This window comes from Pseudomonas sp. FA117 (genome assembly GCF_057370475.1).
The window spans coordinates 4,694,154-4,749,881 of the sequence record NZ_CM170675.1 but is presented as its reverse complement, the minus strand read 5'-3'; the positions used below and the strand labels follow the sequence as shown (position 1 = coordinate 4,749,881).

Sequence of the window (55,728 nt, the reverse complement as noted above, 5' to 3'; positions counted from 1 at the left end):
GCTTGCGTTCGCTCGACGGTGCGATGCCTAGCGATTCGCGGTATTTGGCGACGGTGCGACGGGCTACCTGGATGCCTTGTGCCTCCAGTAAACCAGCGATCTTGCTGTCACTCAATGGCTTTTTCTGATTTTCCGCGGCCACCAGTTTCTTGATGATCGCGCGAATCGCCGTGGACGAGCATTCGCCGCCTTCGGCGGTGCTCACGTGGCTCGAGAAAAAGTATTTCAATTCGTAGATGCCACGCGGGGTGTGCATGTATTTCTGCGTGGTGACCCGGGAGATGGTCGACTCGTGCATGCCCACCGCCTCGGCGATGTCATGCAGGACCAGCGGCTTCATGGCTTCGTCGCCGTGGTCGAGAAAGCCGCGCTGGTGCTCGACGATCTGTGTGGCGACCTTCATCAGCGTCTCGTTGCGGCTCTGCAGGCTCTTGATGAACCAGCGCGCCTCCTGCAACTGGTTGCGCATGAAGGTGTTGTCGGCGCTGGTGTCGGCGCGGCGCACGAAACCTGCGTACTGCGGATTGACCCGCAGGCGCGGCACCGCCTCCTGGTTCAGCTCGACCAGCCAACGGTCGCTGTCCTTGCGCACGATGACGTCGGGCACCACGTATTCAGGTTCGCTGGACTCGATCTGCGAGCCCGGGCGCGGGTTCAGGCTCTGGACCAGTTCGATGACCTGGCGCAGTTCGTCTTCCTTGAGCTTCATGCGCCGCATCAACTGGCTGTAGTCGCGGCTGCCGAGCAGGTCGATGTAGTCGGTGACCAGGCTTTGGGCCTCGGCCATCCACGGCACGCTGGCCGGCAGTTGGCGCAGTTGCAGCAGCAGGCACTCGCCCAGGTGGCGCGCACCGACGCCGGCGGGCTCGAACTGCTGGATACGGTGCAGTACCGCTTCGACCTCATCCAGTTCGATGTCCAGTTCCGGGTCGAAACCTGCGCAGATCTCTTCGAGGCTGTCTTCCAGGTAGCCCTGGTCGTTGATGCTGTCGATTAGCGTGACGGCGATCAGCCGGTCGGTGTCGGACATCGGTGCCAGGTTGAGCTGCCACAGCAGGTGACTCTGCAGGCTTTCGCCGACCGAGGTGCGGGTGGTGAAGTCCCACTCGTCGTCGTCATTGCTCGGCAGGCTGCTGGCGCTGGTCTGGTAGATGTCTTCCCAGGCCGTGTCGACCGGCAGTTCGTTGGGGATGCGCTCGCTCCATTCGCCTTCTTCGAGGGTTTCCGTGCTGGCGGTGGTTTCCTGGAAGCTGCTGTCCTGGGATTCGGTGGCAGGCTTGCTTTCGCCGTTCTCGGCCATCGGATCGCTGTTGTCGAAGTCGTCGCCGTCTTCCTGGCGTTCGAGCATCGGATTGGATTCCAGCGCTTCCTGGATTTCCTGCTGGAGGTCCAGGGTCGAGAGCTGGAGCAGACGGATGGCCTGTTGCAACTGCGGGGTCATCGTCAGTTGCTGGCCCATTTTTAGGACGAGCGATGGTTTCATGGCTGGGGCTTAATACCTTGTTCGCCGGCGCGCATGCGCCATCCACTACAGGGCGCCGGAGCGCCAAATCTTAAGCAAGTTATATGCCTGAAATTGTAGCGTTTGCCTAGAGCACTGTAACACTTAAGCCCCTTTCGGCAGGCTTTTCCAATGCTCCAGGCAGGTCCCCGGTCGTCAGAGTCGGAACTCGTGGCCCAGGTAGACTTCCTTGACCAGCTGGTTGGCCAGGATGGTCTCGGCATCGCCTTCGGCGATCAGTTGACCATCGTTGACGATGTAGGCGGTCTCACAGATGTCGAGGGTCTCGCGCACGTTGTGGTCGGTGATCAGTACACCGATGCCCTTGGCCTTGAGGTGGTGGATGATCTGCTTGATGTCGCCGACCGAGATCGGGTCGACACCGGCGAAGGGTTCGTCCAGCAGGATGAACTTCGGCGAGGTGGCGAGGGCGCGGGCGATTTCCACGCGGCGGCGCTCACCACCGGACAGGCTCATGCCGAGGTTGTCGCGGATATGGCTGATGTGGAATTCCTGCAGCAGGCTTTCCAGTTCCTTGCGCCGCCCGTCGCGGTCGAGATCCTTGCGGGTCTCGAGAATGGCCATGATGTTGTCGGCCACCGACAGCTTGCGGAAGATCGAGGCTTCCTGCGGCAGGTAGCCGATGCCGGCCTGGGCACGGCCGTGCATGGGCTGGTGGCTGACATCATGGCTGTCGATGAGCACGCGGCCCTGATCGGCCTGCACCAGCCCCACGATCATGTAGAAGCAGGTGGTCTTGCCGGCGCCGTTGGGGCCGAGCAGGCCGACGATCTGGCCGCTGTCGATCGACAGGCTGACGTCGCGTACGACCTGGCGGCCCTTGTAGCTCTTGGCCAGGTGCTGGGCTTTGAGGGTTGCCATTTACTCGGCCTTTTTCTTCGGTTGGATCACCATGTCGATACGCTGACGAGGTGCAGTCACGTTGCCACCACGACCGGCGGTAGCCACCTGGGTCTTGGTGTTGTAGACGATCTTCTCGCCTTCGGTGGTGTTGCCTTCGTTCTCGACCTTGGCGCGGTCGGTGAGGATGACGATATCCTTCTGCGCCTGGTACTGGATGGTGACGGCCCAGCCTTTCATCTTGTCGGGCTTGGCGGCACTCTGCTGCTGCTCGAAGTAGGCCAGGTTGCCCACCGAGGTCACCACGTCGATGTCGCCGGAGGCGGCACGGGTCATGGTCACGGTGTTGCCTTTGATCATCATCGAGCCCTGGGTGATGATCACATCGCCGGTGTAGGTGGCAACGCCCTGCTTGTCGTCCAGGTGCGCGTTGTCCGCCTGGATGCGGATCGGCTGGTCACGGTCGTTCGGCAGGGCCAAGGCGCTCGCGCTTCCCAGTGCTGCGCTCAGGCTGAGCAAAAGGGGGAGGGTTTTAACGAGCCTCATACTGTCCTCTTACGTTGGACAGCAGGTCCATCCTGCCGTCTTCCAAATACGCTTTCATTCCTACGCCCGTAGTCGTGCCACCGGCGCCGTCGATTCTAACGGCTTGATCGGTCTGCGCATATTGCTTCTGCGGGAACACCGTCATGCGCGAGCTGGTGATGAGGGTGTCGCGCTGTTTTTCGTCGGTGCGGGCGATCCGCACATTGTCGATCAGTTCGACCTCGGTACCGTCCGGGTTGACCTCGGCGCGCACGCTCTGCACATGCCAGGGGAACGCGGTGCCGCGGTAGATGTGCATGTCGGGCGTGGTCACCAGGGTGACCTCGCTGGCCTTGAGGTGCTCGACCTTGTCGGCGGTCATTTCGTACTGCAGTCGGCCGTCCGGCAGGAACTGCACGCTGTGGGCATTGATCGCATAGTAGTCGATGGCGCTCTCGTCGACCTGCGCCACGGGCTTGTCGAGGAAGCTTTCGGGGCTGATGTTCCAGTAGCCGACGGCCACCAGCAGTGCGGCGATGACAGCCAGCAGCACGGCATTTCGAAGTTTCTTGCTGAGCATGGCGAGGCCTACAGGTAATGGGCGTTGGCAGCGTCCAGGGTACCCTGGGCCTGCATGATCAGTTCACAGAACTCGCGGGCTGCGCCTTCGCCGCCGCGGGCCTGGGTGACGCCGTGGGCGTGCTGGCGCACGAATGCCGCCGCGTTGGCCACCGCCATGCCCAGGCCGACCCTGCGGATCACCGGCAGGTCGGGCAGGTCGTCGCCCAGGTAGGCGACCTGCTCGTGGCTCAGGCCCAGTTCGGCGAGCAGGCCGTCGAGCACCACGAGCTTGTCCTCGCGCCCCTGGAACAGGTGCGGGATGCCCAGGTTGCGGGCCCGGCGCTCGACCACCGGGGTCTTGCGCCCGCTGATGATCGCCGTGGTCACGCCCGAGGCCATGAGCATCTTGATGCCGTGGCCGTCGAGGGTGTTGAAGGTCTTGAATTCGCTGCCGTCTTCGAGGAAGTACAGGCGGCCGTCGGTCAGCACGCCGTCGACGTCGAACACGGCCAGCTTGATGGCCTTGGCGCGTTGCAGCAGGTCGTGGGTCATTTACATCACTCCGGCACGCAGCAGGTCGTGCATGTTCAGGGCGCCGGTCGGGCGGTCCTGGTCGTCGACCACCACCAGCGCGCTGATCTTGTGGTCTTCCATGATCTTGAGGGCTTCGGCGGCGAGCATTTCGGCGCGCGCGGTCTTGCCATGGACGGTCATCACCTCGTCGATGAGGGTCTTGTGCACATCGATGTTGCGGTCGAGGCTGCGGCGCAGGTCGCCGTCGGTGAAGACTCCGGCCAGGCGGCCATCCTGTTCCATGACCACGGTCATGCCAAGGCCCTTGCGCGACATTTCCAGCAATGCATCCTTGAGCAGCGTGCCACGCGTTACCTGGGGCAGTTCGTCGCCGGTGTGCATGACGTTCTCGACCTTCAGCAGCAGGCGTCGGCCCAGTGCACCGCCAGGGTGCGAGAAGGCGAAGTCCTCGGCGGTGAAGCCGCGCGCCTCGAGCAGTGCGATGGCCAGGGCATCGCCCAGGACCAGCGCCGCAGTGGTGGACGAGGTGGGCGCCAGGTTCAGCGGGCAGGCTTCCTGGGCGACACTGGCGTCCAGGTTGACCTCGGCGGCCTGTGCCAGGGGCGAATCCGGTTTGCCGGTAAGGCTGATCATCTGGATGCCCAGGCGCTTGATCAGCGGCAGCAGGGTGACGATCTCGGCGGTGCTGCCGGAGTTGGACAGGGCGAGAATGACGTCGTCACGGGTGATCATGCCCATGTCGCCATGGCTGGCCTCGGCCGGGTGCACGAAGAACGAGGGGGTTCCGGTGCTGGCGAGGGTGGCGGCGATCTTGTTGCCGATATGGCCGGACTTGCCCATGCCGACCACCACGACCCGCCCCTTGCTGGCCAGGATCAGCTCGCAGGCCTTGACGAAATTGTCGTCGATACGGGCCCGCAGGCCCTCTACGGCCTCGAGTTCCAGGCGCAGGGTGCGCTGGGCGGATTGGATCAGCTCGCTGGATTGGCTCATGTCGAAAAAGCAATGCCTGATGAAAAGGCGCCGATTATAGCGACAATGTGTGAAACCCTCACCTTCGAGTTGTCGTAGGAAGTTGCAATATTAGCTGTCCGGTGCCTGAACGACACCGGGAAATGGCCTTGGGGACGCCTTTGCGCGGTGCTATAGTTCGCCGCTATTCGCTCCGCCAGGGACGCGTGTGCCTTCATGATGAGGGCAGGCGTCCATGTAGGCGAGGCTGCATTGCAAGGAGTCCAGATGAGTTCGGATAGCGCCTACGCGGTCGAGTTGAAGGGGGTAACCTTCAAACGCGGTTCGCGCAGCATTTTCAGCGATGTCGACATCCGCATCCCGCGAGGCAAGGTCACCGGCATCATGGGGCCTTCCGGGTGCGGCAAGACAACTCTGCTGCGCCTGATGGGCGCGCAGTTGCGCCCCTCCGCCGGCGAAGTCTGGGTCGGCGGGCAGAACCTGCCGGCACTGTCGCGCAGCGACCTGTTCGATGCCCGCAAGCAGATGGGCGTGCTGTTCCAGAGCGGCGCACTGTTCACCGACCTGGACGTCTTCGAGAACGTGGCCTTTCCGCTGCGCGTACACACGCAGCTGTCCGATGAGATGATCCGCGACATCGTCCTGATGAAGCTGCAGGCCGTCGGCCTGCGCGGTGCCATCGACCTGATGCCGGACGAGCTGTCCGGCGGCATGAAGCGCCGCGTCGCGCTGGCCCGGGCAATCGCGCTGGACCCGCAGATCCTCATGTACGACGAGCCTTTCGTTGGCCAGGACCCGATCGCCATGGGCGTGCTGGTCCGGCTGATCCGCCTGCTCAACGACGCGCTGGGCATCACCAGCATCGTGGTTTCCCACGATCTGGCCGAAACCGCAAGCATCGCCGACTACATCTATGTTGTCGGCGATGGCCAGGTACTGGGGCAGGGGACGCCGGATGAACTGATGGGCTCGGACAACCCGCGCATCCGCCAGTTCATGAAGGGCGACCCGGACGGCCCGGTGCCATTCCACTTTCCTGCGCCAGACTACCGCGCCGACCTGCTGGGAGCGCGTTGATGCGCAGAAAATCCATACTCGAACGCATTCGCCTGTTCGGTCGCGCCGCCATCGATGTGCTGGCCGTACTTGGGCGCTCGTCGCTGTTCCTGTTCCATGCCCTGGCCGGGCGTGGCGGCATCGGTGGCGGCTTCCAACTGCTGACCCGGCAGCTCTACTCGGTGGGCGTGCTGTCGCTGGCGATCATCGTGGTCTCGGGGATGTTCATCGGCATGGTGCTGGCCCTGCAGGGCTACAGCATCCTCACCAAATACGGTTCCGAGCAGGCCGTCGGACAGATGGTCGCCCTGACCCTGCTGCGCGAGCTGGGTCCGGTGGTGACTGCATTGCTGTTCGCCGGGCGTGCCGGTTCGGCGCTGACCGCCGAGATCGGCAACATGAAATCGACCGAGCAGCTCTCGAGCCTCGAGATGATCGGTGTCGACCCGCTCAAGTACATCGTCGCCCCACGCCTGTGGGCTGGTTTCATCTCGCTGCCGCTGCTGGCGCTGATCTTCAGCGTGGTCGGCATCTGGGGTGGCTCGTGGGTGGCCGTGGACTGGCTGGGGGTCTACGAGGGCTCGTTCTGGGCCAACATGCAGAACAGCGTCTCTTTCAGCGACGACGTGATCAACGGGCTGGTCAAGAGCCTGGTGTTTGCCTTCGTCGTCACCTGGATCGCCGTATTCCAGGGCTATGACTGCGAACCCACCTCAGAGGGGATCAGTCGTGCCACCACCAGGACCGTGGTCTACGCCTCGTTGGCAGTCCTGGGTCTGGACTTTATTCTGACCGCCTTGATGTTTGGAGATTTCTGATGCAAAACCGCACCCTGGAAATCGGTGTCGGCCTGTTCCTCCTGGCCGGGATCCTGGCGCTGTTGCTCCTGGCCCTGCGTGTCAGCGGATTGTCGGCCAGCCCGAGCAGCGACACCTATAAAGTTTATGCGTACTTCGACAATATCGCCGGTTTGACTGTCAGAGCTAAAGTGACCATGGCCGGTGTGACCATCGGCAAGGTCACGGCCATCGATCTGGACCGCGACTCCTACACCGGTCGGGTCACGCTGCAGTTGGACAAGTCGGTCGACAACCTGCCGACCGATTCCACTGCCTCGATCCTGACCGCCGGGTTGCTCGGCGAGAAGTACATCGGCATCAGCGTGGGGGGGGAGGATGCAGTGCTCAAGGAAGGCAGCACCATCCACGACACCCAGTCTGCCCTGGTGCTGGAAGATCTGATTGGCAAGTTCCTGCTCAACTCCGTTGGCAAGGAACCGAAAGAAGCCCAACCAGCTAATTGAGGAGTTTCCATGATTTCGATCCTGCGACGTGGCCTGCTGGTCCTGCTGGCGGCCTTCCCCCTGATGGCCCTGGCGGCGCCGGGGCAGTCTCCCCGCGACGTGGTCCAGGGCACCACCACTGAGCTGCTCAACGACCTCAAGGCCAACAAGCAGCAGTATCGGTCCAATCCGAATGCGTTCTACGATGCGCTCAACCGCATCCTGGGCCCGGTGGTCGATGCCGATGGCATTTCCAAGAGCATCATGACCGTCAAGTACTCGCGCCGGGCTACGCCCGAGCAGATGCAGCGCTTCCAGGAGAACTTCCGCCGCAGCCTGTTCCAGTTCTACGGCAACGCACTGCTCGAATACGACAACCAGGGCATCACCGTCGATCCGGCGAAGCCGGATGATGGCAAGCGCGCCTCGGTGGGCATGAAGGTCTCGGGCAACAACGGTGCCGTCTACCCTGTGCAGTACACCCTGGAAAACATCGGCGGCGAGTGGAAGGTACGCAACGTCATCGTCAACGGTATCAACATCGGCAAGCTGTTCCGCGATCAGTTCGCCGATGCGATGAACCGCAACGGCAACAACCTCGACAAGACCATCGACGGCTGGGCTGGCGAAGTGGAAAAGGCCAAGCAGACCGCCGACAGTTCGCCGGAAAAGGAAGTCAAATGAGCGAGGTGGGTGTAAGCATGGCCGAGCCGGGCGTCCTGCGTCTGGCCGGCGTGCTCGACTACCGCAGCGGCCCGGCCCTGCGCAAGCAGGGCAAGGCACTGATCGCCGCCAGTGCCGAGCAGCGGCTGGTGCTCGACTGTTCGGCAGTGAGCAAGTCCAGCAGTGTCGGGTTGTCGTTGCTGCTGGCCTTCATGCGCGATGCCCAGGCGGCCGGCAAGGCCTGGGAAGTGCGTGACATGCCCGCCGACATGCGGGAAATCGCCGGGGTCTACGACCTCGATGAAGTGCTGGCGGGCTGATGGTCCGGCAGAAATCAAAGGCCCCTCGGTCAGCGCGTCCTTGCATGGGCTTCGCAGGCGAGGGGCTTTTTTGTATGATGGCCGACCCGCGCGCACTGGGCGCCGATTGAGGTTGAGCATGCAGGCCGTAGAAGTTAAGAGCTTCCTTGAAGAAAAACTGCCGGGAACCCGGGTCGAAGTTGAAGGCGAAGGCTGCAACTTCCAGTTGAACGTGATCAGCGACGAGCTGGCCGGCCAGAGCCCGGTCAAGCGCCAGCAGGCGATCTATGCTCACCTGAATCCCTGGATTGCCGACGGCAGCATCCATGCGGTAACCATGAAATTTTTCAGCAGCGCAGCCTGGGCTGAGCGCACCTGAGCCAACGTTGGCGGCGAGATTGCAATGGACAAACTGATTATTACTGGCGGCGCGCGCCTTGACGGCGAGATCCGCATTTCCGGGGCCAAGAACGCGGCCCTGCCGATCCTCTCGGCCACCCTGCTGGCCGATGGCCCGGTGACCGTCGGCAACTTGCCGCACCTGCACGACATCACCACGATGATCGAGCTGTTCGGGCGCATGGGCATCGAGCCTGTGATCGACGAAAAGCTGGCGGTCGAGATCGACCCACGCACCATCAAGACCCTGGTCGCACCGTACGAACTGGTCAAGACCATGCGTGCCTCGATCCTGGTGCTCGGCCCGATGGTCGCGCGTTTCGGTGAGGCGGAAGTCGCCCTGCCAGGCGGCTGCGCCATCGGTTCGCGTCCGGTCGACCTGCACATTCGCGGCCTGGAAGCCATGGGCGCGAAGATCGAGGTCGAAGGTGGCTACATCAAGGCCAAGGCGCCAGAAGGCGGGCTGCGCGGTGCGCACTTCTTCTTCGACACCGTCAGCGTGACCGGTACCGAGAACATCATGATGGCCGCTGCCCTGGCCAAAGGCCGCAGCGTGCTGCAGAACGCCGCGCGCGAGCCTGAAGTGGTCGACCTGGCCAACTTCCTCATCGCCATGGGCGCGAAGATCCAGGGCGCTGGTACCGACACCATCACCATCGATGGCGTCGAACGCTTGCACTCGGCCAGCTATCGGGTCATGCCCGACCGCATCGAGACCGGCACCTACCTCGTCGCAGCAGCCGTCACTGGCGGTCGCGTCAAGGTCAAGGATACCGATCCGACCATCCTCGAAGCTGTCCTGGAGAAGCTCAAGGAAGCCGGTGCCGACATCACCACCGGTGAAGACTGGATCGAACTGGACATGCACGGCAAGCGGCCCAAGGCCGTCAACCTGCGCACCGCCCCGTACCCGGCCTTCCCGACCGACATGCAGGCGCAGTTCATCTCCCTCAACGCCATTGCCGAAGGCACGGGTGCGGTGATCGAGACCATCTTCGAAAACCGCTTCATGCACGTGTACGAGATGCACCGCATGGGTGCGCAGATCCAGGTCGAAGGCAATACCGCCATCGTCACCGGGGTCAACACGCTCAAGGGTGCTCCGGTGATGGCCACCGACCTGCGCGCCTCGGCGAGCCTGGTGCTGTCGGCACTGGTCGCCGAAGGTGATACGCTGATCGACCGCATCTACCACATCGACCGTGGCTATGAGTGCATCGAGGAGAAGCTGCAGATGCTGGGCGCGAAGATCCGTCGCGTACCGGGTTAGTCGCACCCTCTGCTGTGATCGGCACAGGGACGTGCCAGCCGAATCGAACGCGGTCGGGTCAACACCCCGGCCGGCTGTAGCCGCATAAGGACCGACGCTCCAATGTTGACCATCGCGCTATCCAAGGGCCGTATTCTCGACGATACCCTGCCGCTGCTCGCCGAGGCCGGCATCGTGCCGACCGAGAATCCGGACAAGAGCCGCAAGCTGATCATCCCCACCACGCAGGATGATGTTCGCCTGCTCATCGTGCGTGCCACCGATGTGCCGACCTATGTCGAGCATGGTGCCGCCGACCTGGGTGTGGCCGGCAAGGACGTGTTGATGGAGTACGGTGGCCAGGGCCTGTACGAGCCGCTGGACCTGCAGATTGCCCAGTGCAAGCTGATGACCGCCGGTGTGGTAGGCGCTCCCGAGCCCAAGGGCCGGCTGCGTGTGGCCACCAAGTTCGTCAACGTAGCCAAGCGCTACTACGCCGAGCAAGGCCGCCAGGTCGACATCATCAAGCTGTACGGCTCCATGGAGCTGGCGCCGCTGATCAACCTCGCCGACAAGATCATCGACGTGGTCGACACCGGCAACACCCTGCGCGCCAACGGTCTCGAGCCCCAGGAACTGATCGCCACGATCAGTTCGCGCCTGGTGGTGAACAAGGCCTCCATGAAGATGCAGCACGCCCGCATCCAGACACTCATCGACACCCTGCGCAAGGCTGTCGAATCGCGACACCGCGGCTGACTTCTGCGCGCGACCTCCGCTGTCGCGCCCGTCTATCCGCGTCATAGCCACTTTTCTCGGGTGCCCGCGCGGATCGACTGGTAGCCTAGGGCGCCTGAGCATTCGCTACCTAAACGAGGCCCTCGTCATGACCGTGTCCACTGCAATTGCCCGTCTCAACGCCGCTGATCCGGATTTCGCACGACACCTGGATCATCTGCTGAGCTGGGAAAGCGTGTCCGATGACGCGGTCAACCAGCGGGTGCTCGACATCATCAAGGCCGTGCGCGAGCGTGGCGATGCTGCGCTGGTGGAGTTCACCCAGCGCTTCGATGGTGTCGACGCCAAGTCCATCGATGACCTGATTCTGCGGCGCGAGCGCCTGGAACTGGCCCTGAGCCGCATCACCCCCGCTCAACGCGAGGCGCTGGAAACAGCCGCCAACCGTGTGCGCAGCTACCACGAGCGACAGAAGCAGGACTCCTGGCAGTACACCGAGGCCGATGGCACGGTCCTTGGCCAGAAGGTCACTCCGCTCGACCGTGCCGGCCTTTACGTACCGGGCGGCAAGGCGTCCTACCCCTCGTCGGTGCTGATGAACGCCATCCCCGCCAAGGTTGCCGGTGTCGGTGAGGTGGTCATGGTCGTGCCGACCCCGCGAGGCGAGATCAACGAGCTGGTGCTGGCCGCAGCCTGCATCGCCGGTGTCGACCGCGTGTTCACCGTCGGCGGCGCACAGGCCGTTGCGGCGTTGGCCTACGGCACCGAGAGCGTGCCGCAGGTCGACAAGATCGTCGGCCCGGGCAACATCTACGTGGCCACTGCCAAACGCCACGTGTTCGGCCAGGTCGGTATCGACATGATCGCCGGCCCTTCGGAAATCCTCGTGGTCTGCGATGGCCAGACCGATCCTGACTGGATCGCCATGGACCTGTTCTCCCAGGCCGAGCACGACGAAGATGCCCAGGCGATCCTGGTCAGTCCCGACGCAGCCTTCCTCGACCGGGTGGCGGCGAGCATTGCCAGGTTGCTGCCGACCATGGAGCGCGCCGAGATCATCGAGAAATCGATCAATGGCCGTGGTGCGCTGATTCAGGTGCGTGACATGCAGCAGGCCATCGAGGTGGCCAACCGCATCGCCCCCGAGCACCTGGAGCTGTCGGTCGCCGACCCGCAGGCCTGGCTGCCGCAGATCCGCCACGCCGGTGCGATCTTCATGGGGCGTCACACCAGCGAAGCGCTGGGCGACTATTGCGCAGGACCGAACCACGTGCTGCCGACTTCCGGCACCGCGCGTTTTTCCTCGCCGCTGGGCGTTTATGACTTCCAGAAGCGTTCGTCGATCATCTTCTGTTCCGAGCAAGGCGCCTCCGAGCTCGGTCACACCGCATCCGTGCTGGCCCGTGGCGAGTCGTTGACCGCCCACGCCCGCAGTGCCGAATACCGCATCCTCAACGAGAAGGGGAACTGAGCATGAGTCGATTCTGGAGCCCCTTCGTCAAGGACCTGGTGCCCTACGTGCCGGGCGAGCAGCCCAAACTGGCCCGCCTGGTCAAGCTCAACACCAACGAGAACCCCTACGGCCCCTCGCCCAAGGCGCTGGAGGCCATGCGCGGCGAGGTGGGCGACAACCTGCGCCTGTACCCGGACCCGAACAGCGACCTGCTCAAGCAGGCGGTGGCCAGCCACTACGGGGTGAGCACGGCACAGGTATTCGTCGGCAACGGCTCGGACGAGGTGTTGGCACACATCTTCCACGGCCTGTTCCAGCACGGCGCGCCGCTGCTGTTCCCGGATATCAGCTACAGCTTCTACCCGGTGTATTGCGGCCTGTACGGCATCGACTTCGAGCAGGTGGCGCTGGATGAGCAGTTCCAGATCCGCATCGAGGACTACAACAAGCCCAACGCCGGAATCATCTTCCCCAACCCCAATGCGCCGACTGGCTGCCTGCTGCCGCTCCAGGCCATCGAGCAGCTGCTCGAGGCCAACCGTGATTCGGTGGTGGTGGTGGATGAAGCCTACATCGACTTTGGCGGCGAAACCGCCATCGCCCTGGTGGGTCGCTACGACAACCTGCTGGTGACCCAGACCCTGTCCAAGTCGCGCTCGCTCGCCGGTCTGCGTGTGGGGCTGGCGGTCGGACACCCTGACCTGATCGAGGCGCTGGAGCGGATCAAGAACAGCTTCAACTCCTACCCGCTGGATCGCATGGCCATCGTCGGTGCGGCGGCGGCGTTCGAAGACCACGCCTATTTCGTCGAAACCTGCCGCAAGGTCATCGACAGCCGTGAAGCGCTGGTCGAGCAATTGACGGCGCGTGGTTTCGAGGTGCTGCCCTCGGCGGCCAACTTCATCTTCGCCCGCCACCCGCAGCACGATGCCGCCGGGCTGGCGGCACGCCTGCGTGAGCAAGGCGTGATCGTGCGTCACTTCAAGCAGGCGCGCATCGCGCAATTCCTGCGCATCACCGTCGGTACTCCGGAGATGAACCAGGCGTTGATCGACGCGCTGGACTGATAGCTGACGCTGGTCTGATCGCGGGGCAAGCCCGCTCCTGCAGCCAATGAACAAGCAGGAGCGGGCTTGCCCCGCGATGCATTTGAGCGATATCGTTGCACTTTGTAAATTCATCCGATGACTGGACGTAAGCATGTCGCTCCTTATCAAGCGTTCGCTGGTAGAGCAGGCGGTCGAGCTGTTGCGCGAACGTATCGCCCGGGGTGACTGGACGGTGGGTCAACGCCTGCCGACCGAGCCGGAACTGGCCCTGGAACTCGGCATCAGTCGAAACACCGTGCGAGAAGCCGTGCGCGTACTGGCATTCGCAGGTCTGGTGGAGGTGCGCCAGGGCGACGGCAGCTACCTGCGCACTGTCCAGGACCCGCTGCAGACCGTGCAGGCCCTGTCGAGCTGTACCGTCGAGCACGCCCGCGAGACCCGCTGCATCCTCGAGGCCGAGGCCATCGGACTTGCCGCCCTGCGTCGCACCGATGCCGACCTGCAGGGGCTGCGTGAGGCGCTGCAGCACAGTTGTGCCCACTTCCACGGCGATCTGGACACCTACGTCAGCTGTGACCTGGTATTCCATCAGCGCCTGGTGGACGCCGCCCACAACCCGGCGTTGAGTGAGCTGTACCGCTACTTTTCGAGCGTCGTCGCTGCTGCCGTGCAGCACAACATGAGCGCAAGCCCCCGCAGGCAGCGGGTGTTCGACTTGCACGTGCAGATCCTTGATGCCATCGAGCAACGAGACCCGGACACGGCCAAGCGCCTGAGCCGGGCACTTATCGAATCCTGAGCCCGAGTGCCCCCATGCCTGAACAAACGATGCCCAATCGCTCCAAGACAGATGCCGAGCTGGACGAACTGCTGATCGACGCCGAGGCTGACGACGAGCAGGTCCAACAGCAGCCGGTGGTAGTGGCTCGGCCCTGGTTGCTGCTACTGGGCCTGGTGCTGGTGGCGCTGAACCTGCGCCCGGCGCTGTCGAGCATGGCGCCGGTGCTGGGCCAGGTGTCCGAGGGCCTGGGGCTCAATGCCTCGGCTGCCGGCTTGCTGACCACGCTGCCGGTACTGTGCCTGGGGCTTTTTGCGCCGCTTGCGCCGGTGCTTGCGCGCCGCTTCGGCAGCGAGCGTGTAATCCTCGGCATCCTGCTGACCCTGGCCCTGGGCATTCTGCTGCGCAGCGCCCTCGGGGTGGCCGGTGTGTTCGTCGGTAGCCTGATTGCCGGTGCCAGCATCGGTATCATCGGTGTGTTGCTGCCGGGCATCGTCAAGCGTGACTTCCCGGCGCATGCCGGCACCCTGACCGGCGTCTATACCATGGCCCTGTGCCTGGGCGCGGCCATGGCGGCGGGCAGCACCGTACCGTTGAGTCAGCATTTCGGCGGTGACTGGAGCCTGGGTCTGGGCTTCTGGCTGGTGCCAGCGCTGCTGGCGATGCTGGTCTGGTCGCCCCAGGCGCGCCAGGGCCACGGCGCCCATCAGGTCGCCTATCGGGTGCGCGGGCTGTGGCGTGATCCGCTGGCCTGGCAGGTGACCCTGTACATGGGGCTGCAATCCTCGCTGGCCTATATCGTGTTTGGCTGGCTGCCGTCGATTCTCATCGGTCGCGGCCTGAGCCCGACCGAGGCCGGGCTGGTGCTGTCCGGCTCGGTGCTGGTGCAGTTGATCAGCTCGCTCAGCGCCCCCTGGCTGGCCACCCGCGGCAAGGACCAGCGCCTGGCGATCGTGGTGGTGATGCTGGTCACGCTCGCCGGTCTGTTCGGCTGCCTGTATGCACCGATCTCGGGATTGTGGGGCTGGGCAGTACTGCTGGGCCTGGGCCAGGGCGGCACCTTTGCCCTGGCCCTGACCCTGATCGTGTTGCGCTCGAAGGATTCGCACGTGGCCGCGAACCTGTCGAGCATGGCCCAGGGGGTCGGCTACACGCTGGCGTCGATGGGGCCGTTCGCCGTCGGGTTGGTGCATGACCTTACCGGCGGCTGGGCGGCGGTGGGCTGGATCTTCGCGGTGCTGGGAATCGGCGCGATCATCTTCGGCCTGGGCGCAGGCCGTGCGCTGCATGTGCAGGTCGTCAGCGAGCGAGTGTAAGCCCGCCGGTGTGCGACGCGGGCTCATTCACCGCGCAAATGACCATGGCGTCCGGGCTGCGGGCAGATTATCGTGCAGCTCTCGATTCCCTGGACGGACCTGCACCATGAGTGACGCCAACAGCGCCCTGATCACCCGTTTCTACCAGGCCTTCCAGCGCCTGGACGCCGAGGCCATGGTGGCCTGCTACAGCGATGACATCGTTTTCAGCGACCCGGCCTTTGGCACTTTGCGCGGCAAGGATGCGGGTGACATGTGGCGAATGCTGGCCGCCCGGGCCAAGGATTTCTCCCTGACTTTCGACAGCGTGCGTGCGGATGCACGTGGTGGCAGTGCCCATTGGGTCGCCACCTACTTGTTCAGCCAGACCGGGCGTACGGTGGTCAACGACATCCAGGCCCGTTTCGTGTTCCGTGACGGGCTGATCTGCCAGCACGACGACAGCTTCGACCTGTGGCGCTGGTCGCGCCAGGCGCTCGGCATGCCAGGCGTACTGCTGGGCTGGTCGCCGGTTGTGCGCAACAAGGTGCGCCACCAGGCGCTCAAGGGCTTGCGCGCCTATCAACAGGGAGCGCAAGTGCCACGTGGCTGAGGAACAGCAAACGCTGGCCAAGCCCTGGTATGTCTACCTGGTACGGGCCGCCAATGGCTCGTTGTATTGCGGCATCAGCGACGATCCGCAGCGGCGCTTCCAGAAGCACTGCAAAGGGCAGGGCGCGCGTTATTTCAAGACCAGCCCTGCCCAGGCGCTGGTTTATGTCGAGCAATGGCCGGACAAGGGCCAAGCCCTGCGTCAGGAGCGACTGGTGAAGAAGCTGCGCAAGTCGGCGAAGGAGGCGCTGGTTGCCTCCTTCGCCCAGGCTGCGAGTGGGCTCAGTCCTTGCGACGCTTGAGCTGATCGATCAGTTGCGTCGGCAGGCCCTTGATCACCAGGGTGCCGGCCTCTTCGTCGTATTCGATCTTCGAGCCCAGCAGGTGCGCTTCGAAGCTTATCGACAGCCCTTCGGCACGGCCGGTGAAGCGGCGGAACTGGTTGAGGGTGCGTTTGTCCGCAGGAATTTCCGGCGACAGGCCGTAGTCCTTGTTGCGGATATGATCGAAGAAGGCCTTGGGGCGATCTTCGTCGATAAGGCTCGACAGTTCCTCCAGGGTGATCGGCTCGCCCTGTTTGGTCTGGCTGGTGGCGTATTCGACCAGGGTCTGGGTCTTCTCGCGGGCGGCTTCCTCGGGCAGGTCCTCGCTTTCGACGAAATCGCTGAACGCCTTGAGCAGGGTGCGGGTTTCGCCCGGGCCGTCGACGCCCTCCTGGCAGCCGATGAAGTCGCGGAAGTAATCCGACACCTTCTTGCCGTTCTTGCCTTTGATAAAGGAAATGTACTGCTTGGAGTGCTGGTTGTTCTTCCACTCCGACAGGTTGATGCGCGCGGCCAGGTGCAATTGGCCAAGGTCCAGGTGCCGCGATGGGGTGACGTCCAGTTCGGCGTTCACGGCCACGCCTTCGCTGTGGTGCAGCAGGGCGATGACCAGGTACTCGGTCATGCCTTGCTGATAATGGGCGAACAGCACGTGGCCACCCGTGGAGAGGTTGGACTCTTCCATCAGCTTCTGCAGGTGCTCGACTGCGATGCGGCTGAAAGTGGTGAAGTCTTTTTCTTCTTCCTGGTACTGCTTGAGCCAGCCACTGAGCGGGTAGGCGCCGGATTCTCCGTGGAAGAAGCCCCAGGCTTTGCCCTGTTTGGCGTTGTAGCTGTCGTTGAGATCGGCCAGGAGGTTTTCGATGGCGTCCGACGCCGCCAGTTCGGTGTCTCGCGCATGGAGCACGGCGGGGCTGCCGTCGGGCTTCTTGTCGATCAGGTGAACGATGCAATGACGGATTGGCATGGAATTCTCTGAAAGTGGGTGAGCGGTGCGAGGCCGCGCTGCAAAGTCGCTCAGTTTACCGCAGGGTGGGGGTGATGCAGTGGCCAGATATTGGCGGAAATGACTGTTGTTCGTTTTTTGTGCAAAAAACCGATGATTTCGGGCAAACCCCCGAAAAACCTGAATAAAATCACGGTCGACAGCGGATATTTCCTGATTCCTGTGTTAGCTTTGCGCCGTCTTGCGCCCCTTGGGGTGGCGCATTGCTGGCAGCTCGCTTGCGTCGTGTCGAACCAAACGCTGATTTTCGTATCTACATACGCGATTGGCGAGGCTCGCCGGACCTTCCGCGCAGGCCCGATAACGATGAAGCACGCTGCATACCTCTGATTTGATAGGGAAGGAACACCACCATGGCATTGACCAAAGACCAACTGATTGCCGACATCGCTGAAGCCATCGACGCGCCGAAAACCACCGCGCGCAACGCCCTGGAGCAACTGGGCCAGATCGTCGCCGACCAACTGGAAAACGGCGCTGAAATCACCCTGCCAGGCATCGGCAAGCTGAAAGTCTCCGAGCGTCCTGCCCGTACCGGCCGCAACCCTTCGACTGGCGCTGCCATCGAAATCGCTGCCAAGAAAGTCGTCAAGTTCGTACCGGCCAAGGTCCTGAACGACGCCATCAACAAGTAATTGTCGATGCTTCATTGAAACCGCGCCCGGCCTGTCCGGGCGCGGTTTTTTCATGCCTGCGGTTTGCCCCTGGCGCCATGCCAGGCCTTGCGTGCGTCCTCCTCGAGGAAGCTCCAGGCGACCATGCGGCTCTGCTTCTGCCCCTGGCCCATCTCGATGATGCGCTGGGCTTTCACCCCCGCTTTGTTCAGCGCCGCTTCGATACCGGGGACGTTGCTGGCCTTGGACACCAGGCTGGTGAACCACAGCACCTGCCCGCCGTACTGCACGCTTTCGTTCACCAGTTGGGTGACGAAGCGGATCTCGCCGCCCTCGCACCACAGCTCGTTGTTCTGCCCGCCGAAGTTCAGCACCGGCAGCTTGCGGGTGGGATCCTGCTTGCCCAGGTTCTTCCATTTGCGCTGGCTGCCACGGGTGGCCTCCTCGCGCGAGCTGTGGAAGGGTGGGTTGCACAGGGTCAGGTCGAAGCGCTCGTCGCCCTGCAGCAGGCCGCTGAGGATGTGCTTGCGGTTGGCCTGCTGGCGCAGGGTGATGGCCTTGGTCAGGCCATTGGCCTGGACGATTGCCCTGGCCGAGGCCAGCGCCGTGGTGTCGATGTCCGAGCCGAGGAAGCGCCAGCGGTAATCGCTGTAGCCGAGCAGCGGGTAGATGCAGTTGGCGCCGACGCCGACGTCCAGTGCCCGCACCTGGGCGCCACGGGGTATTTCACCGGCGTTGTCCCCGGCCAGCAGGTCGGCCAGCACATGGATGTAGTCGGCACGGCCGGGAATCGGCGGGCAGAGGTAGTCGGCGGGGATGTCCCAGTGCTGGATGCCGTACTGCGCCTTGAGCAGGGCGCGGTTGAACACCCGTACCGCCTCGGGGTTGGCGAAGTCGATGCTGGGCTTGCCGTGGGGGTTGGTGATGGTGAAGCGGGCCAGATCAGGATGGGCCTTGATCAGGCTGGGGAAGTCATAGCGGCCCTGGTGGCGGTTGCGCGGGTGCAGGGTGGGTTTGTTCTGGGTCATGCTCGTGTCCGGTGTCGCTTGCACTGGCCAGAGGCCGCAGGGTGGCCCATTCGCGGCCAAGGCCGCTCCCACAGGATCGAAGACAGCCCATTCCTGTGGGAGCGGCCTTGGCCGCGAACGAGGGCGAAGCCCTCGCCGGTCAGTTCAGCAATGTCAGGTTACAGCGCAGCGATCCGCGCATGCTGCTCGGTGAAGTTGGCCAGGGCCTGCTCCGACTCGGCCAGCTTGGCACGTTCCTTCTCGATCACCGCAGGCGGTGCCTTGTCGACGAAGGCGGCATTGGACAGCTTGCCGCCGACGCGCTGGACCTCGCCCTGCAGGCGCTGGATTTCCTTGTTCAGGCGCGCCAGCTCGGCATCCTTGTCGATCAGCCCGGCCATCGGCACCAGCACTTGTAGGTCACCGACAAGCGCGGTGGCCGACAGCGGCGCTTCGTCCTGCTCGCCGAGCACGGTGAAGGTCTCGACCTTGGCCAGCTTCTTGAGCAGCGCTTCGTTTTCCTGCAGGCGGCGCTGGTCGTCGGCGTTGGCGTTCTTCAGGAACAGCGGCAGCGGCTTGCCCGGGCCGATGTTCATCTCGGCGCGGATGTTGCGCAGGCCGACCATCAGCTCCTTGAGCCACTCGATGTCACCTTCGGCGCCCGCATCGATGCGGCTCTCATTGGCCACTGGCCACGGTTGCAGCATGATGGTCTTGCCCTGGATGCCAGCCAGCGGCGCGATGCGCTGCCAGATCTCCTCGGTGATGAACGGCATGAACGGATGCGCCAGGCGCAGCACCACTTCGAGCACGCGCACCAGCGTGCGGCGGGTGCCGCGGGCTCGTTCGACCGGCGCGTTCTCGTCCCACAGCACCGGCTTGGACAGTTCCAGGTACCAGTCGCAGTACTGGTTCCAGACGAACTCGTACAGCGCCTGGCTGGCCAGGTCGAAGCGGAACTGCTCGAGCTGACGGGTGACCTCGGCTTCGGTGCGCTGCAGTTGCGAGATGATCCAGCGATCGGCCAGCGACAGCTCGTAGGCCTCGCCGTTCTGGCCGCAGTCCTCGCCCTTGTCCAGCACGTAGCGGGCGGCGTTCCAGATCTTGTTGCAGAAGTTGCGATAGCCTTCGACGCGGCCCATGTCGAACTTGATGTCACGGCCGGTGGAAGCCAGCGAGCAGAAGGTGAAGCGCAGGGCGTCGGTGCCGTAGCTGGCGATGCCTTCGGGGAACTCGGCCTTGGTCTGCTTGGCGATCTTCTCGGCCAGCTTGGGCTGCATCATGCCGCTGGTGCGCTTTTCCAGCAGCGCTTCAAGGGTGATGCCGTCGACGATGTCCAGCGGGTCGAGCACGTTGCCCTTGGACTTGGACATCTTCTGGCCCTGGCCATCGCGCACCAGGCCGTGCACGTACACGGTCTTGAACGGAACCTGCGGGGTGCCGTCCTCGTTCTTGATCAGGTGCATGGTCAGCATGATCATCCGGGCGACCCAGAAGAAGATGATGTCGAAGCCTGTGACCAATACGTCGGTGGAGTGGAATTTCTTCAGGAACTCGGTCTGCTCCGGCCAGCCAAGCGTGGAGAAGGTCCACAGGCCCGAGCTGAACCAGGTGTCGAGCACGTCGTCGTCCTGGCGCAGGGTGACGTCGGCGCCCAGGCCGTGCTTGGCGCGGACCTCTTGCTCGTCGCGGCCGACATAGACCTGGCCGGCCTCGTCGTACCACGCCGGGATGCGGTGGCCCCACCACAGCTGGCGGCTGATGCACCAGTCCTGGATGTCGCGCATCCAGGAGAAGTACATGTTCTCGTACTGTTTGGGTACGAACTGGATGCGGCCGTCTTCCACGGCGGCGATGGCAGGTTCTGCCAGCGGCTTGGTGGAGACGTACCACTGGTCGGTCAGCCACGGTTCGATGACGGTGCCGGAGCGGTCGCCTTTCGGCACTTTCAGGGCGTGGTCGTCGACGCTGACCAACAGGCCCTGGGCGTCCAGGTCGGCGACCATCTGCTTGCGCGCGACGAAGCGGTCGAGGCCGGCGTACTGCGTAGGCAGGCTGGTGTCGAGTTGTTCGTTGACACTGCCGTCGAGGTTGAAGGCCTGTACCGCGGCGAGCACGGTGGCGTTCTTGTCGAAGATGTTCAGCAGCGGCAGGTTGTGGCGCTTGCCGACTTCATAGTCGTTGAAGTCGTGGGCCGGGGTGATCTTCACGCAGCCGGTACCGAACTCGGGGTCGCAGTAGTCGTCGGCGATGATCGGGATGCGGCGGCCGACCAGCGGCAGCTCGACGAACTTGCCGATCAGCGCCTGGTAGCGCTCGTCGCTCGGGTTGACGGCGACGGCGACGTCACCGAGCAGGGTTTCCGGACGGGTGGTGGCGACCACCAGGTGGTCCTTGCCCTCGGCCGTGGTGGCACCATCGGCCAGCGGGTAGCGCAGGTTCCACAGGTGGCCCTTCTCGTCGTGGTTTTCCACCTCGAGGTCGGAAATCGCCGTGTGCAGCTTGGTGTCCCAGTTGACCAGGCGCTTGCCGCGGTAGATCAGGCCGTCTTCGTGCAGGCGCACGAAGGCTTCCTTGACCGCCTCGGACAGGCCGTCGTCCATGGTGAAGCGCTCGCGGCTCCAGTCGACCGACGAACCCAGGCGACGGATCTGACGGCTGATGTTGCCGCCGGACTGGTCCTTCCACTCCCAGACCTTTTCCAGGAACTTTTCGCGGCCCAGGTCATGACGGTTCTGGCCTTTCGCCTCGAGCTGGCGCTCCACCAGCATCTGGGTAGCGATGCCGGCGTGGTCGGTGCCTGGCTGCCACAGGGTGTCGCGACCCTGCATGCGGCGGAAACGGATCAGGGCGTCCATGATCGCGTTGTTGAAGCCGTGGCCCATGTGCAGGCTGCCGGTCACGTTCGGCGGCGGGATCATGATGGTGTAGGACTCGCCTGCACCTTGTGGGGCGAAATAGTTCTCGGACTCCCAGGTGTTGTACCAGGAAGTTTCGATGGCGTGCGGCTGGTAGGTCTTATCCATGCGCGGCGGGACCCTTAGGCATAAATACGGAAAAGCCGAAGAGTATAACGGAGCCGGGAGTTTCAGGCGACAAGCTGCGAGCGTTGTGCATGCCTTGCGGACGAGGTGCGGCCTTCGCGGGTAAATCGCAGCGGCGAAGGCCGTACCGTGAATGTTCGTGCTTACTCGGAGCGCTTGATCAACCGCTCCATCCGCGCTTCGAGGCGACGCTTGATCTCGGTCTCGATGTGCGGGGTGAAATCGTTGATCACGTCCTGCATGATCGACTGCGCAGCCGCGCGCAGCTCTGCATCGAGGTGCAGCAGGGTGTCCTGGCGGCGCGCCTGGGCATCGTCTTCGGGCGCGGCGGCAGCCGGTTGCTCGACCGCCGCGGCAGTGCCGGCGGGCTCATCGAGCAACAGCGGGATCTGTTCGACGGTCTCGGTCAGCAGCGGCGGTTGCAGGTCGGCGTCGCCAAGCAACTGGCGAATCGACTCCAGGTCGTCGAGCAGGTGGGCGGATTGGGTGAGCGAAGCGGGTTTGTCCATCGTCGTCAAAGTCGCTGTAAGCGGTGGTCTTGCAGAGCATAGCCCTGTTCACGGTAGAAACGGAACCGTTCGCGGGCCGACTGGCGGATGCTGGCCTCCTCGACGACGATCTCGGCAACCCGTTCGAACTGGCCGACGAACCCCGGTACGTCGGCGCCCAGGTTGATCAGCAGGTCTCGGTGCTCTCCGGCACTGTCGCCCAGGCCCAGTGCAACACGGGCATCGGCATGCTGCTCGGCCAGGTCGTGGGGCACGAAGGCCTCGCCCTTGAAATGCCACAGGCGTTGGTCCAGCGCGCTGCGCTGTGCGTCGTTCTGGCAGTGCAGGTAGACCCGGTGACCGAGCCGCCAGGCTTTTTCGCAGAGCTTGCAGGCGAAGTCCAGGCGTGCGTCAAGGGAGTCGCTGGGGAGGATGTAGAAGTCGACTTTGCTCATGATCGGTCAGGGTGAGCTGGGTGGAGGAGTGTCCGGGGCGGCCTCATCGCGGGGCAAGCCCGCTCACAAAGGTCATGCGCAGCCGACAGCGCTGCGCTTGACCCGATGAGGCCGCCACGGTCCTGCGCCATCAGACGCCCGCGCGATCCAGCAGGTACTGGGTCAGCAGCGGCACCGGACGGCCGGTGGCGCCCTTGTCCTTGCCACCGCTGACCCAGGCGGTGCCGGCGATGTCCAGGTGAGCCCAGCTGTAGTTCTTGGTGAAGCGCGAGAGGAAGCAACCGGCAGTAATGGTGCCGGCCTTCGGGCCGCCGATGTTGGCGATGTCGGCGAACGGACTGTCCAGCTGCTCCTGGTATTCGTCGAACAGCGGCAGCTGCCAGGCACGGTCATCGGCGTGCTTGCCGGCATCGAGCAACTGGCCGACCAGATCGTCACTGTTGCCCATCAGGCCGGAGGTGTGGCTGCCCAGGGCGACGATGCAGGCACCGGTCAGGGTGGCGATGTCGATGACTGCCTGCGGCTTGAAGCGTTCGGCGTAGGTCAGGGTGTCGCACAGCACCAGGCGCCCTTCGGCGTCAGTGTTGAGGATCTCGACGGTCTGCCCGCTCATGGTGGTGACGATGTCGCCCGGGCGGGTGGCGCCACCGCTCGGCATGTTCTCGGCGCAGGCCAGCAGGCACACCAGGTTGATCGGCAACTGCAGTTCGAGCACGGCGCGCAGGGTGCCGAACACACTGGCGGCACCGCCCATGTCGTACTTCATCTCATCCATGCCGGCGCCGGGCTTGAGGCTGATGCCGCCGGTGTCGAAGGTGATGCCCTTGCCGACCAGCACGAACGGCTTGTCGCTCTTCCTGGCGCCCTGGTACTGCATGACGATCAGGCGTGGCGGCTGGTCGCTGCCCTGGCCCACGGCGTAGAACGCGCCCATGCCCAGGTCCTTGATCTTCTTCTCGTCGAGCACTTCGACCTTCAGGCCCTTGTGCGCCTTGCCCAGCTCCTTGGCCTGCTCGGCGAGGAAGCTTGGGTGGCAGATGTTCGGCGGCAGGTTGCCCAGGTCGCGGGTCAGGCTCATGCCGGTGGTGATGGCGGTGGCGTGCTTGACCGCGCGCTCGACTTCGCCGAGGCCGGCCTTGTCGGCGAGCAGGGTGACTTTCTTCAGTGCACGGGGTTCGGCCTTCTGGCTCTTGAAGCGGTCGAACACGTAGGTGCCGTCGAGCAGGGTTTCGGCCAGCAGGCGATATTTGCCGTAGTGACCGTCACGGTTGGTCACGGCGATGTCGTCCAGGGCCAGCACGGCGTCGGTGCCGGCCAGATTGCGCAGCACACCGGCGACACTGGCGACCAGCTTGCGCCAGGTACGGTCGCCCAGCGCTTCGTCCTTGCCGCTGCCGACCAGCAGCACGCGGTCGGCCTTCAGGCCCGGCAGGTTCTGCAGCAACAGGGTCTGGCCCGGCTTGCCGGCCAGGTCGCCGCGCTTGAGCAGGGCACTGATGGCGCCATCGGTCGCCTGATCGACGGCCTTGGCCACGTTGCCAAGCTTGCGGCCTTCACCGACCGGCACGACCAGGGTGGCGGTTTTCACGGATGCTGCGGCTACGGTCTTTACAACCAGTTCCATGTCAGGTTCCCCGAATGATCTTTGCAATTGGCCACTGCAGCACGATAGGTGCGGCAGGCCTGGCCGCGTGGTCGCGGGCCAGTGGAAAAGCAGCCAGTTTGAGCCTGCCGCCGCCTTGCTGACAACCCCGGTCTATGCTTTTGCGGGGCCGTGTGCGCTATACAGGTGGGGCTTTGCCGCATTTTTGCGGGCGTGACAACTGCTGTCATGCGCCGCCAAGTGACAGGCGCGCCCAATCACAGGATAATGCGCGCACTTTTACATGGAGGTTCGCCTCGGGCGAACCGGCATGGGTCTTGGCTGTACTAAGTCATTGTCTGGCAATCCGCCCCTGACAACCCAGGAGTGTCTGGTTTGATCGTCTTTCGTTATCTGTCCCGCGAGGTCCTGGTGACCTTGAGCGCCGTCAGCGCCGTGCTGCTGGTGATCATCATGAGCGGACGCTTCATCAAGTACCTGGCCCAGGCGGCCCAGGGTGCGCTCGATCCGGGCGTGCTGTTCCTGATCATGGGCTTCCGTCTGCCGGGCTTCCTGCAGTTGATCCTGCCGCTGGGGTTGTTCCTCGGCATCCTGCTGGCCTACGGCCGTCTCTACCTGGAGAGCGAGATGACCGTGCTCTCGGCCACCGGCATGAGCCAGCAGCGCTTGCTGACGCTGACCCTGGTGCCGGCTGCAGTGGTTGCACTGGTGGTCGCCTGGCTGAGCCTGAGCCTGGCCCCGCTGGGTGTCGCCCAGGTGCAGAAGATCATCGCCCAGCAGGATGCGCTGACCGAGTTCGATACGCTCGTGCCCGGTCGCTTCCAGACCCTGCGCGACGGTACCCGCGTGACCTACACCGAGCAGATGTCCGACGATCGCGTCAATCTGGGTGGCGTATTCATATCCGAGAAGCGCTTCAACCAGGACAAGACCAAGGACCGCGCACCGTCGGTACTGGTTGCGGAAAAAGGCCATCAGGAAGTGCAGCCTGACGGCAATCGCTACCTGATCCTGGAAAATGGCTATCGCTATGATGGCAACCCAGGCCAGGCCGACTACCGGGCGATCAAGTACGACACCTATGGCGTGCTGCTGCCCAAGCCCGAAGTCAGCGAAGAGGTCACCGAGCGCGAAGCCATTCCGACCACCGACCTGTTCGGGCATGACGGCCTGCGGGAGCGCGCCGAGCTGCAATGGCGCCTGTCGTTGCCGCTGCTGGTATTCATCGTGACCCTGCTGGCGGTGCCGCTGGCCAAGGTCAACCCGCGCCAGGGCCGTTTCCTCAAGCTGCTGCCGGCGATTCTCCTGTACATGGCCTACCTGACGATGCTGATCTCCGTTCGTGGCGCCCTCGAAAAGGGCAAGTTGCCGATTTCCCTGGGCATCTGGTGGGTGCATGCGCTGTTCCTGCTCATCGGCCTGGGGCTGATGTACTGGGAGCCACTGCGCCTGAAGATGGCCGAGCGTCGTGCGGGGGTGGTCCATGGTTAAGATCGACCGCTATATCGGCCAGAGCGTGCTGCTGGCGATCCTCGCTGTGCTGGGTATCATCCTCGGGCTGGCCTCGCTGTTCGCCTTCATCGACGAGATGGGCGACCTGAGCGACACCTACACCCTGCTCGACGCCAGCAGCTATGTGCTGTTGACCGCCCCGCGCCGGCTCTACGACATGCTGCCGATGGCGGCACTGATCGGCTGCCTGATCGGCCTGGGCAGCCTGGCCAGCAGCAGCGAGCTGACCATCATGCGTGCGGCCGGCGTGTCCATCGGCCGTATCGTCTGGGCGGTGATGAAGCCGATGCTGGTGCTGATGCTGGTCGGCCTGCTGATCGGCGAGTACGTCGCGCCAGTGACCGAGAACAAGGCCCAGGCCGAGCGTTCGCTGGCCCAGGGCGGTGGCGAGGCGCAGAGCTCCAAGCGCGGCATGTGGCACCGTCAGGGCGAGGAGTTCGTGCACATCAACTCGGTACAGCCCAACGGCCTGCTGCTGGGTGTGACCCGCTACCGTTTCGATGACCAGCGCAAGATCGTCAGCTCCAGCTTTGCCCGTCGCGCCCTGTACAAGGATGAGCGCTGGGTGCTGCATGACGTCAACACCACCTTCTTCCGTGGCGATCACACCGAAGTGGTGCAGGCGCCCGAGGAGACCTGGGACGTGTCGGTGACGCCCGAGCTGCTCAACACCGTGGTCCTGCCGCCTGAGTCGCTGTCGATCACCGGGTTGTGGGAGTACATCCACTACCTGGCCGACCAGGGCCTGAACAACGCCCGCTACTGGCTGGCGTTCTGGACCAAGATCCTGCAGCCGGCGGTGACCGCTGCGCTGGTACTGATGGCGATCTCCTTCATCTTCGGCCCGCTGCGTTCGGTCACCCTCGGCCAGCGCGTGTTCACCGGCGTACTGGTGGGCTTCGTGTTCCGCATCGCCCAGGACCTGCTGGGGCCATCGAGCCAGGTGTTCGGCTTCCCGCCGTTGCTGGCGGTGGTGATTCCTGCAGGGATCTGTGCACTGGCGGGGGTGTGGCTGTTGCGCCGGGCCGGCTGACGGCCTGAGCTGCACGACAAAGCCGACCTCAGGGTCGGCTTTGTTTTTTGCCGCGATCGGTGCGCGTGGGCAGCACGGGCTTCATTTCTTCTGCTTGGGAATCCGCACCAGCTGGGTTTCGGAATAGATGTCGTGCCAGCTGCGCTTGCGCTTGTCGAACAGCGACCAGATGAACCCAAGCCCCAGGCACAGCCACGAGGCGATCGACACCACGAAGCGCAGCAGCGCCTGCCACAGGCTGATCGCGCTGCCGTCGGCATTCTGCACGCGCACGCCCCACACCTGCATGCCCAGGGTCTGGCCGCCATGGGTCCAGAACTTGGCGAAGAAGCCGAACAGGGCGAACAGCAGTACCGTGGACAACAGCGGGTCGCCATCGAGCGCGCCGGCCTCGGTCAGCTCACGCATGCGCGCCTCGCCGATGATCGACATCTGGATCAGCTTGTAGATACCTGCCGTGACGATCAGCAGGGCAGTGCACAGGAGGAAGTCGTAGAACATTGCCGCCAGGCGGCGCCCAAGGGCGGCGGGGGGGAAATCGCCCTGGGGGGTGAGTGGACGCTTGGACATGCAGGACGGCTCCGGGATGGAAAGCCCTCATTCTATGGAATTGCAGGCACAAAAAAGCCCCTGCGCGTCAACGCAGGGGCTTTTTTACAGAAATCAGCCTTCTGCTTGTACTTCGTCAGCCTGCATGCCTTTCTGGCCCTGCACAGCAACGAAGGTGACTTTCTGGCCTTCTTTCAGGCTCTTGAAGCCGTTGCCCTGGATGGCACGGAAGTGAACGAACAGATCCGGACCGCTCTCTGGAGTGATGAAGCCGTAACCTTTCTCGTCATTGAACCACTTGACGGTACCGTTCTGACGCTCAGCCATTTTCTTATTTCCTATGAATCTTCAGATAGTGATTTCAGTTTCTTTCGCATCGAAAAGACGAAAGAGTACTGGGGCTGGGTTGCAGGAAAGTAAGAGACGTCGAACGGGTTGTAGCAAATTGCGGCTACTGGCCCAGGTCACGAACTGTTGCGACCCATGCAAACACAGTGAGATGACTCTACGCCAACTCCGGCGACAAAAACAAGCCCTCCACGGTGCCCTGCCCGAGGCTTTTGCCGATTACCGACAAAATTGTCGGAAACGGCATGGCGCCTGGCCTGGCGCCATGTTCAAAAGTTATTGCACAGGTTCGTAAACGAATAAGCGAACTGTTGCCAGATCGCTTTCAACCCCGGTAGTAACGTTGCGCCACGAAAGGCATTTTGCTGACTTTCAAGGCAACTTGCTTGCCGCGCACCAGCGCGAACAGTGGTGTCTCCAGTGCGGTATGTTCGTTATCGACATAACCCATCGCCACCGGGGCGCCGAGGGTCGGTCCGAAGCCTCCGCTGCAGACCTTGCCGACCGGGTTGCCGGCCGCATCGACGATCTCGGCACCCTCGCGAACCGGCGTGCGCTCCTGTGGCAGCAGGCCAACCCGCTTGCGGGGCACCCCTTGACGCTGTTGGGCGAACACCGTTTCAGCGCCCGGGAAGCCACCGGCGCGTGCGCCGTCGGCGCGACGTACCTTGGAGATCGCCCACAGCAAGCTGGCTTCGATGGGGGTGGTCTGGGTGTCCATGTCGTGGCCATACAGGCACAGCCCGGCTTCCAGGCGCAGCGAGTCGCGCGCGCCCAGGCCGATGGGTTGCACCTCGGGCTCGGCCAGCAGGCGTCGGGCCAGGGCCTGCGCAGCGGCGGCCGGCACCGAGATTTCGTAGCCGTCCTCGCCGGTGTAGCCCGAGCGGCTGACGAAGCAGTCCTCGCCCAGCAACTGCAGTGGCCGGAACTGCATGAACGTCATGCTGGCCGCTTCCGGTGCCAGGCGCTCCAGTACCTTCACCGCCGCCGGACCTTGCAGGGCCAGCAGGGCACGTTCCTCGAACAGTGGCTGGATATCGCAGCGCTGGCCGATGTGCCGTTGCAGGTGCGCCAGGTCCTGCTCCTTGCAGGCGGCATTGACCACCAGGAACAGGGTGTCGTCGCCCAGGTTGGCGACCATCAGGTCGTCGAGGATGCCACCCTGCTCGTTGGTGAACATGGCGTAGCGCTGCATGCCCACCGGCAGGTCGATGATATCCACCGGCACCAGGCTTTCCAGGGCCTGGGCCGCATCGCTGCCGCGCAGCACGATCTGGCCCATGTGCGAGACATCGAACAGCCCCGCCTGCTCGCGGGTGTGCAGGTGCTCCTTGAGTACCCCCAGCGGATACTGCACAGGCATGTCGAAGCCTGCGAACGGCACCATGCGTGCGCCCAGTTCCAGGTGAAGGGCGTGCAGCGGGGTCTTGAGCAGTGTTTCGGACATCGGTGACTCCTTGGTTTTTGTTCGGGTCAACATTCGATGATGTTGACGGCCAGACCGCCGCGGGCGGTCTCCTTGTATTTGCTTTTCATGTCGGCGCCGGTCTGGCGCATGGTGCGGATGACCTTGTCGAGCGAGACGAAATGCTGGCCGTCGCCGCGCAGGGCCATGCGTACGGCATTGATCGCCTTGACCGAGCCCATTGCGTTGCGCTCGATGCAGGGCACCTGGACCAGCCCGCCGATCGGGTCGCAGGTCAGGCCCAGGTTGTGCTCCATGCCGATTTCGGCGGCATTCTCGACCTGTTGCACCGTCCCGCCCATCACTTCGCAGAGAGCACCGGCAGCCATCGAACAGGCCACGCCGACTTCGCCCTGGCAGCCGACCTCGGCGCCTGAAATCGAGGCGTTTTCCTTGTACAGGATGCCGATTGCCGCGGCAGTGAGCAGAAAGCGCACCACACCGTCTTCGCTGGCGCCGGGCACGAAGCGCATGTAGTAGTGCAGCACGGCCGGAACGATGCCCGCCGCGCCGTTGGTGGGCGCGGTGACCACACGGCCGCCGTGGGCATTTTCCTCGTTGACCGCCAGCGCGTAGAGGTTGACCCAGTCGAGCACCGACAACGCATCGCGCAGGCTGGCTTCCGGGTGGCGGCTGAGCTGGCGGTAGAGCGCCGGCGCGCGGCGCTTGACCTTGAGCCCGCCGGGCAGGATGCCCTCATGACGGTAACCGGCCTCGACGCAATCCTGCATGACTTGCCAGATATGCAGCAGGCCGCTGCGGGTTTCCTGTTCCGGGCGCCAGGCGGCCTCGTTGGCCAGCATCACCTGGCTGATCGACAGTTGCTGCGCGCTGCAGTGCCCGAGCAGTTCCCTGGCGGTCTTGAACGGATAGGTCAGTGCGGTGCTGTCCTCGACGATGCGGTCCTGCCCGGCAGCGTCCTCGTCGACCACGAAACCGCCGCCCACCGAGTAGTACTCGCGGCTGCGAATCTGCAGCCCGGCGGCATCGAAGGCGCGAAAGATCATGCCGTTGGGATGGTAGTCCAGCGGCTTGCGGATCATCGCCAGATGCTGCTTCTCGACGAAGTTGATCGGATGCTCGCCGAGCAGGCGCAGGTGGCCGCTGTCGCGGATGGCCTGCAGGCGTGCGGGGATGGAGTCGGTGTCGACGCTGTCGGGGTGCTCACCCTCCAGGCCCAGCAGTACCGCCTTGTCGCTGCCGTGACCCTTGCCGGTGGCGCCGAGCGAGCCGTAGAGCTCGGCCTTGACGCTGGCGGTGGCGGCCAGCAGGCCGTCACGGCGCAGCCCTTCGGCGAAACGTGCGGCAGCGCGCATCGGGCCGACGGTATGAGAGCTGGAAGGGCCGATGCCGATCTTGAACAGGTCGAAGACGCTGAGTGACATGCTGACCTCCTGCCAAGTTCGGCGGGTTGATGGGAAGAGCCTGCGGGAGCGGGTTTACCTGCGAATGCGGCGGTGAGTCCAACATTGCATTCGCGGGCAGACCCGCTCCCACAGGGCCAAGAAGCTATCAGATGTCCTGATAGCTCTCGATCGACGGGCAGGCGCAGACCAGGTTGCGGTCGCCATACACGTTGTCGACCCGGCCGACCGGTGGCCAGTACTTGCTCTCGACCAAACTCGGCAGTGGATACACAGCCTGCTCGCGGCTGTAGCCGTGGGACCATTCGCCGACCAGTTCCGCCGCGGTGTGCGGGGCGTTCCTGAGCGGGTTGTCGTCCTTGTCCAGGCTGCCGTTCTCCACGGCACGAATCTCTTCGCGGATCTGGATCATCGCGTCGCAGAAGCGGTCCAGTTCCTCCTTGGACTCGCTTTCGGTCGGTTCGATCATCAGCGTGCCCGCAACCGGGAACGACATGGTCGGGGCATGGAAACCGAAGTCGATCAGGCGCTTGGCCACGTCATCGACACTGATGCCGCTGGTATCCTTGAGCGGACGCAGGTCGAGGATGCATTCGTGGGCGACCAGGCCATTGCCACCGGTGTACAGCACAGGATAGTGCTCTTCCAGGCGACGGGCGATGTAGTTGGCATTGAGGATGGCCATCTGCGAGGCGCGCTTGAGACCGGCGCCGCCCATCATGCGAATGTACATCCAGGTGATCGGCAGGATGCTGGCGCTGCCGAACGGTGCGGCGCAGACGGCGCCGGCGGTGTTCTCCAGCGCGGCATGGCCAGGCAGGAACGGCGCCAGGTGCGACTTCACGCCGATCGGGCCGACACCCGGACCGCCACCCCCGTGGGGGATGCAGAAGGTCTTGTGCAGGTTCAGGTGCGAGACGTCGCCGCCGAACTTGCCCGGGGCGCACAGGCCGACCATGGCGTTCATGTTGGCGCCGTCGATGTACACCTGGCCGCCGTTGTCGTGGATGATCGCGCAGATCTCGCCGATGGCTTCCTCGAACACGCCGTGGGTCGACGGGTAGGTGATCATGATCGCCGCCAGGCGCTCACGGTGCTCGATGGCCTTGGCGCGCAGGTCGTCGATGTCGACGTTGCCACGGGCGTCGCAGGCCGTGACCACCACGCGCATGCCGGCCATGTTCGCGGTGGCCGGGTTGGTGCCGTGGGCCGATGACGGGATCAGGCAGATGTCGCGGTGGCTGTCGCCGCGGCTGCGGTGATAGGCACGAATGGCCAGCAGGCCGGCGTACTCGCCCTGCGAACCGGCGTTGGGTTGCAGCGACACGGCGTCGTAGCCGGTGGCGGCGCAAAGCATGGCCTCGAGCTCGCTGGTCATCTGCAGGTAGCCCTGGCTCTGGGCGGCCGGGGCGAAGGGGTGCAGGTTGCCGAATTCGGCCCAGGTCACCGGGATCATCTCGCTGGCGGCATTGAGCTTCATGGTGCACGAGCCCAGCGGAATCATGCTGCGGTCCAGCGCCAGGTCCTTGTCGGCCAGGCGTCGCAGGTAGCGCATCAGCTCGGTTTCGCTGTGGTAGCGGTTGAACACCGGGTGTTCGAGAATCGCCGATTGGCGCAGCAGTGTCGTCGGCAGGCGCGGGCTGTGGCTGGCGGCGAGGGCGGCGAAGTCCGGCAGGGCCTGACCGTTGGCGAACAGCGCCCACACGCCCTCGACATCGGCCTGGGTGCTGGTTTCGTCCAGCGACAGGCCCAGGTGGCCGGCATCCACCTGGCGCAGGTTGAAGCCTTTGGCCCGGGCCTGCTCGTGCAGGCTGGCGGTCGTGGCGCCCGTGGCCAGGGTCAGGGTGTCGAAGAAGTCAGCGGTGATGACTTCGGCGCCGAGCCTGGCCAGACCCGCAGCGAGAATTGCGGTGAGGGCGTGGGTGCGCTCGGCGATGCGCTTGAGGCCGGCCGGGCCGTGGTAGACGGCATACATGCTGGCGATGTTGGCCAGCAGTACCTGGGCGGTGCAGATGTTGCTGGTGGCCTTTTCGCGACGGATATGCTGCTCGCGGGTCTGCATGGCCAGGCGCAGGGCTGTCTTGCCGAAGCGGTCGATCGATACCCCGACCAGACGGCCCGGCATGTCGCGCTTGAAGGCATCGCGGGTGGCGAAGTAGGCCGCGTGCGGGCCACCGAAGCCCAATGGCACGCCGAAGCGCTGGGCGCTGCCGATGGCCACGTCGGCGTCGAATTCGCCAGGCGGAGTGAGCAGGGTCAGGGCCAGCAGGTCGGCGGCCACGGCCACCAGGGCACCGGCGCCGTGCAGGCGCTGGACCAGCTCGCGGTAGTCGAACACATCACCATTGCTTGCCGGATATTGCAGCAGGGCACCGAAGAAGATGCTGACATCGTTCAGCTCGCGCTCGTCGCCGACCACGACCTCGATGCCCAGCGGTTCGGCACGGGTGCGCAGGACGTCGAGGGTCTGCGGGTGGCAGTGCACGGAGGCGAAGAAGGCGTGGCTGCCCTTGTTCTTCGACAGGCGCTTGCAGAAGGTCATGGCTTCGGCTGCGGCGGTGGCTTCGTCGAGCAGCGAGGCGTTGGCGATCGGCAGGCCGGTGAGGTCGCTGATCAGGGTCTGGAAGTTCAGCAGCGCTTCCAGGCGACCCTGGGAGATTTCCGGCTGGTAGGGGGTATAGGCGGTGTACCAGGCCGGGTTTTCCAGAAGGTTGCGCAGGATCGGTGCCGGGGTGTGGGTGTTGTAGTAGCCCTGGCCGATGAAGCTCTTGAACAGCTGGTTCTTGCCGGCGATGGCCTTGAGGGCGGCGAGGGCATCGGCCTCGCTCTGGCCGTCATGGCTGCCGAGCACGCTGGTGCCCTTGATGCTGTCGGGAATGACTGCAGCGGTCATCGCCTCGAGCGAGTCGAAGCCCAGGGTGGTGAGCATGGCCTGTTCATCGTCGCTGCGCGGGCCGATGTGACGGGCGATGAATTCGTTGGCGGTGCCGAGGTTGATGGTCATGGTGGCAATCCTCAGGCGTCGTCGTTGGCTTTGAGCAGGCGGTCGTAGGCGTCCTGGTCGAGCAGGGCGGTCACTTCGTTCATGTCGGCGGGGATGAAGCGGAAGAACCAGCCTTCGCCCAGCGGGTCTTCGTTGACCTGTTCAGGGCTGTCGTTGAGGCCTTCGTTGACCGCGACCACTTCGCCGTTCAGCGGCATGTACACACCGCTGGCGGCCTTGACCGATTCAACCGTGGAGGCTTCGGCGCCTTTTTCGTACGACTGCAGTTCCGGCAGTTGCACGAAGACCACATCGCCAAGGGCGTTCTGGGCGTAGGCGGTGATGCCTACGGTGACGCTGCCGTCAGCTTCAACGCGCAGCCATTCGTGATCTTCGGTGAAACGCAACTCGCTCATGGGAAATCCTCGGGAAGCAGGGGCGTTGGGCGCGATGGGTCGCGCTCTTGGGTGAGGAATCACTTAGCAATAATGCGGCCATTTCAATAAATTACTTAAAAATCAATAAGTTAAATATTTATTGATGCTGTGGAAGCAATAGCCTGTAATGAAAACGATACAGGCGGACAGGAGAGGAAAAGGTGAAGGGGATCAAACCCTTGGAAAAGCGGAACCGTGGGGGTGTGTACTCGATTCGATACGGTGTATTCAATTCGATACGGATGGAGGCGACCTATCGCGGTGCAAGCCCGCTGCTCCACCCTTTGTGGGAGCGGGCTTGCCCCGCGATGAGGCCGTCTCAACCCTTGCCTGGAATACCGTACTTGCGCAACCGCTGGGCAATGGCGCTGTGCGAGGTGTGCAGGCGTGCCGCCAACTGGCGGGTGGAGGGGTGGCTGCTGTACAGGCGCTGCAGCAGCTCGCGCTCGAAATCCGCCACTGCTTGCTCCAGGCTCGCCACTTCGCCTTCCTGTCCGCGTGCCACCGACGTGCCGGCGATGTCCAGGTCGTCGATGTCCACCAGGTTGCTCTCGCAGATCGCCGCTGCGCGAAAGATCACGTTCTGCAACTGGCGCACGTTGCCGGGCCAGGGGTTGGCCAGCAGCGCCGGGTGCGTTGCCGGGGTCAGGCGACAGGATGGACGCTGGATCTGGGTGCAGGCCTGCTGCATGAAGAAGTGCGCCAGCGACAGGATGTCCTGGCCACGCTCGCGCAGTGGCGGAACCTGCAGGTTGAGCACGTTCAGGCGGTAGAACAGGTCTTCGCGGAAGGTGCCCTCGGCGACCATGCGTTCCAGGTTGCGGTGGGTGGCGCTGATGATGCGCACGTCCACCTTCACCTCGCGGTCGCCTCCGACCCGACGGAAACTGCCGTCACTCAGGAAGCGCAGCAGCTTGGCTTGCAGGTAGGGCGACATCTCGCCGATTTCGTCGAGGAACACCGTGCCCTGGTTGGCCAGCTCCATCAGCCCCGGCTTGCCACCGCGTTGTGCCCCGGTGAAGGCGCCGGGGGCGTAGCCGAACAGTTCGCTCTCGGCCAGGCTTTCGGGCAGCGCAGCGCAGTTGAGGGCCAGGAACGGTGCGCCCTGGCGGCTGCTGACGGCATGGCAGGCGCGGGCCACCAGCTCCTTGCCGGTACCGGTCTCGCCATGTACCAGAAGCGGTGCGTCCAGGGTGGCGACGCGCAGGGCACGAGCCTTGAGGGTGCGGATGGCCGGTGAGTCGCCAAGCAGGGAATCGAAGCCCTCGGCGTGATCATGGTGCAGCGCCGACAGGCGTTCGCCCATGCGATTGGGTGGGTAAAGGGTGAGCAGGCCACCGGCGTTGGTGATCGGTGTGGCATCGAGCAGCAGGCTCTGGCCGTTGAGCTGCATCTCGCGCATCGGCAAGTGGAAGTTGTTGTCGAGCAGGGCCTGGAGCAGGTCGCTGTCGCCGAACAGTTCACCCACCGTACGCCCTGCCGATTCACGGCCGCACAGGGCGATCAGCGCGGGGTTGGCCAGCAGCACCTTGCCGGCGCTGTCCACGGCCAGCACCGGGTCGCTCATGGCCGCGAGCAGGGCGTCGAGCTGCAGGTGGCGGCGCTGGCCGGGGAGGATGTCGACCACTTCCACCGACTGCACGCCGCGGACTTCGAACAGTGCGTCATGCAGTTCCTCGAGCACGGCGGGGCTGAGCGTCGGCGCGTCGATATAGACGTTCGGCGGTACCATCTCCACGGCATCGAGGTTGAGGTTGCGGGCACCGAGCAGGGCCAGGACTTCCTGGGTAATGCCGACGCGGTCGATGAAGCTGACGTGGATGCGCATGGGGGCAACGGGCTTGGGGAAAGGCCGTCAGTATGCCACTGGCAGGCGGGAAGGCCCAATCGCCCCGACTTGCCCCGCGATGGCAGTATCAGGGGTTACCCAGGTGCTCCGGCTTGATCGGATCGCCGGATTTCACGTCGAGTGTCTGGCGGATATCCTCGAACATGTAGTCGTAGAGCTTGTGCGGCGAAGCCAGGCTCTCGAACTTCTTCGGCGGCGCAAGGTAGGACTGGGCCTTGCGGCTCAACACCATGAGGAAACTGGGCAGCACCTGGTCCTTGGCCAGGAAGAACTTCTCGTCGACCGGCTTGCCCTCGATGCTGCCGTGCATGCGGAAATGAATGCCGCGCCCCTCCTGCGGATCCTGGGCAGCCTCGTACTCGATATTGAGATCGTAGCTGTGGTCGTTGTTGTTGAGCGCGGTACGCTCGATATGTACATGACCGGGTTCGTACTTGGCCATGGAAGGCTCCTTGGATAGGTTGAACATGGCCGGTGCCGGGCACCGGCCAACTGCACTCAACGGTAGCTGATACCTGGCGTGCGGGTCGAGACCCGCGTGCCGGCGGTGCCCTTTACGATTTCTTCGATGTTTTCCAGTGAGCTGATCATCGCAACCTTGCCGGTGTGGCGGGCGAAATCGCAGGCGGCCTGCACTTTCGGCCCCATGGAGCCTGCGGCGAAGCCAAGCTTTTCCAGCTCGTCGGGGTGCGCCTGGGCGATGGCCTTCTGCGTCGGCTTGCCGAAATCGATGTAGGCGGCATCGACGTCGGTGGCGATGATCAGCAGGTCGGCCTCGAGCTGTTCGGCCAGCAGCGCCGAGCACAGGTCCTTGTCGATCACCGCCTCGATGCCCTTTAACTTGTGGTTTTCGTCGTACATCGTGGGAATGCCGCCGCCGCCGGCGCAGATGACGATGCTGCTTTTTTCCAGCAGCCACTTGATCGGGCGGATCTCGAAGATGCGCTTGGGTTTGGGGCTGGCAACCACACGACGGTACTTGTCGCCGTCGGCCTTGACCACCCAGCCTTTCTCCTTGGCCAGGCGCTCGGCCTCCTGCCTGTCGTAGACCGGTCCGATGAATTTGCTCGGATCCTTGAAGGCCGGGTCGTTGGCGTCGACCTCGACTTGCGTCAGCAGGGTGGCGAAGGGCACCTCGAAGTCCAGCAGGTTGCCCAGCTCCTGTTCGATCATGTAGCCGATCATGCCTTCGGTCTCGGCACCGAGCACATCCAGCGGGTAGGCTTCGTCGGGCTTGTAGGCCTGGCCCTGGAGCGACAGCAGGCCGACCTGCGGGCCATTGCCGTGGGCGATCACCAGTTCGTTGCCCGGGTAGATCTTGGCGATCTGCTCGGTGGCAGTGCGGATATTGGCGCGCTGGTTGTCGGCGGTCATCGGTTCGCCGCGGCGCAGGAGGGCGTTGCCGCCCAATGCAACAACGATACGCATGGGGAATGTCCTTCAGAAAATGTTCAAGGGGCGGCTAAGGCCTGTGGGAGCGGGTTTACCCGCGAAGCCGGCGACGCGGCGCATGGCACCGGCTATGCCGGTGTTCGCGGGTAAACCCGCTCCCACAAAAAACCGCCCCTGGGGAGGTAGCCGTCAGAGATCGGCCAGGGTCGATACCAGGATCGCCTTGATCGTGTGCATGCGGTTTTCCGCCTGCTCGAAGGCGATGCAGGCCGGCGACTCGAACACGTCGTCGGTCACTTCGATGCCGTTGGCCAGGTGCGGATACTGCTCGGCGATCTGCTTGCCGACCTTGGTCTCGGAGTTGTGGAAGGCCGGCAGGCAGTGCATGAACTTGGTGCGCGGGTTGCCGGTAGACTTCATCAGCTCGCTGTTGACCTGGTAGGGCAGCAGCTGCTTGATCCGCTCACCCCAGGCATCGACCGGCTCGCCCATCGACACCCAGACGTCGGTGTGGACGAAGTCGACGCCCTTGACCGCTGCCTTCGGATCTTCGGTGAGGGTGATGCGTGCGCCGCTTTCCTCGGCGTACTGCTTGCAGCGTTGCACCAGGTCGTCATGCGGCCACAGGGCCTTGGGCGCGGCGATACGCACGTCCATGCCGAGCTTGGCACCGATCAGCAGCAGCGAGTTGCCCATGTTGTTGCGCGCATCGCCCAGGTAGGCGTAGCTGATGTCGTGCAGTGGCTTGTCGCTGTGTTCGCGCATGGTCAGCACGTCGGCGATCATCTGTGTGGGGTGGTACTCGTCGGTCAGGCCGTTGAACACCGGTACGCCGGCGAACTTGGCCAGTTCCTCGACGATTTCCTGCTTGAAGCCCCGGTATTCGATGGCGTCGTACATGCGCCCGAGCACGCGGGCGGTGTCCTTCATGCTCTCCTTGTGGCCGATCTGCGAGGAGTTGGGGTCGATGTAGGTGACGTTGGCGCCCTGGTCGTAGGCAGCGACTTCGAAGGCGCAGCGGGTGCGGGTCGAGGTCTTCTCGAAGATCAGGGCGATGTTGTTGCCCTTCAGGTGCTGCTGCTCGGTGCCGGTGTATTTGGCACGCTTGAGGTCGCGGGAGAGGTCCAGCAGGTAGCGCAGCTCACGGGTGGTGTGGTGCTCGAGGCTGAGCAGGTTGCGGTTGTGGATGTTGAACGCCATGACGGTATCTCCTTGAATGCGGTGAATGCCCGGCCCAAGCCTCGTAGGCGAGGGCGGGATTGAGGGCGTTAGGCTCTGTGCGAAAAGCCTTGATACTCGTTCATGCTGCGTTGAAAACAGCCTCGGAATGCTCATTTACAACCCGTAAACTCCGCTTCCTCGGCTGTTTTCGCCTTGCCTGACCTTCGTCTCAAGACTTTTCACACAGACCCTAGTAGTCGATGGGGTCGCGCACGATCGGGCAGGTCATGCAGTGGCCGCCGCCGCGGCCGCGGCCCAGTTCCCCGGCACTGATGGTGATGACTTCGATCCCGGCCTTGCGCAGCAGGGTGTTGGTGTAGGTATTGCGGTCGTAGCCGATGACCACGCCTGGCTCCAGGGCCACCACGTTGTTGCCGTCGTCCCACTGCTCGCGCTCGGCGGCGAAGCTGTTGCCGCCGGTCTCGACCACCCGCAGTTTCACCCCGAGTTGTTCGCCGACCACCTCGATGAACGACTTGTTCTCGCGGCGCACGTCCATGCCGTAGGGCTTGCTCTCGTCGGGGCGGATGATGAACGGCACGATCTCACGCACCACTTCCGGGAAGACCGTGACCAGGTCGCGGTCGCAGAAGCTGAACACGGTGTCCAGGTGCATCGCGGCGCGTGACTTGGGCAGGCCGGCAACGATGACTTTCTCCACCGCGCCCTGGGCGAACAGGTTCTGCGCCAGCTGGCCGATGGCCTGGCGCGAGGTGCGCTCGCCCATGCCGATCAGCACGACGCCCTTGCCGATCGGCATCACGTCGCCGCCCTCGAGCGTGGCGCCGCCGTGCTCCTTGTCCGGGTCGCCGTACCAGACCTGGAAGTCGGCGTTGGTGAACTCCCTGTGGAACTTGTAGATGGCGCTGGCCAGCAGGGTTTCCTGGCGGCGTGCCGGCCAGTACATGGGGTTGAGCGTGACCCCGCCGTAGATCCAGCAGGTGGTGTCGCGGGTGAACTGGGTATTGGGCAGCGGCGGCAGGATGAAACTGGAGTGGCCGAGGTAGTCGTTGTACATCTTCACCACGTCGGCACCTTCGCTTTGCGGCAGGTCCTGGCCGGCCACGCCGCCAATCAGGAATTCGGCCAGGTGGCGTGGGTCGAGCCCTTCGAGCCAGCTGCGCACTTCGTTGGTCAGGCCGACGCCAACGGTGTTGGGGGTGATCTTGCGGTCGAGGATCCAGGCCAGTGCTTCCTTGTCCTGCACGATGTCGGTCAGCAGGTTGTGCATTTCCAGCACCTCGACGCCGCGCTCGCGCATCTTGGTGACGAAGTCGAAGTGATCGCGCTTGGCCTGGTCGACCCAGATCACATCGTCGAACAGCAGCTCGTCGCAGTTGCTGGGGGTCAGCCGCTTGTGTGCCAGTCCCGGGGCACAGACCATCACCTTGCGCAATTTGCCGGCTTCGGAATGGACGCCGTACTTCTGTTTTTCCGTGGACATGCTGTATTCCTCCAAGAAGACGAAGACGTGAATCAAAGGGTCAGGAAGCCGTCGTACAGGCCGTAGGCCGCCACCAGGGCGCCGACGATCACGGCAGCGAAGATCAGTTTTTCCACGTTGGTAAAGATCGGTTGGCCCACCTCGCGCTTGGCCTTGGCGAACAGGATCGCGCCGGGGGCGTAGAGCAGGGCCGACAGCAGCAGGTATTTCACGCCACCGGCATACAGCAGCCAGATCGCGTACAGCAGGGCGATACCGCCGATGATCAGATCCTTGCGCCGCTCGGCCAGGGCCTGCTCGTAGGTTTCGCTGCGCACCGCCAGCAGCACCGCGTAGGCCGCCGACCACAGGTAGGGCACCAGGATCATCGAGGTGGCGAGGTAGATCAGCGACAGGTAGGTGCTGTTGGAGAACAGGGTGATGACGAGGAAAATCTGCACCATGGCGTTGGTCAGCCACAGGGCGTTGGCCGGCACGTGGTTGGCGTTCTCGCGGCGCAGGAACTCGGGCATGGTGTGGTCCTTGGCGGCGGCGAACATGATCTCCGCGCACAGCAGCACCCACGACAGCAAGGCCCCCAGCAGCGAGATGATCAGGCCGACGCTGATCAGCACCGCGCCCCAGTGCCCGACCACATGCTCCAGCACCGCGGCCATCGACGGGTTCTGCAGCCCGGCCAGCTCCGGCTGTGTCATTACGCCCATCGACAGCACGTTGACCAGCACCAGGAACAGCAGCACGGTGATGAAGCCGATGACCGTGGCCTTGCCCACGTCCGAGCGTTTTTCCGCCCGCGAGGAGAAGATGCTCGCGCCCTCGATGCCGATGAACACCCACACGGTGACCAGCATCATGTTGCGCACCTGGTCCATCACGCTGCCCAGGTCGGGCGAGTCCAGGCCCCAGATGTCGGCGGTGAACACTTCGAGCTTGAAGGCGAACAGGCAGATCAGCGCGAACAGCGCCAGCGGCACCACCTTTGCCACCGTGGTGACCAGGTTGATGAACGCAGCCTCCTTGATGCCGCGCAGTACCAGGAAATGCACGCCCCACAGCAACAGCGACGCACCGATCACCGCCGCCGGGGTGTTGCCTTCGCCGAACAGCGGGAAGAAATACCCCAGGGTGCTGAACAGCAGGACGAAGTAGCCGACGTTGCCCAGCCAGGCGCTGATCCAGTAACCCCAGGCCGAAGAGAAGCCCATGTAGTCGCCGAACCCTGCCTTGGCGTAGGCGTACACACCGCCGTCCAGATCAGGTTTGCGGTTGGCCAGGGTCTGGAACACGAAGGCCAGTGTCAGCATGCCGACGGCGGTGATGGCCCAGCCGATCAGGACGGCACCGACACCGGCGCTGGCCGCCATGTTTTGCGGCAGGGAGAAGATCCCCCCGCCAATCATCGAGCCGACGACAAGTGCAACTAACGCGCCGAGCTTTAGTTTTTCGGGAGAATCAGACATTTAACAACTCCATGCCAGGAGAAAGTTGGCGACAGAATAAATCCGACGCCGTGTTCATTCGCTGATATGGATCAGTTCATGATGCGACGGCGTAAGAAAATTTCTTCTCGGGTCTCCTGGAGAGTGCCGACGGCTATGCTGCAGGCCCTGCAGCACGGCACTTCCATGCGTTTCTAGAGCAAACGCTCTGTTTGACCTGCGAACTCTCAAACTAGTCGCTTCTGCCGGTTTCGCAAATTTTCCGGCGACCGTTCGGCTATTGATTGCTATTTTGCGAGTGGGTCGTCAAAGACGCAGTTCGATTGACATGGACATATAGACAATCGAGTTATGACTGCTATAGCTTTAATGGCTTTACTTGATAAACAAGTTGTAACATTTATAGGCGCAAGCCTGCCGGAGCGATGCAGGCGGCAAGCGGGGAGGCGAGTATGAGCGAGCCGGGACACAAGCTGCGCCTGGGTGCCCTGATCGCCCTGGTGGTCGGCTCGATGATCGGCGGAGGGATCTTTTCCTTGCCACAGAACATGGCGGCGCGGGCCGATGTCGGGGCCGTGCTGATCGGCTGGGGCATCACCGCCGTGGGCATGCTGGCGCTGGCCTTCGTGTTCCAGACCCTGGCCAACCGCAAGCCTGACCTGGACTCGGGGGTCTACGCCTACGCCAAGGCGGGTTTTGGCGACTACATGGGTTTTTCCTCGGCTTGGGGCTACTGGATCAGCGCCTGGCTGGGCAATGTCGGCTATTTCGTCCTGCTGTTCAGCACCCTGGGCTTCTACTTCCCGGTGTTCGGGCAGGGCAACACGCCGGTGGCCATCGGCTGTGCGTCGCTGTTGCTGTGGGGCGTGCACTTCCTGGTGCTGCGCGGCATCAAGGAGGCGGCCTTCATCAACCTGGTCACCACCGTGGCCAAGGTCGTGCCGCTGCTGATCTTCATCGTCATCGCCGCCTTCGCGTTCCGTGCCGATATCTTCACCCGCGATATCTGGGGCCTGGGCAACCCGCAGTTCGGCAACGTGCTGGACCAGGTGCGCAACATGATGTTGGTGACGGTGTTTGTGTTCATCGGCATCGAGGGTGCCAGCGTCTATTCCGGGCGTGCCCTGCGCCGATCGGACGTGGGCAAGGCCACGGTGATCGGCTTTCTCGGGGTGCTGTCGCTGCTGGTGCTGGTCAACGTGCTGTCGCTGGGCGTGATGACCCAGCCGGAACTGGCGGGGTTGCAGAACCCGTCGCTGGCCTCGGTGCTGGAGCATATCGTCGGTCCCTGGGGGGCGTTGCTGATCAGCATCGGGCTGGCGGTGTCGTTGCTGGGAGCGCTGCTGTCGTGGGCCCTGCTCTGTGCCGAGATCCTCTTCGCCACTGCTCGCGACAGGACCATGCCGCGGTTTCTCGCCCGGGAGAATGCCAACCAGGTGCCGGCCAATGCATTGTGGCTGACCAACAGCATGATCCAGGGTTTTCTGTTGATCACCCTGTTTTCAGCCGGAACCTACACCAGCCTGATCTACCTGGCTTCGTCGATGATCCTGGTGCCGTATTTCTGGTCAGCTGCCTATGCCGTGCTGCTGGCCTGGCGTGGCGAGGGCTATTCGGCGCAGGCGGGATTGCGGCGCAAGGACCTGGCAGTGGCGATGCTGGCGCTGCTGTATGCGGTGTGGCTGCTGTATGCCGGCGGCCTCAAGTACCTGTTGCTGTCGGCGCTGCTGTATGCGCCAGGGGTGATCCTGTTTGCCCGGGCCAGGCACGAGCAGGGGCAGGCGGTGTTCACCCGTTGGGAGAAGCTGATCTTCGCCGCGGTACTGGTGGGGGCGGCGGTGGCGGCTTGTGCGCTGTACTCAGGGGCGCTGAGTTTGTAAGTGGGTGGCGGTTGTCGAGGCCTCATCGCGGGACAAGCCCGCTCCCACAGGGGATTGGGCTGACCTTTAGATTTTGAACAAGACAGTTGTTCCCACAGGATGCTCACAAACTCGATGGGTCAGCCCCTTTTGTGGGAGCGGGCTTGTCCTGCGATGAGGCCACAACCGTCACCAACGTGCTTGAGCCGACCCCAGCTCGCAAGCCCCGCGCGTCCAGTGCATCTGTGCCTGCCCTACCTTGAGCGGCGCCTTGATCCGCTGCGCGCTCCCCCAAGGCGTCTGTTCCAGATGCGGATCGAGATCCTCCAGCGTTTCCGGCGCCAGCGGTAAATCATCGGCTACGGTCCCGTGCTCGACCAGCAACCTGGCCGTGCGCGCCAGCGAGAAGCGGGCCCGACAGCCGGCGCCGCTAAGCAGCCGCTGCTCCAGCCCGCGAATCGCTTCGGCAGCCATCAGGTATCCGGTGGCGTGGTCGAGCGCCTGCACAGGTAGCGGTATCGGCTTGTCGGCCTGTTGCCAGCGCATGCCTCCGCGGGCGATGCCGCTGCTCATCTGCACCAGGCTGTCGAAACCGCGGCGTGCCTGCCAGGGCCCGCTCCAGCCGTAGGCATTGAGGCTGACGTCGATCAGCCCCGGGTTGAGCTGGCGACGGCGCTGCGCACCGAACCCCAGGTGCTCCAGTGCATCGGCACGGTAGCCATGCAGGAGAATGTCGGCCTTGCCGAGCAGTTGCTCAAAGACCTTGCGGTCGTGCCCGGCTTTCAAGTCCAGGCGCGCGCAGCGCTTGCCCAGGGTGACTTCGGCGACCACCGCAGGTTCTTCCCAGCCGGGTGGGTCGATGCGCAGCACCTCGGCGCCGAAGCCTGCCAGCAGGCGACTGGCGGTGGGGCCGGCGAGAATGCGGGTGAGGTCGAGCACCTTGATGCCTGCCAGCGGGCGCGCTTCGCTGCCGCACCAGGTCAATGGCATTGCGGCGTCGAACCGCTCGCGCAGTACCAGCGGTTCCTGGTTCACCGCCTGCCCCTGCGGGTGCTCGCACCACTGCACCCAACTGCGCATCTTCGCCGCACAGCCGCCAGCTTCGACCACGGCGCTCTCCAGGGCCTCGCCATCCCACTGCAGCACCCGCGCCGCGACTGCCTGGCGATCGGCAGGGGTGCCGAGCACGCTCAGCGCGGCCTTGCGGTGGTGCGGGGCGTTGGTGTGCAGGCGGATCCAGCCATCGCGGGTGGGATAGTCGCCGGCGACCGCATCCCACAAGCCCGGTGTCTGCCAGCCGTGTGGCCGCAGGCTGGTGGCGAACCAGAACGAGGCCAGTCGCCGGTCGACGCTGACCAGTGGGCAGTGGTCGGTCTGACGCTGCAGCAGGCTGGCCAGTGCCAGGCCGGCAGCGGCGATGCTGGCGCCGGCAAGGTCGCTGACGGCATAGGTCGAGGGCAGCGCGCCCACACCCTGCCAGTGCAGCGCGGCGTGGTCGAGCGTCAGTTCGCGGGCGATGGTGTCGAGCAGCTGGGGCATGCAGGATCCTCCGTAGTGGATCCCATTGCAGTACATCCCGCGCGGGGATGCAAATGCTCAGCGCTGCAGTTGGGCGGGAAGCGGCGCGGTCGGTTGCTCGGGGCGTGACCAGATCCACAGGTTGCCCAGGGTCATGCCAGCGATGGCCAGGAACACCGGCCAGTGATGCTCGAGCACCGTCAGCATCAGGCCTGCGCACAGCAGCATGCTGATGGTCGCGCTGACCTTGGCGCGGCGCTGGATCACCTTGCCGTTGCGCCAGTTCCACAGGATCGGCCCGAACAGGCGGTGGTTTTCCAGCCAGGCGGACAAACGCGGCGAGCTGCGGGTGGCGGCCCAGGCGGCCAGGAGGATGAATTCGGTGGTGGGCAGACCGGGTATGACGATGGCGACCAGCCCTATCCCCAGGCTGACATAGGCCAGGATCGCGTACAGCAGGCGGGACAGGCGGGAGCGGGCAAGTCGGGTCATGGTCTCACTGCAAAGCGGTCCGGCCACCCGAATGGTGGCCGGCAGGTGCGTCTCAGGCCAGCGCGGCATCCGTGGCGTAGGCATGCTTGAGCAGTTCGGTGAAGCGCTCGAAGGCGGCTACTGCACCTCGTTCGGCTGCAGTGTCTTCCTCGGCCGACAGTTCCAGGCTGTCGAGGATACGGGTGAACTGCTTCCAGCCTTCGGCACGACCACCGGCAGGCTCGCCCAGGTGGCGGGCACCGAAGCTGTCGGACAACTCCAGGGCCACGGCGCGTTTGATCAGGAACGCAGCGCCCAGTTTGGAGCCTTCGGAGACGAAGATCCAGCCCAGGGCCTCGCCCAGGCTCGGTTTGACCAGTGCGCCAGCGACCGGTGCAGGCACTTCGGTGTTCAGGTCGGCCAGGTCCAGGCGCGCCTGTTCGGCGCGGCAGCGCTCGGCCAGGTCAGGCACGATGGCGATCAGCGCCGGATCGTTGTACAGCGCCTGCAACTCGGACTGGAACAGGTACTGGGCGACGACGAAGCGGGCGAAGCTTTCGCGGCTGTCGAACGGCGCATGCGACTTGACCAGGGCGTCCAGCTCGGTGTGCGGCGCGTGGGTGACCTGGTTCAGGCGTTGCGAGCGCAGGGCGGCGCGCTCGGTGGTGTGGCTGGTCATGGGTGCATCCTTGGGAAATGGGGCTGTCTAGGTACAAGACGAAAGAGAAGACGCAGGACAGTAAAAAAACCTCACCTGGGAGTGGGAGGCATTTGTGTTCGGGAGGGGGCCGCTCCCGCGGGTACCGGGATCAGATATCCCAGACCACGTTGATGGCAAAGTTGCGTCCCGGCATGGTCAGGCGGTCGAGGTTGGCCGGCTGGGTCACCGCCGCCTCGCCAAGGCCGTCGTAGCCGCGCACGTCATCCCACTGCCAGTACTTCTTGTCGGTGAGGTTGTAGAGGCCGGCATTGACGGTCACATCCTCGGTCACCTTGTAGAAACCGGTCAGGTCCAGCACGCCGTAGCCCGGGGTGCGGAACTGCGAACTGGCGCCGTCCGGGGCGAAGAAGGTGCTGTCGTCGACGCGGGTCTTGCGCTTGACCAGTGTCCAGGTGAGCAGGCCGCCGTAGTTCTGCTGTTCGTAGCCCAGGCCCATCACCGCGGTCAGCGGGTTGACGCTGTTCAGCGGCTGGCCGTTGTCGTCGTTGCGGCCGTTGGCGTAGGCCAGCGAGCCCTGGGTGTAGAGGCCTTGCGGCGCACCGAAGTGATCCAGGTTCAGGCGGCCCTTGAACTCGGCACCCTTGATGGTCGCGTGCTTGATGTTGTTGGCCTGGAAGGTCGAGCCCAGGTTGGCCGACTGCACGGCGTCCTCGTTGATGAAGTCGCGGTACTTGTTGTAGAACACCGCGACGTCGAAGTTGCCGGCCTCGAAGTTGCCGCGCAGGCCGGTTTCGTAGCTCTTGCTCTTCTCAGGTTCGAGGTTGGGGTTGGGTTCGACGCTGTAGCCCAGGGTCGGGTTGTCGAAACGTCCGTACATGGCCTTGGCGGTCGGGGTGCGGAAGCCTTCGGCGTACTGGCCGTACCAGGTGTAATTGTCGTTGAAGGCGTAGGTGATGCCGAACTTGGGCGACACGCGGTGCCACTTCTTGTCGCCGTCGTCGACGCTGGACGGCGCCGCGCCGGTGCCCTGGATGCCCCGCAGGAATTCGGCGGTCATCTTCGGTTCCATCCGGGTGTAGTCGTAGCGTGCACCCGGCAGGAAAGTCCAGTTGTTCCAGCGGATCTCGTCCTGGGCGAACAGGCTGTAGGTGTTGATGGTCGGGTCCGGGAAGTCGCTGACCAGCGCCTGGCCGTCGCCCGGGCTGTTCTGGCCGATGGAACGGCAGCTGCCGCCGATGTTCAGGCAGGTGCCGGTGCCGCTGCGCGAGCCGGTGACCTTTTCGTGCTTGAGGGTGGTGCCATAGGTGAGCAGGTGGTCGGTCTCGCCGATGCTGAAGGCCTTGTCGAACTGGCCGTCGAACACCCACTGGCGATCCTTGTAGGTGGTCTGGCGATCGCGGGCCACCTGGCGACCGGAGGCGAAGTAGAGTTCGTCGGTGCGCTGGTCGGTCTTGGCGATCTGGTAGTTCAGGCTCCACTTGACGTGGTCGGCGACCAGGCTGTCGAGGCCGAACTCGTGGTTGATGCCGAAACGCTCGCGGGTGACGGTGTCGTTGCCCTGGCGCATGCGGTAGGAGTTCATGGCGCCGAAGCCTGGAATGAACGGCCCGCCCACGGCGCTGAGGATGTTCTGGTCGCGGTCGTCCTTGTAGTGCTCGTAGGTGAAGCCCAGGCGCGCATCGTCGGCGTAGTTCCAGCCCAGTTTGGCCAGCACGTTGGTGGTGCGCACGTCTTCCGGGTTGGCTTCGGTGCGGGCCAGGCCGGTGCCGCCATGACCGCCGTAGGATTCGGTTTCATGGCCGTTGCGCTGGCTCAGGTGCAGCAGGCCGTCGAAGTCGCCCTGGCGGCCGGCGACGGTGGCGGAGGTCAGCCAGCTCTCGTCGGCCGAGCTGTAGCCGGTCTTGAGGCGGGCACCGACGTCCTTGCCTGGCTTGATGATGTCGTCCGGATCGAGGGTGTAGTAGCTCACGGCGCCGCCGATGGCGTTGCTGCCGTACAGCACCGAGGCCGGACCGCGCAGGATTTCCACGCGCTTGACGATCTCGGGGTCGACGTAGTTGCGCTGGGTCTGGGCGTAGGGGCCATAGAAGAAGCTGTCGGGGATCGACACGCCATCGACCTGGGTGAGGATCCGCTCGCCGTCGATGCCGCGGATGTTGTAGCCGTTCAGGCCGCTGCGCTGGCCGACGCCGCCGACCGAAACGCCGGGCTCGTAGCGCACCAGTTGCTTGATGTCGTTGACGTTCTGCCGATCCAGTTGCTCGCGGGTCTGCACGCTGACCGTGCTCGGTACCTGGCTGACGTCCTGGGCGCTGCGGGTGGCGCTGACGGTCAGTTGCTGCAGGGCGATGGCGTTGCCGGCGACCTGGCGCTCGAGCACGACGTTGCCGTTGCCGATCTTGCGAAAGCCCAGCCCGGTACCGTGCAGCAGTTTCTGCAGCGCCGCTTCCGGTGCCAGTGCCCCTTGCACGCCCGGCGAGGCCACGCCCTCGGCCAGTTCGGCGGAGAAGCCGACCTGCCAGCCGGTGACGGCGCTGAACGCATTGATCGCTGAAACCAGTGGCTGCTGAGCGATGGCGAAGCGGTAGTCACCCATGCGCGGGCTGGCGGCCTGGGCCGGTTCCACGGCGAACGCCGGCAGGCTGCAGGCGCCGCTGGCCAGCAGGGCCAGGGTCAGCAGGGACAGTTGCCCCTTGCGTCGGGAAGAGGGGGACGGGCGGGTTGGACCTGAGGACATCGGAAGCGCTCCCTGTCGCGCGAACTGTTATAGGTGAGTGCAGTTCTTGTTTTCGAACAAGAATCAGTTGCATTGGCTATAACGAGACGGGCGTGGTGCGGGAGTCGCGTAAAAATAATTCCTGCGGCTGCAGGAGCGGGTGCAATTCAGTTGAGAATCACCACCGCCGGGTATTCGTGCAGTTGCGCCGAGGTGATGTGCGCCAGCGCCCGCAGGGCTTCCAGCGGTTGGTCGAGCCGGTAGTTGCCGGTGACCGCCACCTGCTCCAGGTGGTCGTTGCGGTTGATGATCCAGCCGGGGTAATAGCGGCGCAGTTCATCGAGCACCTGGCTCAGCGGGCAGTTCTCGAACACCAGGCGGCCGTCGATCCAGGCCAGTTCCTTGTGCAGGTCGGCGCGCTGGCGCTGGCCGAAGCCGTCGGGGCCGACGCTGATGCTGTCACCGGCACTCAGGCGGATGCGCTGGTCGCTCGCCGCCTGCAGGTCGATGTCGCCGCGCTGCACGCGCACCTGTGCCTGGCCATCGAGGTAGCGCACGGCGAAATTGGTGTCGCGTACCTGCGCACGCATGGGGCCGGCCTGCACTTCCAGGGCTGGCTGGTTACCGCCGGGCACCTCGAAATACGCTTCGCCCTGCAGCAGCCGCGCGACCTGGCGACCGTCGCGCAGGTCGCTGGCAAAGGCCGAGTTGGTGTTGAGCAACACCTTGGCGCCGTCATCGAGCTGCAGCCGCTGGCGTTCGCCGACCACGGTCAGGTGATCGGCCTGCAGGCGTACCGGTAGATTGCCGAAGGTGAACAGCCCTACCAGCAGCACGGCCGCGGTGGACAGCGGTTTCCAGTGACGGCGCAGACGCCCGCGCAGCGAAGTGCGGCGCTGCTGGTGCAGGTCGCCGGCGAGGTGGCGCAGGGCGACGCCATTCCACAGCGCTTCGGCTTCGACATAGGCTTCGGCGTTCTGCTCGGCCGCGCCGAGCCAGGCCTCGAACGCCTGGGTGTCCTGCTCGCTTGGGCATTGCAGGCGGATCAGCCAGTCCTGCGCTTCGTCCATGGCACGGGCGCGGGCGTCTGGCTCGGCGGGCGATGGGCGAGGGGCGGGGTTGCTCACGGAGGATCCTTGCATGGCGTTTTTTGCAGATGATCGGTGCTGCGCGCAGGCATGGCAAGAGCAGCGACCTGTTCGGACGGCGAGCGGTCGCTCACTTGAGGCGCTCGGCCACTCCCATGCAGATCGCCATGATCAGCTTGAGTTCCTTCTGCACCGTGCTGGCCGAGACCTGCAACTGCTCGGCGATTTCCAGGTAGCTGGCGCCATGCAGGCGGCTGAGGATGAAGATGCGCTGCTGGCGCGTGGTGAGCTGGCCGAGGCTGACGCTCAGGCGCTTGAGCAGTTGCTCGGCATGCACGGCGTCCTCGCTGGTGCCCAGCGGCGCTGCGACATTGTGCAGGACCTGTTCGGGCACATCGTCGACCAGCGTGCGCGACTGCACGCGGCGCGCGCGCAGGTGGTCGAGCGCCAGGTTGCGGGCGGTCTGGAACACGAAGGGTTCCAGGTGCTCGATCGGGCGCTCGACCAGGGCACGGGTGACCCGCAGGTAGGTTTCCTGCAGCAGGTCTTCTGCCGTGCTGGGGTTGCCGACCATGCGCTGCAGGGTGCGCAGCAGGGTGAGGCGCTGGGTGAGGAAGACTGAATTGAACCGGGACTGACTCACGGGGAAACCTGGCCGATGAGGGGTGAATGATAATGCTTATCATCCATATGCCAGGTCAAGGGGAGAAATGTCATGAAGGGGTAAAGGTCGGGGCCGCCGGGCAGCCCCGAGGCCCTTCATTGCGCGCGGAACAGCGCCAGGCAGTTGTCCAGCATGCGGTTGGAGAAGCCCCATTCGTTGTCGTACCAGGCCAGCACCTTGAGCATGCGGCCGTTGGCGCGGGTGTGGTTGGCGTCGAAGATCGACGACAGCGGGTTGTGGTTGAAGTCGCACGAGACCAGCGGCAGGCTGTTGTAGCCGAGCACCCGCGAATGGCGGCTGGCCTCGAGGAACAGGCGGTTGACTTCGTCGGCGCTGGCCTCGCGCTTGAGGTTGACGGTCAGGTCGACCAGCGACACGTTGATCACCGGCACGCGCACGGCCATGCCGGTGAGCTTGCCGGCCAGCTCCGGCAGCACCAGGCCCACGGCTTCGGCGGCGCCGGTCTTGCTCGGGATCATCGACTGGGTGGCGGAGCGGGCACGGTAGGGGTCGCTGTGGTAGACGTCGGTCAGCACCTGGTCGTTGGTGTAGGCGTGGATGGTGGTCATCAGGCCCTGTTCGATGCCGAACTCGCGCTGCAGCACCTGGGCGATCGGCGCCAGGCAGTTGGTGGTGCACGAGGCGTTGGAGATGACCTGGTGCGAGGCGCGCAGCACATCGTGGTTGACGCCATACACCACGGTGGCGTCGGCGCCCTTGGCCGGGGCCGAGATGATCACCTTGCCGGCGCCGGCGGTGATGTGGGCCGCGGCCTTGGCGCGTTCGGTGAACAGCCCGGTGCACTCGAATACCACATCGATGGCTTCGGCTTTCCAAGGCAGTTCGGCGGGGTTGCGGATGGCGCTGACGGCGATGCGATCGCCGTTGACCGTCAGGCTTTCATGGTCGGCCTCGACGGTGGCCTCGAAGGTGCCATGTACGCTGTCGTACTTGAGCAGGTGGGCATTCATCGCGCTGTCGCCCAGGTCGTTGATGGCGACGACCTGCAGGTCCTGGCGGTAGCCTTGGGTATAGAGTGCGCGCAGGACGTTGCGTCCGATGCGGCCGAATCCGTTGATCGCGATGCGAAGGGTCATTGGCATTACCTCTGGCAGTTCGGGTGAAGCCTGTGGCACAACAGGGGCAACAGCTTCACTGAAACGGTTTTGTTATTGGAATTACAAGATTATTCACTCCAAGATAGAAAACAAGCATTTTTAGTGGCAATATTTTGGTAAATCTACAACGAGTGATCGAGCCGTCCGCGCCAACGACCTTTCCGGCCCCTACCTTGAGCCTAGGTCGCAATCGTTTGGAGCGGAAAATTCGGTTCAGGTCGCCCTTACACATAGCCTGGAGTCCAGTATATGCATCCGCGCATCCTAGAGGTCACCGCGAGGCTGACCGAACGCAGCCGCGCCACCCGTGAACGCTACCTCGAGCTCATTCGCGGCGCGGCCAGCGACGGCCCGATGCGTGGCACCCTGCAGTGCGCCAACTTCGCCCACGGCGTGGCCGGCTGCGGCAGCCAGGACAAAGACACCCTGCGGATGATGAACGCTGCCAACGTGGCCATCGTCTCGGCGTACAACGACATGCTCTCGGCGCACCAGCCGTACCAGCACTTCCCCGAACAGATCAAGCAGGCCCTGCGCGAAATCGGCTCGGTCGGCCAGTTCGCCGGTGGCGTGCCGGCCATGTGCGATGGCGTGACACAGGGCGAGCCCGGCATGGAGCTGGCGATCGCCAGCCGCGAAGTGATCGCCATGTCCACCGCCATCGCCCTGTCGCACAACATGTTCGACGCCGCGTTGATGCTGGGCATCTGCGACAAGATCGTTCCCGGCCTGATGATGGGGGCGCTGCGCTTCGGCCACCTGCCGACCATTTTCGTCCCAGGCGGGCCGATGCCCTCGGGCATCTCCAACAAGCAAAAGGCCGACGTGCGCCAGCGCTACGCCGAGGGCAAGGCCAGCCGCGAAGAGCTGCTCGAGTCGGAGATGAAGTCCTACCACAGCCCGGGCACCTGCACCTTCTATGGCACGGCCAACACCAACCAGCTGGTGATGGAGGTAATGGGCCTGCATCTGCCCGGCGCCTCGTTCGTCAACCCCTACACCCCGCTGCGCGATGCACTGACCGCCGAGGCGGCGCAGCAGGTCACGCGCATGACCAAGGCCAGCGGCAGCTTCATGCCGCTGGGCGAGATCGTCGACGAGAAGGCGCTGGTCAACTCCATCGTCGCCCTGCACGCCACCGGCGGCTCCACCAACCACACCCTGCACATCCCGGCGATTGCCCAGGCGGCCGGCATCCAGCTGACCTGGCAGGACATGGCCGACCTCTCCGAAGTGGTGCCGACGCTGTCCCACGTCTATCCCAACGGCAAGGCCGACATCAACCACTTCCAGGCTGCAGGTGGCATGAGCTTCCTGATCCGCGAGCTGCTCGATGCCGGGCTGCTGCACGAGGACGTCAACACCGTTGCCGGCCATGGCCTGCGCCGCTACACCCAGGAGCCATTCCTCGACGACGGCAAGCTGGTCTGGCGCGAGGGGCCGCAGCAGAGCCTGGACGAGAGCATCCTGCGTCCGGTGGCGCGGCCGTTCTCGGCTGAAGGTGGCCTGCGGGTGATGGAAGGCAACCTGGGGCGCGGGGTGATGAAAGTCTCCGCCGTGGCACCTGAACACCAGGTGGTCGAGGCGCCTGCGCGGATCTTCCACGACCAGCAGTCTCTGGCCGATGCCTTCAAGGCCGGCGAGCTGGAGCGCGATTTCGTTGCCGTGGTGCGCTTCCAGGGCCCGCGTTGCAATGGCATGCCCGAACTGCACAAGCTCACGCCATTCCTTGGCGTGCTGCAGGATCGTGGCTACAAGGTGGCGCTGGTCACCGACGGGCGCATGTCCGGCGCCTCGGGCAAGATTCCGGCGGCTATCCATGTGTGCCCCGAAGCGTATGATGGCGGCCCGCTGGCACGGGTGCGCGATGGTGATATCGTGCGTGTCGACGGCGTCGAAGGTACGTTGCAGCTGATGGTGTCGGCCGAGGAACTGGCCGGGCGCGATCAGCCCGAGGCACCCCAGGGCAACGACCTGGGCTGCGGACGCGAGCTGTTCGGTTTCATGCGCATGGCATTCAGCCCGGCAGAGCAGGGCGCCAGCGCCTTTACTTCTGCCCTGGAGCGTTTCAAATGAAGGCCTTGCTGGTCGGTGACATCGGCGGTACCAACGCCCGCTTTGCCCTGTGGCGCAACAACGATCTGCACGCCGTGCAGGTGCTTGCGACGGCGGACTATTCCAGCCCCGAGCAGGCCATCGAGGCCTACCTCAAGGAGCAGGGCCTCGAACGTGGCGGCGTCTCTCAGGTGTGCCTGTCGGTGGCCGGTCCCGTCGATGGCGACGAGTTTCGCTTCACCAACAATCACTGGCGCCTGAGCCGCTCGGCATTCTGCCAGGTGCTGCAGGTCGAGCGGCTGTTGCTGATCAACGATTTTTCCGCCATGGCGCTGGGCATGACACGCCTCAAGCCCGGCGAGTTCGTCGAGGTGTGCGCCGGCCAGGCGGACCCTGGGCGTCCGGCGCTGGTCATCGGTGCAGGCACCGGTCTGGGTGTCGGCACCTTGCTGAGCCTGGGCGAGCAGCACTGGATGGCGCTGCCGGGCGAGGGCGGGCATGTCGACCTGCCGGTGGGCAACGCCCGCGAAGCGGCGATCCACCAGCAGATCCATCAGCAGATCGGCCATGTCAGCGCCGAAACCGTGCTCAGTGGCGGTGGCCTGGTGCGCCTGTATCAGGCGATCTGCGCGCTGGACGGCGGCACGCCGCTGCACAAGACCCCGGCACAGATCACCGACGCCGCGCTGGGTGGCGAGCCACGTGCGCAGGCGGTGATCGAACAGTTTTCGCGGTTTCTCGGGCGCGTGGCCGGCAACAACGTGCTGACCCTTGGCGCGCGCGGTGGAGTCTATATCGTCGGCGGAGTGGTGCCGCGCTTTGCCGAGCTGTTCCTGCGCAGCGGGTTCGCCGCAAGCTTTGCCGACAAGGGCTGCATGAGCGGCTACTTCCCGGGTGTGCCGGTGTGGCTGGTGACGGCGGAGTTTTCCGGGTTGCTCGGAGCCGGTGTGGCTTTGCAGCAGATGCTGGACCACTGAAGGTCGGTTGTGCTGCCATTCGCGGGCAAGCCCGCTCCCACAAGGAACTCTGGGAGCGGGCTTGCCCGCGAATGGCGTCGACACCGATAGTATGTCGCCACAACAGGCATCAAGACCTGTGCCGACCAAAGGGAATTCATTGTGAGCACTGCCGGTAAAACCATCCTGATGGTCGATGACGATCAGGACATTCGCGAACTGCTGCAGACCTATCTCAGCCGCTCCGGCTTCCAGGTCCATGCCGAACCTGACGGCCAGGGCTTTCGCCGCGCGCTCGATGCCGGCAGCTACGACCTGGTGATCCTCGACGTGATGCTACCCGACGAAGACGGTTTCAGCCTGTGCCGCTGGGTGCGCCAGCACCCGCGCCAGTCGCGGGTGCCGATCATCATGCTCACCGCCAGTTCCGATGAGGCTGACCGTGTCATCGGCCTGGAGCTGGGCGCCGACGATTACCTGGGCAAGCCGTTCAGCCCGCGCGAGCTGCAGGCGCGGATCAAGGCCCTGCTGCGTCGCTGCGATTTCACCACGGCCACGCCCGCCAGTGCCGTGCTGGCCTTCGAGGACTGGCGCCTGGATACGGTCAGCCATCGCCTGTTCCACCGCGACGGCGAAGAAGTGATTCTCTCCGGTGCCGACTTCGCCCTGCTCAAGCTGTTTCTCGACCATCCCCAGCAGATCCTCGACCGCGACACCATCGGCAATGCCACCCGTGGCCGTGAGCCGATGCCGCTGGACCGCATCGTCGACATGGCGGTCAGCCGCCTGCGCCAGCGCCTGCGTGACACCGACAAGCCGCCTCGGCTGATCCGCACCGTGCGCGGCAGCGGCTACCTGCTCGCGGCGAATGTCAGCTGTGGCGGCTGAACAGCTGGTCGAGCGCCGCTGGCGCCTGCTGCCGCGCTCGCTGCTCGGGCGCATGCTGCTGCTCACCTTGCTGGTGGTGTTGATCGCCCAAGGCTTGTCGAGCCTGATCTGGGTCGCCCAGTTACGCGCCAGCCAACTGCAGGGGCTGCGCGCCAGCGCCAGCAGCCTCGCACACTCGATGAGCGCCAGCGTCAGCTACTTCCGTTCCCTGCCGGTGGCCTACCGGCCGATGGTGCTCGACCAGTTGCGCAGCATGGGCGGCACACGTTTCTTCGTCTCGCTCAATGAAAAACCGCTGGACATGCCGGTGCTGCCCATCACCCCGCGCAAG

At 64.3% G+C, this 55,728-nt stretch carries 54 protein-coding genes (2 of these 54 running past the window's edge); 23 read left to right on the top strand and 31 right to left on the bottom strand.

Features of this window, described 5'->3' with window-relative positions; translation table 11 throughout:
- The 6 genes from AC1TXO_RS21950 to AC1TXO_RS21925 all read right to left on the bottom strand — a co-directional run.
- Window positions 1-1,483 carry the 5' portion of an RNA polymerase factor sigma-54 gene (locus AC1TXO_RS21950; protein ID WP_486403677.1) on the bottom strand. It extends 11 nt beyond the left edge of the window, so only the first 1,483 of its 1,494 coding nucleotides appear in the window; its start codon is at window positions 1,481-1,483; its stop codon lies beyond the left edge, outside the window.
- Between the two features lie 174 nt (window positions 1,484-1,657).
- Window positions 1,658-2,383: an LPS export ABC transporter ATP-binding protein gene (gene lptB / locus AC1TXO_RS21945; RefSeq protein ID WP_486403676.1), complete on the bottom strand. Its 726-nt coding sequence runs from the start codon at window positions 2,381-2,383 to the stop codon at window positions 1,658-1,660.
- On the bottom strand, window positions 2,384-2,908 hold the full coding sequence (gene lptA, locus AC1TXO_RS21940) for a lipopolysaccharide transport periplasmic protein LptA (protein WP_054894379.1): 525 nt from the start codon (window positions 2,906-2,908) through the stop codon (window positions 2,384-2,386).
- Entirely contained in the window at window positions 2,895-3,467 is a 573-nt protein-coding gene (gene lptC / locus AC1TXO_RS21935) for an LPS export ABC transporter periplasmic protein LptC (RefSeq protein WP_486403675.1), read from the bottom strand. The genes lptA and lptC overlap by 14 nt, the downstream gene beginning before the upstream one ends.
- Before the next feature lie 8 nt (window positions 3,468-3,475).
- A complete protein-coding gene (locus tag AC1TXO_RS21930) occupies window positions 3,476-4,000 on the bottom strand; it encodes a KdsC family phosphatase (protein ID WP_486403674.1) in 525 nt (174 codons plus the stop codon).
- Window positions 4,001-4,975 carry a KpsF/GutQ family sugar-phosphate isomerase gene (locus AC1TXO_RS21925; RefSeq protein WP_486403673.1) on the bottom strand — a complete coding sequence of 325 codons (975 nt, stop codon included), beginning with the start codon at window positions 4,973-4,975 and terminating at the stop codon, window positions 4,001-4,003.
- Window positions 4,976-5,221: 246 nt separating this feature from the next.
- Here AC1TXO_RS21925 and AC1TXO_RS21920 point away from each other — a divergent pair, with 246 nt between their 5' ends.
- From AC1TXO_RS21920 to AC1TXO_RS21855, 14 genes are all read left to right on the top strand, one after another.
- A complete protein-coding gene (locus tag AC1TXO_RS21920; protein ID WP_486403672.1) occupies window positions 5,222-6,031 on the top strand; it encodes an ATP-binding cassette domain-containing protein in 810 nt (269 codons plus the stop codon).
- Window positions 6,031-6,828, top strand: a complete 798-nt coding sequence (mlaE, locus tag AC1TXO_RS21915; protein ID WP_486403671.1) for a lipid asymmetry maintenance ABC transporter permease subunit MlaE — start codon at window positions 6,031-6,033, stop codon at window positions 6,826-6,828. The genes AC1TXO_RS21920 and mlaE overlap by 1 nt, the downstream gene beginning before the upstream one ends.
- Window positions 6,828-7,313, top strand: coding sequence for an outer membrane lipid asymmetry maintenance protein MlaD (gene mlaD, locus AC1TXO_RS21910; protein WP_486403670.1), 486 nt, complete (start codon window positions 6,828-6,830; stop codon window positions 7,311-7,313). The genes mlaE and mlaD overlap by 1 nt, the downstream gene beginning before the upstream one ends.
- Window positions 7,314-7,322: 9 nt before the next feature.
- Window positions 7,323-7,976, top strand: coding sequence for an MlaC/ttg2D family ABC transporter substrate-binding protein (locus AC1TXO_RS21905; protein WP_486403669.1), 654 nt, complete (start codon window positions 7,323-7,325; stop codon window positions 7,974-7,976).
- A complete protein-coding gene (locus AC1TXO_RS21900; RefSeq protein ID WP_486403668.1) occupies window positions 7,973-8,275 on the top strand; it encodes an STAS domain-containing protein in 303 nt (100 codons plus the stop codon). The genes AC1TXO_RS21905 and AC1TXO_RS21900 overlap by 4 nt, the downstream gene beginning before the upstream one ends.
- A gap of 118 nt (window positions 8,276-8,393) precedes the next feature.
- Complete coding sequence (locus tag AC1TXO_RS21895) at window positions 8,394-8,633, top strand: BolA family protein (protein ID WP_029613593.1); 240 nt, start codon at window positions 8,394-8,396, stop codon at window positions 8,631-8,633.
- A gap of 24 nt (window positions 8,634-8,657) precedes the next feature.
- On the top strand, window positions 8,658-9,923 hold the full coding sequence (gene murA / locus AC1TXO_RS21890) for a UDP-N-acetylglucosamine 1-carboxyvinyltransferase (RefSeq protein ID WP_486403667.1): 1,266 nt from the start codon (window positions 8,658-8,660) through the stop codon (window positions 9,921-9,923).
- Window positions 9,924-10,025: 102 nt separating this feature from the next.
- Window positions 10,026-10,661, top strand: a complete 636-nt coding sequence (gene hisG, locus AC1TXO_RS21885; RefSeq protein WP_029613592.1) for an ATP phosphoribosyltransferase — start codon at window positions 10,026-10,028, stop codon at window positions 10,659-10,661.
- A 127-nt stretch (window positions 10,662-10,788) separates the two neighbouring features.
- Window positions 10,789-12,111, top strand: coding sequence for a histidinol dehydrogenase (gene hisD / locus AC1TXO_RS21880; RefSeq protein WP_486403666.1), 1,323 nt, complete (start codon window positions 10,789-10,791; stop codon window positions 12,109-12,111).
- Window positions 12,112-12,113: 2 nt separating this feature from the next.
- Window positions 12,114-13,160 carry a histidinol-phosphate transaminase gene (gene hisC / locus AC1TXO_RS21875; RefSeq protein ID WP_486403665.1) on the top strand — a complete coding sequence of 349 codons (1,047 nt, stop codon included), beginning with the start codon at window positions 12,114-12,116 and terminating at the stop codon, window positions 13,158-13,160.
- 133 nt (window positions 13,161-13,293) lie between these two features.
- A complete protein-coding gene (locus AC1TXO_RS21870; RefSeq protein WP_486403664.1) occupies window positions 13,294-13,941 on the top strand; it encodes a FadR/GntR family transcriptional regulator in 648 nt (215 codons plus the stop codon).
- Window positions 13,942-13,955: 14 nt separating this feature from the next.
- A complete protein-coding gene (locus tag AC1TXO_RS21865) occupies window positions 13,956-15,236 on the top strand; it encodes a CynX/NimT family MFS transporter (protein WP_486403663.1) in 1,281 nt (426 codons plus the stop codon).
- A gap of 106 nt (window positions 15,237-15,342) precedes the next feature.
- On the top strand, window positions 15,343-15,828 hold the full coding sequence (locus tag AC1TXO_RS21860; protein ID WP_486403662.1) for a nuclear transport factor 2 family protein: 486 nt from the start codon (window positions 15,343-15,345) through the stop codon (window positions 15,826-15,828).
- On the top strand, window positions 15,821-16,129 hold the full coding sequence (locus AC1TXO_RS21855) for a GIY-YIG nuclease family protein (RefSeq protein ID WP_486403661.1): 309 nt from the start codon (window positions 15,821-15,823) through the stop codon (window positions 16,127-16,129). The genes AC1TXO_RS21860 and AC1TXO_RS21855 overlap by 8 nt, the downstream gene beginning before the upstream one ends.
- Here the strand turns inward: AC1TXO_RS21855 and yejK are convergent.
- Window positions 16,110-17,117: a nucleoid-associated protein YejK gene (gene yejK / locus AC1TXO_RS21850; RefSeq protein WP_486403660.1), complete on the bottom strand. Its 1,008-nt coding sequence runs from the start codon at window positions 17,115-17,117 to the stop codon at window positions 16,110-16,112. The genes AC1TXO_RS21855 and yejK overlap by 20 nt on opposite strands.
- A gap of 99 nt (window positions 17,118-17,216) precedes the next feature.
- Between yejK and AC1TXO_RS21845 the strand changes: the two genes are divergently transcribed.
- Both AC1TXO_RS21845 and AC1TXO_RS21840 read left to right on the top strand, forming a co-directional pair.
- Entirely contained in the window at window positions 17,217-17,486 is a 270-nt protein-coding gene (locus tag AC1TXO_RS21845) for a hypothetical protein (protein ID WP_486403659.1), read from the top strand.
- Between the two features lie 23 nt (window positions 17,487-17,509).
- The gene (locus AC1TXO_RS21840; RefSeq protein ID WP_054894359.1) at window positions 17,510-17,791 is read left to right on the top strand and encodes an HU family DNA-binding protein; all 282 of its coding nucleotides are present in this window, start codon (window positions 17,510-17,512) and stop codon (window positions 17,789-17,791) included.
- 50 nt (window positions 17,792-17,841) lie between these two features.
- Here AC1TXO_RS21840 and rlmF read toward each other — a convergent pair whose 3' ends face one another.
- From rlmF to AC1TXO_RS21815, 5 genes are all read right to left on the bottom strand, one after another.
- Window positions 17,842-18,798 carry a 23S rRNA (adenine(1618)-N(6))-methyltransferase RlmF gene (gene rlmF, locus AC1TXO_RS21835; protein WP_486403658.1) on the bottom strand — a complete coding sequence of 319 codons (957 nt, stop codon included), beginning with the start codon at window positions 18,796-18,798 and terminating at the stop codon, window positions 17,842-17,844.
- A gap of 158 nt (window positions 18,799-18,956) precedes the next feature.
- Entirely contained in the window at window positions 18,957-21,803 is a 2,847-nt protein-coding gene (locus AC1TXO_RS21830) for a valine--tRNA ligase (RefSeq protein ID WP_486403657.1), read from the bottom strand.
- A gap of 161 nt (window positions 21,804-21,964) precedes the next feature.
- Window positions 21,965-22,330 (bottom strand): DNA polymerase III subunit chi, encoded by a 366-nt coding sequence (locus AC1TXO_RS21825; RefSeq protein ID WP_486403656.1) that lies wholly within the window; start codon window positions 22,328-22,330, stop codon window positions 21,965-21,967.
- 5 nt (window positions 22,331-22,335) lie between these two features.
- Complete coding sequence (locus AC1TXO_RS21820; RefSeq protein ID WP_486403655.1) at window positions 22,336-22,764, bottom strand: DNA polymerase III subunit chi; 429 nt, start codon at window positions 22,762-22,764, stop codon at window positions 22,336-22,338.
- Between the two features lie 130 nt (window positions 22,765-22,894).
- Entirely contained in the window at window positions 22,895-24,388 is a 1,494-nt protein-coding gene (locus AC1TXO_RS21815; RefSeq protein ID WP_486403654.1) for a leucyl aminopeptidase, read from the bottom strand.
- 354 nt (window positions 24,389-24,742) lie between these two features.
- On the opposite strand from AC1TXO_RS21815, the gene lptF reads away from it, so the two are divergent.
- Window positions 24,743-25,858, top strand: coding sequence for an LPS export ABC transporter permease LptF (gene lptF / locus AC1TXO_RS21810; RefSeq protein ID WP_486403653.1), 1,116 nt, complete (start codon window positions 24,743-24,745; stop codon window positions 25,856-25,858).
- Window positions 25,851-26,912, top strand: a complete 1,062-nt coding sequence (lptG, locus tag AC1TXO_RS21805) for an LPS export ABC transporter permease LptG (protein ID WP_486403652.1) — start codon at window positions 25,851-25,853, stop codon at window positions 26,910-26,912. The genes lptF and lptG overlap by 8 nt, the downstream gene beginning before the upstream one ends.
- Before the next feature lie 81 nt (window positions 26,913-26,993).
- On the opposite strand, the gene AC1TXO_RS21800 is transcribed toward lptG, so the two are convergent.
- From AC1TXO_RS21800 to arcD (AC1TXO_RS21745), 12 genes are all read right to left on the bottom strand, one after another.
- Complete coding sequence (locus AC1TXO_RS21800; protein ID WP_486403651.1) at window positions 26,994-27,482, bottom strand: RDD family protein; 489 nt, start codon at window positions 27,480-27,482, stop codon at window positions 26,994-26,996.
- Between the two features lie 93 nt (window positions 27,483-27,575).
- Entirely contained in the window at window positions 27,576-27,788 is a 213-nt protein-coding gene (locus AC1TXO_RS21795) for a cold-shock protein (protein WP_046854299.1), read from the bottom strand.
- Window positions 27,789-28,134: 346 nt separating this feature from the next.
- Entirely contained in the window at window positions 28,135-29,256 is a 1,122-nt protein-coding gene (gcvT, locus tag AC1TXO_RS21790) for a glycine cleavage system aminomethyltransferase GcvT (RefSeq protein WP_486403650.1), read from the bottom strand.
- 26 nt (window positions 29,257-29,282) lie between these two features.
- Window positions 29,283-30,659, bottom strand: a complete 1,377-nt coding sequence (locus AC1TXO_RS21785) for an L-serine ammonia-lyase (protein ID WP_486403649.1) — start codon at window positions 30,657-30,659, stop codon at window positions 29,283-29,285.
- A gap of 127 nt (window positions 30,660-30,786) precedes the next feature.
- Window positions 30,787-33,642, bottom strand: a complete 2,856-nt coding sequence (gcvP, locus tag AC1TXO_RS21780) for an aminomethyl-transferring glycine dehydrogenase (RefSeq protein ID WP_486403648.1) — start codon at window positions 33,640-33,642, stop codon at window positions 30,787-30,789.
- Between the two features lie 11 nt (window positions 33,643-33,653).
- Entirely contained in the window at window positions 33,654-34,037 is a 384-nt protein-coding gene (gcvH, locus tag AC1TXO_RS21775; RefSeq protein WP_486403647.1) for a glycine cleavage system protein GcvH, read from the bottom strand.
- Window positions 34,038-34,377: 340 nt separating this feature from the next.
- On the bottom strand, window positions 34,378-35,886 hold the full coding sequence (locus AC1TXO_RS21770; RefSeq protein WP_486403646.1) for a sigma-54-dependent transcriptional regulator: 1,509 nt from the start codon (window positions 35,884-35,886) through the stop codon (window positions 34,378-34,380).
- 88 nt (window positions 35,887-35,974) lie between these two features.
- Complete coding sequence (locus AC1TXO_RS21765) at window positions 35,975-36,349, bottom strand: DUF5064 family protein (protein ID WP_486403645.1); 375 nt, start codon at window positions 36,347-36,349, stop codon at window positions 35,975-35,977.
- Window positions 36,350-36,405: 56 nt separating this feature from the next.
- Window positions 36,406-37,335 (bottom strand): carbamate kinase, encoded by a 930-nt coding sequence (gene arcC, locus AC1TXO_RS21760; protein WP_486403644.1) that lies wholly within the window; start codon window positions 37,333-37,335, stop codon window positions 36,406-36,408.
- A 153-nt stretch (window positions 37,336-37,488) separates the two neighbouring features.
- Window positions 37,489-38,499 carry an ornithine carbamoyltransferase gene (locus AC1TXO_RS21755; protein WP_486403643.1) on the bottom strand — a complete coding sequence of 337 codons (1,011 nt, stop codon included), beginning with the start codon at window positions 38,497-38,499 and terminating at the stop codon, window positions 37,489-37,491.
- Between the two features lie 211 nt (window positions 38,500-38,710).
- Window positions 38,711-39,964: an arginine deiminase gene (arcA, locus tag AC1TXO_RS21750; RefSeq protein ID WP_486403642.1), complete on the bottom strand. Its 1,254-nt coding sequence runs from the start codon at window positions 39,962-39,964 to the stop codon at window positions 38,711-38,713.
- Between the two features lie 32 nt (window positions 39,965-39,996).
- Entirely contained in the window at window positions 39,997-41,424 is a 1,428-nt protein-coding gene (gene arcD / locus AC1TXO_RS21745) for an arginine-ornithine antiporter (protein ID WP_486403641.1), read from the bottom strand.
- Between the two features lie 431 nt (window positions 41,425-41,855).
- On the opposite strand from arcD (AC1TXO_RS21745), the gene arcD (AC1TXO_RS21740) reads away from it, so the two are divergent.
- A complete protein-coding gene (gene arcD / locus AC1TXO_RS21740) occupies window positions 41,856-43,283 on the top strand; it encodes an arginine-ornithine antiporter (RefSeq protein WP_486403640.1) in 1,428 nt (475 codons plus the stop codon).
- Between the two features lie 168 nt (window positions 43,284-43,451).
- Here the strand turns inward: arcD (AC1TXO_RS21740) and AC1TXO_RS21735 are convergent, their stop codons facing one another.
- The 7 genes from AC1TXO_RS21735 to gap all read right to left on the bottom strand — a co-directional run bounded on the left by AC1TXO_RS21735 (window position 43,452) and on the right by gap (window position 51,477).
- Window positions 43,452-44,801: a CoA transferase gene (locus AC1TXO_RS21735; protein ID WP_486403639.1), complete on the bottom strand. Its 1,350-nt coding sequence runs from the start codon at window positions 44,799-44,801 to the stop codon at window positions 43,452-43,454.
- Window positions 44,802-44,858: 57 nt separating this feature from the next.
- Window positions 44,859-45,272: a YbaN family protein gene (locus AC1TXO_RS21730; protein ID WP_186667933.1), complete on the bottom strand. Its 414-nt coding sequence runs from the start codon at window positions 45,270-45,272 to the stop codon at window positions 44,859-44,861.
- A gap of 52 nt (window positions 45,273-45,324) precedes the next feature.
- Window positions 45,325-45,930 carry a biliverdin-producing heme oxygenase gene (locus tag AC1TXO_RS21725; protein ID WP_486403638.1) on the bottom strand — a complete coding sequence of 202 codons (606 nt, stop codon included), beginning with the start codon at window positions 45,928-45,930 and terminating at the stop codon, window positions 45,325-45,327.
- Between the two features lie 130 nt (window positions 45,931-46,060).
- Window positions 46,061-48,649 (bottom strand): TonB-dependent receptor, encoded by a 2,589-nt coding sequence (locus AC1TXO_RS21720; RefSeq protein WP_486403637.1) that lies wholly within the window; start codon window positions 48,647-48,649, stop codon window positions 46,061-46,063.
- Window positions 48,650-48,795: 146 nt separating this feature from the next.
- Window positions 48,796-49,698 carry a FecR family protein gene (locus AC1TXO_RS21715; protein ID WP_486406884.1) on the bottom strand — a complete coding sequence of 301 codons (903 nt, stop codon included), beginning with the start codon at window positions 49,696-49,698 and terminating at the stop codon, window positions 48,796-48,798.
- A gap of 148 nt (window positions 49,699-49,846) precedes the next feature.
- Window positions 49,847-50,359 (bottom strand): RNA polymerase sigma factor, encoded by a 513-nt coding sequence (locus tag AC1TXO_RS21710; protein WP_486403636.1) that lies wholly within the window; start codon window positions 50,357-50,359, stop codon window positions 49,847-49,849.
- Window positions 50,360-50,475: 116 nt separating this feature from the next.
- Window positions 50,476-51,477: a type I glyceraldehyde-3-phosphate dehydrogenase gene (gene gap / locus AC1TXO_RS21705; protein ID WP_486403635.1), complete on the bottom strand. Its 1,002-nt coding sequence runs from the start codon at window positions 51,475-51,477 to the stop codon at window positions 50,476-50,478.
- 270 nt (window positions 51,478-51,747) lie between these two features.
- Between gap and edd the strand changes: the two genes are divergently transcribed.
- From edd to AC1TXO_RS21685, 4 genes are all read left to right on the top strand, one after another.
- Complete coding sequence (edd, locus tag AC1TXO_RS21700) at window positions 51,748-53,574, top strand: phosphogluconate dehydratase (protein WP_486403634.1); 1,827 nt, start codon at window positions 51,748-51,750, stop codon at window positions 53,572-53,574.
- Window positions 53,571-54,530: a glucokinase gene (locus AC1TXO_RS21695; protein WP_486403633.1), complete on the top strand. Its 960-nt coding sequence runs from the start codon at window positions 53,571-53,573 to the stop codon at window positions 54,528-54,530. The genes edd and AC1TXO_RS21695 overlap by 4 nt, the downstream gene beginning before the upstream one ends.
- 168 nt (window positions 54,531-54,698) lie before the next feature.
- Entirely contained in the window at window positions 54,699-55,397 is a 699-nt protein-coding gene (locus AC1TXO_RS21690) for a response regulator (RefSeq protein WP_486406883.1), read from the top strand.
- 52 nt (window positions 55,398-55,449) lie between these two features.
- Window positions 55,450-55,728 carry the beginning of an ATP-binding protein gene (locus AC1TXO_RS21685; RefSeq protein ID WP_486406882.1) on the top strand. Its footprint extends 1,116 nt past the window's final position, so 279 of the gene's 1,395 nt are visible here — the first part of the coding sequence; its start codon is at window positions 55,450-55,452; its stop codon lies beyond the right edge, outside the window.

Coding starts and splice junctions, on each gene's coding strand:
- AC1TXO_RS21820 (WP_486403655.1), bottom strand. CDS start 22,764: ATGAGCAAAGTCGACTTCTACATCCTCCCCAGCGACTCCCTTGACGCA.
- AC1TXO_RS21905 (WP_486403669.1), top strand. CDS start 7,323: ATGATTTCGATCCTGCGACGTGGCCTGCTGGTCCTGCTGGCGGCCTTC.
- arcD (WP_486403640.1), top strand. CDS start 41,856: ATGAGCGAGCCGGGACACAAGCTGCGCCTGGGTGCCCTGATCGCCCTG.
- rlmF (WP_486403658.1), bottom strand. CDS start 18,798: ATGACCCAGAACAAACCCACCCTGCACCCGCGCAACCGCCACCAGGGC.
- AC1TXO_RS21800 (WP_486403651.1), bottom strand. CDS start 27,482: ATGTCCAAGCGTCCACTCACCCCCCAGGGCGATTTCCCCCCCGCCGCC.
- mlaD (WP_486403670.1), top strand. CDS start 6,828: ATGCAAAACCGCACCCTGGAAATCGGTGTCGGCCTGTTCCTCCTGGCC.
- AC1TXO_RS21720 (WP_486403637.1), bottom strand. CDS start 48,649: ATGTCCTCAGGTCCAACCCGCCCGTCCCCCTCTTCCCGACGCAAGGGG.
- arcD (WP_486403641.1), bottom strand. CDS start 41,424: ATGTCTGATTCTCCCGAAAAACTAAAGCTCGGCGCGTTAGTTGCACTT.
- hisG (WP_029613592.1), top strand. CDS start 10,026: ATGTTGACCATCGCGCTATCCAAGGGCCGTATTCTCGACGATACCCTG.
- murA (WP_486403667.1), top strand. CDS start 8,658: ATGGACAAACTGATTATTACTGGCGGCGCGCGCCTTGACGGCGAGATC.
- gap (WP_486403635.1), bottom strand. CDS start 51,477: ATGACCCTTCGCATCGCGATCAACGGATTCGGCCGCATCGGACGCAAC.
- gcvH (WP_486403647.1), bottom strand. CDS start 34,037: ATGAGCGAGTTGCGTTTCACCGAAGATCACGAATGGCTGCGCGTTGAA.
- AC1TXO_RS21785 (WP_486403649.1), bottom strand. CDS start 30,659: ATGTCACTCAGCGTCTTCGACCTGTTCAAGATCGGCATCGGCCCTTCC.
- AC1TXO_RS21770 (WP_486403646.1), bottom strand. CDS start 35,886: ATGCGCATCCACGTCAGCTTCATCGACCGCGTCGGCATTACCCAGGAA.
- AC1TXO_RS21695 (WP_486403633.1), top strand. CDS start 53,571: ATGAAGGCCTTGCTGGTCGGTGACATCGGCGGTACCAACGCCCGCTTT.
- yejK (WP_486403660.1), bottom strand. CDS start 17,117: ATGCCAATCCGTCATTGCATCGTTCACCTGATCGACAAGAAGCCCGAC.
- AC1TXO_RS21860 (WP_486403662.1), top strand. CDS start 15,343: ATGAGTGACGCCAACAGCGCCCTGATCACCCGTTTCTACCAGGCCTTC.
- hisD (WP_486403666.1), top strand. CDS start 10,789: ATGACCGTGTCCACTGCAATTGCCCGTCTCAACGCCGCTGATCCGGAT.
- edd (WP_486403634.1), top strand. CDS start 51,748: ATGCATCCGCGCATCCTAGAGGTCACCGCGAGGCTGACCGAACGCAGC.
- AC1TXO_RS21920 (WP_486403672.1), top strand. CDS start 5,222: ATGAGTTCGGATAGCGCCTACGCGGTCGAGTTGAAGGGGGTAACCTTC.
- AC1TXO_RS21715 (WP_486406884.1), bottom strand. CDS start 49,698: ATGGACGAAGCGCAGGACTGGCTGATCCGCCTGCAATGCCCAAGCGAG.
- AC1TXO_RS21840 (WP_054894359.1), top strand. CDS start 17,510: ATGGCATTGACCAAAGACCAACTGATTGCCGACATCGCTGAAGCCATC.
- AC1TXO_RS21815 (WP_486403654.1), bottom strand. CDS start 24,388: ATGGAACTGGTTGTAAAGACCGTAGCCGCAGCATCCGTGAAAACCGCC.
- AC1TXO_RS21725 (WP_486403638.1), bottom strand. CDS start 45,930: ATGACCAGCCACACCACCGAGCGCGCCGCCCTGCGCTCGCAACGCCTG.
- arcC (WP_486403644.1), bottom strand. CDS start 37,335: ATGCGTATCGTTGTTGCATTGGGCGGCAACGCCCTCCTGCGCCGCGGC.
- AC1TXO_RS21755 (WP_486403643.1), bottom strand. CDS start 38,499: ATGGCGTTCAACATCCACAACCGCAACCTGCTCAGCCTCGAGCACCAC.
- AC1TXO_RS21900 (WP_486403668.1), top strand. CDS start 7,973: ATGAGCGAGGTGGGTGTAAGCATGGCCGAGCCGGGCGTCCTGCGTCTG.
- lptC (WP_486403675.1), bottom strand. CDS start 3,467: ATGCTCAGCAAGAAACTTCGAAATGCCGTGCTGCTGGCTGTCATCGCC.
- mlaE (WP_486403671.1), top strand. CDS start 6,031: ATGCGCAGAAAATCCATACTCGAACGCATTCGCCTGTTCGGTCGCGCC.
- AC1TXO_RS21930 (WP_486403674.1), bottom strand. CDS start 4,000: ATGACCCACGACCTGCTGCAACGCGCCAAGGCCATCAAGCTGGCCGTG.
- AC1TXO_RS21765 (WP_486403645.1), bottom strand. CDS start 36,349: ATGGCCAAGTACGAACCCGGTCATGTACATATCGAGCGTACCGCGCTC.
- AC1TXO_RS21925 (WP_486403673.1), bottom strand. CDS start 4,975: ATGAGCCAATCCAGCGAGCTGATCCAATCCGCCCAGCGCACCCTGCGC.
- hisC (WP_486403665.1), top strand. CDS start 12,114: ATGAGTCGATTCTGGAGCCCCTTCGTCAAGGACCTGGTGCCCTACGTG.
- arcA (WP_486403642.1), bottom strand. CDS start 39,964: ATGTCCACGGAAAAACAGAAGTACGGCGTCCATTCCGAAGCCGGCAAA.
- gcvP (WP_486403648.1), bottom strand. CDS start 33,642: ATGACCATCAACCTCGGCACCGCCAACGAATTCATCGCCCGTCACATC.
- lptG (WP_486403652.1), top strand. CDS start 25,851: ATGGTTAAGATCGACCGCTATATCGGCCAGAGCGTGCTGCTGGCGATC.
- AC1TXO_RS21870 (WP_486403664.1), top strand. CDS start 13,294: ATGTCGCTCCTTATCAAGCGTTCGCTGGTAGAGCAGGCGGTCGAGCTG.
- AC1TXO_RS21865 (WP_486403663.1), top strand. CDS start 13,956: ATGCCTGAACAAACGATGCCCAATCGCTCCAAGACAGATGCCGAGCTG.
- lptA (WP_054894379.1), bottom strand. CDS start 2,908: ATGAGGCTCGTTAAAACCCTCCCCCTTTTGCTCAGCCTGAGCGCAGCA.
- AC1TXO_RS21730 (WP_186667933.1), bottom strand. CDS start 45,272: ATGACCCGACTTGCCCGCTCCCGCCTGTCCCGCCTGCTGTACGCGATC.
- AC1TXO_RS21735 (WP_486403639.1), bottom strand. CDS start 44,801: ATGCCCCAGCTGCTCGACACCATCGCCCGCGAACTGACGCTCGACCAC.
- AC1TXO_RS21830 (WP_486403657.1), bottom strand. CDS start 21,803: ATGGATAAGACCTACCAGCCGCACGCCATCGAAACTTCCTGGTACAAC.
- AC1TXO_RS21895 (WP_029613593.1), top strand. CDS start 8,394: ATGCAGGCCGTAGAAGTTAAGAGCTTCCTTGAAGAAAAACTGCCGGGA.
- AC1TXO_RS21795 (WP_046854299.1), bottom strand. CDS start 27,788: ATGGCTGAGCGTCAGAACGGTACCGTCAAGTGGTTCAATGACGAGAAA.
- AC1TXO_RS21825 (WP_486403656.1), bottom strand. CDS start 22,330: ATGGACAAACCCGCTTCGCTCACCCAATCCGCCCACCTGCTCGACGAC.
- lptB (WP_486403676.1), bottom strand. CDS start 2,383: ATGGCAACCCTCAAAGCCCAGCACCTGGCCAAGAGCTACAAGGGCCGC.
- gcvT (WP_486403650.1), bottom strand. CDS start 29,256: ATGTCCGAAACACTGCTCAAGACCCCGCTGCACGCCCTTCACCTGGAA.
- AC1TXO_RS21845 (WP_486403659.1), top strand. CDS start 17,217: ATGACTGTTGTTCGTTTTTTGTGCAAAAAACCGATGATTTCGGGCAAA.
- AC1TXO_RS21690 (WP_486406883.1), top strand. CDS start 54,699: ATGGTCGATGACGATCAGGACATTCGCGAACTGCTGCAGACCTATCTC.